The organism is Nocardia sp. NPDC102475 (assembly GCF_055584605.1).
Map to the genome: position 1 here is coordinate 1 of NZ_JBVJLS010000045.1, position 44,619 is coordinate 44,619.

The following is a 44,619-nucleotide window of genomic DNA, read 5'->3' on the forward strand; positions in this document are numbered from 1 at the left end:
CGTCATCTGGGCACTGATCCGCGACAACCGCACCTTCGCTATCGAGGCACCAACCCCGATCAGCGCTGCGGCTTGACACGATCATTGAAACTCCTATCCGACACGGACCTGATATAGCCAGTCCAGGTCGAAGTAATGCTCGGTGGTGTCGCGGGCGAAGACCCTGTTGCGCAGTTCTCGGACGATGGGGTCTTCGGTATGCCAGATCTCGCCCCACATACGGGCGACCGACTGGATCTGGGCGGTGCGCGGAATGCGCTCGGCCTGATACGCCGCGAAGGCTTCGTCGACGTCACCGCTGTGCTTCACCATGAACCGGGTCAGGCTCTCGGCGTCCTCGATGGCCTGGCACGCGCCCTGGGCCAGGTATTGCAGCATCGGATGCGCGGCGTCGCCGAGCAAGGTGACCCGCCCGACGGTCCAGTTGGCCAGCGGCGCACGGTCGTACATCGGCCAGCGCTTCTCGCGTTTGAACTGGGAAATCGACCCGCGTACCTGCCCACAGGCGGTACCGAAGTGCTCGTCGAGCTCGTCGGGGGTGCCCCACTTCTCGGTCCCGGCGATGGCGGGATCGAAATGGTCGCTGCGGAATACCGCGACCTGGTTGTACAGGTCGCCTCCCCGGATCGGGTATTGCACGAGGTGCTTGTTCGGTCCGATCCAGACGATTTCGTCGTCGTTCTCGATGGGCGCGCTGACCTCACTCATCGGGAGCGCACCGCGGTAGGCGACGTACGCCGAGCAGACGGGGGCGTCGTCGGACAGTAGAGTGCGGGTTTTGGACCACAGGCCATCCGCGCCGACAACCGCGTCGCACACGTACTCGGTGCTGTCCGCGAAATCGACCACCACCGTGTTGTTCTCGCGGTTGGCGACCCCGGTGACCGTTTTGTTGGTCTCGAGGGTGATGTTCGCCTGCGCACGGCAGGCGTCGAGCAGCGCGTCGAGTAGGTCGCCGCGGTGCAGCACCGAGTAGGACTGTCCGTACCGGGCGACGAACCGGTCCGCGAGATCGACAGTGGCCAAGTGCTCACCGGAGTCGATGTCGAGGAAGACCAGGTTCTTCGGCCGGACCGCGATCCGCTCGATCGCACCGGCCAGCCCGAGCTGATCGAGGATCCGAATCGCGTTGGGCGCCAATTGGATACCGGCGCCGATTTCACCGAACTCCGGGGCCTGTTCGACGATGTGCACAGCGAAGCCCGCCTGCGACAGGGCCAGCGCGGTGGTCATACCACCGATGCCGCCGCCGATGATCAGAAAGGGAACACGCATGACTTACTCCTTGATCCATGAGGCCGCGAGCGAGGTGTCCACACCGACCGCGCCGAGTCCGACCGCGCCGCCGGGGTCGCCGAGGGCCTCTTCGCGACCGGGTAGCGGCAATGCGAAGAACGCGGCATTGTCCCGCTGCCAGGTCGGGTCGGTGATGTCCTTGGGGCTCTGGATCGCCGACACCGGGCATTCGGACAGGCAGTTGCCACAATCGATGCATTCGTTCGGGTTGATGTATCGCTTGGTGAGACCCTCGTAGATGCAGTCCACCGGACACATGTCGACGCAAGAACCGTCGAGTTCGTTGATGCAGGCGTCGTTGATGACATACGCCATGTCGGGCCTCCTTTCAGGCCAGCTCGGTTCCGGTATCCGCCCGCCGGGGTGGCGTTTTCAGGCCACCGGCTGGGGTGACATCTCGGTGGAGTGGCCGGGAAACAGGGCTTCTCCGGGCCGCAGAGTCACCGCGATGTTGTTGACGGCCGTGGCCGCCTCGCCGAATCCGACCGCGATGAGTTGCACCTTGCCGGGGTAGGTGGTGATGTCGCCGGCGGCGAATACGCGAGATCGGCTGGTGGCCATGGTGGTATCGACTTCGATCTGTTTGTCGGTCATCCGCAGCCCCCACTGGGTCAGTGGGCCGGGGGCGGCGATATGACCGAGCGCGGGAATGAGGACGGTGGCGTCGAGTTGCTCGGTGGTGTCGTTGACGCAATCGCGGACCGTCACCGCGCGCAGTGAGCCGTTGCCGTGTACCTGGGCGATCTCACTGTTGATGATCATCCGCGCCGAGGTGGCCGACAACTGAGCCAGCGAGCTTTCGTGCGCCCGGAAACGGTTGCGCCGATGCACGACGGTGACCGAGCGAGCATGCGAGACAAGAGAATTGGCCCAATCCACCGCACTGTCTCCACCGCCGACGACGATCACGTGATCGTTCGCGTATCGCTCGGGCGAACCGACGACGTATTCGACGCCGCGCCCGGTGAATCCGTCCAACGCCGGCAGCGGCCGCGGGGTGAAGCGGCCGATACCCGCGGTGACCAGGACCGCCCGGGCATGGATGCGGGTGCCGGTCGCAGTGGTCATGATCAGCGAATCGTCAGGCTGGTCCTCCAGGGTGGTGGCCTCTTGATTCAGCAGAATGGTCGTGTCGGCGGTCGACGCCTGCTCGACCAGTCGATCGATGAGTTCTCGGCCGCGGATCGCCGGGAAACCGGCGACGTCGTAGATGTATTTCTCCGGATACAGCGCGGCAGTCTGCCCGCCCAGATGCGGGAGACTGTCGACGAGGGTGACGTGTAGTCCTCGCAGGCCCGCGTAGTAGCAGGCGAACAGCCCGGCAGGGCCGGCCCCGGTGATCAGCAGATCTGTTTCGATCATGGTCAGCTCCAGATCAACCCGTCGGTGGCGGGCTTCTCCTGGGCCAGGTCGGCGTATGCTCGCTGAGCGGCCGGATGTAGCGGGACCGGGGTCTTCGCCATCGTGGCCGGATCCAGGGGGTAGCCGACCGGCGTGTGGTCGGGGGCCATATGCATGTACTGGGTCTCGAGGGCCTTGCGCTGCTGGACCATGCACCAGGTCGCCAGATAGGCGATGTCATCAGACAGGTCGTCGCGGCACAGCACCACCAGGTCGGCGAAATCCAGTGTGCGCAGATCACTTTCAAGACCTGGGAGGTATCCGGCGTCGACAGTCGCCGCGCCCCAGCCGAGTTCGGCGAAGCCGTCGATGACTTCGTCTCCCCAGTCCAGGTAGCGCACCGGCCGCCGGTTGGCGATCTGCTGCCATACCGGCATCATGATCGCTTCGTTGATCAGCACATTGGCCTGGCCGGTGGTGAAGGCGTGGAGTGCGGGGAACGGCCGCTCCCAGTACGCGAAACGGGCACCATCGGCCACCAGCGTTTCCGGGTCCGCCCCGGCCAGCCGCAATCCGTGATGGGCGGCCATACCGATGGTGTTGATCCCGTCCTCCGCGCAGGTGGCGATAACCAGCTGGTCGGCCACCTTCGCGAGGTCGGCCACCGTATGCGCCGGCAGGCTCGCATCGACCGCGATGACCAGGCGATCGCGGTGAGCGATCGAGCCCAGCGCGCGCAAGTTCGGCTGCGGGTCGACACCGATCGGTCCCGATCCGTCGAAGACGAGCCGGACGGCCGCAGCCGGGGTCATGACGGTGATGTCGACCTCGCCCGCGAGCAGAGCATCGGCCTGATCGCGGCCGCCGCGTCCCGCCCAGGTGGCGAAACGTGAACCGACACCGGACCTGTCGCCGATCTCCTGGGCCAGCCACCCACAGATGCGCGTCATATTCGCCTGGCCCCAGTCGGCCCGGAACTGCAGCGTGATGTCCCGCTCGATCCGGGGTTCAGCCGTCGGCCGCACTCCCGCTGTCATTCCGCGACCAGCGCGCTCAGACCCGCCTCATCGAGTGTCAGGTCGACCTCGGTAATGGAGTCGAACGGGAATCCGACCCGCTCGAACTCCTTCTCGACCGACGCCGCATCGCCCGCCTCGTACAGGGTCACGATGAACCCGGTATCGGTATTGGCTTCCAGCCGCTTGAACGTCGCGTGCACGCCCTTGGCTACCTCGGGCCCGAAGCCCGCGACTTCCTCGGCAGACAGTCCGGGAGCCTGATGAAGACTCAGAAAGAGGGGCATATCGTCTCCTACGTTGGTTTCACGATACGGAACACTGTGCCTTATCATGACATGTTACGGGTCACATCGCAAGAAGTATGGTTCCACCATGAGGGCCTATGTTCCCCATTATGGAATGTTTTGGATCACAAAGTCCGGGTAACAGATGGCGCGACCAGCGGGAATCGCACCGTCGTGGGATACCGTGAACTCATGAATGTCAATCGTCTCGATCAGCCGGGCAGCACCACCAAGCCTGCGCGAGTGGACAATTCGGATGAGGAATCCGACGAGCGACCCGCCGGCCTGATCGGAGCGGTCGACAACGTACTGCGCCTGCTGCGACTGTTCGAGAACAGCAAACAGCTTCGGGTCAACGAGGTCAGCCGCGAAATGGGTTTGTCCCGTTCGACCGTGCACCGGATGCTCTCCACATTGAGCTACCACCAGTTCGTCGAACAGGACGAGTTCTCCCGGGCCTATCAGCCAGGACCAGCCCTGGTCGACATCGGACTGGCCGTCGTGCAGAACATGGACATCCGGGTGATCGCCCGCAGCGCGCTGACCAAGCTGTGGACCGAGACCAACGAGACGGTCCATCTGGCAATACTGCGCGGACCCGAGGTGCTGTTCCTCGACAGCATCGAAAGCCAGCAGATCGTGCGCACCGGCAGCCGCATCGGCTGGACACTGCCCGCCCACGCGACCGCCAGCGGCAAAGCACTGCTGGCCGAACTCGACGAGGACGATCTACTGGCGTTGTATCCGAACGAGAAACTCGAGGCACCGACGGACACCGCACTCAACAGCAGAGCCGCCCTGATCACCCAACTGGCCGAAACACGCGACCGGGGCTACGCGATCAACAACGCCGAGAGCGAAACCGATGTCAGCGCGGTCGGCGCCGTCGTGCGCGACCGCGCTGGGCGGGCACGCGCGTCGATCTCCGTGACAGCACCCCGTTCGCGTGTCGACCAGGAGTGGGTGGCGGTGACCGCCGCCGCCACCGTCCGTATCGCGAACGAACTCAGCGGCCGGATCGGGTAGCCGACAATACTGCACGACCGACCACTTTCGGTGACCTTCGCGAACCATCGGGTTCCTGCGGAGGTCACCGAACTCGTTTCACGGTCACGCGGATTTCGATTGTTCTCAATTCGCCCCTCTCGGGCTCACCTCTTGCTAACTCGCGGTCCGCGATGTGGACAACGGTTCCGCATCGCACTACATAACTCTCGTGACTCAGAGATGACGGATCACTGCGGCAAGTGTTGACGGCCGCTTGCCGACGATAGTGACAGTTGCTACGGTTGTCTCGTGACACGGGTCACTGTTCCGTATGATGCAACATATCGCTATTGCAGGCGGCAGCCACTCGGTCAGGACGCCATATCGAGGCCCTGCCTCGTACCTGGCCTCACCACCTCGCGTCCGTACCGCCGGCCCCATTCCCTGGATCGGCGGGCACACATGAGGCACAGTTCGAAGGAGAATGATGTGAGCCAAGCCATCGAAGCCGCGGCAGCTATCCCGGAGATGACCGCCGGAAAGCGAATCCCGCCGCCCACGGGCAAGCGAGAACCGTTGAAGGTCAGCGTGTACGAGCGGATGGCGAAGGCCGGCGCCGAGCTGGTCCCGATCTTCCCGTACGACGATGCGGGCGCGATGGTGCCGTGCGGCGCGCTCATGTACGGGGAACCGGGCAAGGATCACGGCCACTTCTTCCACGCCAACTCGGTGTCGGAGGTGACGGTGATCTTCGGCGCGAACGACGCGATGCTGCAGACCGGCCAGATCATGGCACTACAGAAGTTCCACGGGGTGAATTCCTTTCTGCGTGACCAGGAGAACCCCGAAGCGTTCGTGCTGGTGACGGTCACCCAACTGCAGTCCCAGGAGGCCGGGCAGCAGGAAGCCATGGTCGCCAAATGCCAGAGCTGCAAGAAGGAGATGCTTCGGCACGAATACGATGCCGGCCCCGAAGGCGCACCGGATTTCGATCCGACCCGATTCGGCAGGGCCGACGACGTCTATCGGCAGTTCTCCACCATGGTCGGATCCCACGAATTCGCGGCGATCCGCAACTCCGATGCCGGTCGCACCTGCGGCAATTGCGGGCACGTGAACACCGAATTCCCGGCCGACCCGTGGGGCTGGGGCCGAGTGGTCGAACAAACCCGGGTCGCCAATGCCGCCTACCACGCACTGCGCAAGACCGCGAAGGAAGAGGGATAATCACATGTCGCGCCGACGTATGCTGTCAGCCTTCAAAACCGGTGCCACAGTCGGCAATTACGCCGATCTCGCGGTCCTGCCGATCGACGTCGACCCCCAACTGGTGCTCTCGAGGAACTGGGTCGACCAGCCGTTCTATCAGATCTTCGCCAAGGACACCATCATCGTCCAGATGTCGGGCTCGTCCCGAATCAGTATGCGCAACAGCAATGTCAACTATTTCATTACTCAGGTAGGCGACAACGTCTACGTCCCAGCAGGGACCCCGCACCGTATCGAGCCCATCGAAGAGGGCGTCATGCTGCGCTATGTCGCACTCGAAGCGGGACTCGTCGCCGCGGCCTGGTTCTGCCACGGATGCGGCGAGGAACTACACCGCCTGGAATGGGCACACGACAATGACGCCGAAGCCGCACCCATCTACGCGACCGCCTGCGCCCGCTTCAGCGCCGACCTCGACGCCCGCACCTGCGGAACCTGCGGCACCGTAGCCGAACCGATCGACCTCGAAGTTCTCGGCTGGTCCGGACTCGTCGCCGAAGCGGTGCCCGCCGCGGGATAGACACCCGATCCAATTCCGGCTCCGCACTCATCGAGTGCGGAGCGGTTCGAGCACGCGACAAATTCGCCTGCCACAGAAAGCGATTCGACATTTGTTCAACATTCTGACCGTTTACGGAAAAGGCACGAGGACCCGGCAGGAATGCCAGGACGACACCGAGACGTTGATCGTCCCCCGCACGCCACCGAATCCATCGAGGAGTGGATCGCGGGCATGACCGACCCGGAATACCTGGCCAAGGCGAAACCGGACGATCCGTTCGTCGACGCCGACCGCAGCACGATCCTGTCGATCGAATGCGTCGCCATGGACAGCGACCACACCCGAGACGAGGACTGATCATGTCGAATCTCGGGCACGCGGGAGCGATGTTGATGCTGCTGTTCGGTGGGCTCGCCACCGGCGGAATCTGGGTCATCGCCGTCGACCGGCTCGCGGTGTGGAACCGGATGTCGGTGGTCGAGTACGCGACCGACTTCCGGCGCACGGTGAAACACGTCGATCCGATGATGCCCATCTTCGTGTCGCTCTCCGGGCTCGGCGCAGTGCTCTTCTCCACCCAGTCCTCGGGTAGCTCGCGACTGTTCGGCTGGCTCGGCCTGTGCTGCCTGGCGGTGATCATGATCGGTTCGATCCTGTTCGGCGAACCGATCAACTCGAAGTTCCGCCGGCTCGCCGAGGGCACACCACCCGAGGGCGTCGAGGGGCTCCGCGCGTTCTGGCGGCGTTTCCATTTCGCCCGTACCGGCGTCGCGGTCGTGGCGCTCATCTTCCTCATCGCTGCGGTAATCGCCGCGCTGTGATCTCAAAGTGTTTCGGATAAGGGAGTTTTCGTGCAGGAGCCGATATACGACGTAGCAGTGGTCGGTGCCGGCCCGGTTGGGCTGGCGGTCACGCGCATGCTGGGTCTGGCAGGTCATTCGGTGATCGTGCTGGAGCGCTGGCCCGCGCTGTACCCGCTGCCACGTGCGGTGCATTTCGACCATGAAATTGGGCGGGTGTTCCAGGCCATGGGCCTGCGCGACGAGATCGAGGCCATTTCTGCCCCAGTTCCCGACCACTACGAATGGCGCAACCGCAACGGCGATTCGCTGGTTCGGATCGATTGGTCCGGGCTGGGCCCATCCGGGTGGCCGGTAGCGAACTTCTTCTCCCAGCCCGAACTCGAGCAGGTGCTCGGCGACGCGGTCGCCGCCATGCCGCAGGTAACGGTACGGCGCGGCCGCGAAGTGATCCGGCTCGTCGCCGAACCCGACCAGGACGTGGTGCTCACCCACACCGGTAAGGACGGTGCCACCGCACAGACCCATGCTCGGTATGCGATCGGCGCGGACGGAGCCAACAGTTTTGTCCGCGAACAGATGTCGACATCGATGCAGGATCTGGGGTTCTACTTCGACTGGCTGATCGTAGACACCATTCCGCAGGACGATCTGGTGTGGTCGCCGCAGAACTGGCAGCTCTGCGATCCCGTCCGGCCGACCACGATTGTCTCCGGCGGTCCAGGGCGGCGCCGATGGGAGTTCATGCGGCTACCGGGCGAATCGCTCGACGACCTCAACCGCAGCGACACCGCGTGGCGATTGATGGAACCGTGGGGCCGCACCCGCGAGAACACTGTCCTGGAACGGCATGCGGTCTACACCTTTCAGGCGCGATGGGCCGACCACTGGAACGAAGGCCGGCTCTTCCTCGTCGGCGATGCGGCGCACAATATGCCGCCGTTCGCCGGTCAGGGTATGTGCTCGGGTATCCGTGACGCGGCCAACCTGAGCTGGAAACTTGATCGAGTTCTGCGCGGGCAATCGGATCCAGCGCTGCTGGACACCTACACTAGCGAGCGACTCACCCACATCCAGCACGCGATCGCCATGTCGGTCGAGCTGGGCAAGGTCATCTGCGTGCTGGACGAAGAAGCGGCCGCGCAACGCGATGCTCGGATGATCTCGGGCAATGCCGACCCTGCTGCGGTGCTCCCGATTTCAGCTCAGCCGGTACTCGGGCCCGGCGTCGTGGCGACGGGCATCGACCTCCCCGAACTGCGTGGCACCTTGTCGCCCCAGTTCCGTGCCGAACTCGACGGTAGGACAGCCCTTCTCGACGACCTGGTCGGCGCGACCGCCGCCATGTTGCTCACCACTGACACACAACTTCCCGAAATCCTCGGCGAGCAAGCCTGCGCCGAACTCACCGCGCTCGGGGTTCGGCTGATCGTCCTCGCGCCGTTCACACTCGCATCGACCGCGGTTCCGCCGATCGCCACGGCCGCCACACTGATCGATGCCGACGGCGAATGGCATTCCTGGTTCGCGCAATTCGGTGCGACCACGGTATTGGTACGCGCCGATCACTACATCTTCGGCGCCGTGCACGACACGCCAGCCGTCGACGGCCTCATCTCCCAATACTCCCGGCACCTCCGGGCACACGTTCAGCCATCGGCCGATCTGGCCACACAGACAAGGAGCAATTGACGTGCGTATCGCAAACCTCGGCGGCCGGGCCGTTCTCGTTCACGGACAGCGGGCCATCGATATCGCAACCGCGAGCGAAGGCCGATTCGGACCCGGACTGTCCCCGATCTACGAGAACTGGGATGCGTTCCGGGTCTGGGCCGATGCAGCGGAACATTCGGACACCGACGGTGTCGAGATCGATCGGCGCGCGCTCGGTGCTCCGTCCCCCACACCCCGCCAAACCTTCGCGATCGGTCTGAACTACTGCGCACACGCCGCGGAGTCCGGTTTCGAATCCCCGACCCAGATCCCGCCAGTCTTCACCAAGTTCGTCAGTAGCTTCAGCGGTCCTGACACCGAGGTCATCATCCCGAACGGCGGAACCGTCGACTGGGAAGTGGAGTTGGTGGTGGTCATCGGCCGCACCGCGGCCAAGGTCAGCGAGGCCGACGCCTGGGAATACGTCGCCGGGCTCACCGCCGGGCAGGACATCTCTGAACGTTCCTCCCAGTTGGCCGGTCCCGCACCCCAATTCAGCCTCGGCAAGTCGTTCCCAGGTTTCGCGCCGATGGGCCCGTGGCTGGTCACCACCGATGAGCTCGACAATCGTGACGACCTGGAACTGGGCTGCACCCTCGACGGCGAGCAGATGCAGAAGGGCCGCACCCGCGAACTGATCTTCTCTGTGCCCAAGCTCATCTCCACGCTGTCGCACACCACCACCCTCTACCCGGGCGACATCATCTTCACCGGCACCCCCGCCGGTGTCGGCGTCGGCCGCGATCCCAAGCGGTTCATTCAGCCCGGCGAACGCTTGGACAGCTGGATCGAGGGCATCGGCGAACTGCACCAGACCTTCGTGGCCGAGTCGGAGGAGTAGGCCATGGCACTGCACGGACTTTCCCATGTCACCATCGGTGTCCCCAATCCGACCGAAACCATGGCCTACTACACCGAATTCGGGTTGACACCCCGCGGTGACGGGTGGTTCGCGACCCAAGACGGCGGCGATCAACTCGAGATCGTCCAGTCGGCCCATCGCCGCCTAGTCGAGCTCGGCATCGCCGCGGACGATGCCGACGACCTCGACGCCACCGCCGCCCGCCTGGGGCGGCTCGGCATACCGGTTCACTTGCGCACCAACGTACTTCGCGCGACCGAGCCGATCACCGGCTCGCAGATCAATATGAGTGTCACTCCGCGCATCATCCAGCCCCCCACACCGCCCACGCCCTACAACGGTCCCGGCCGGGTCGAGAGAACCGGAAAACGAGCTGCTTTCATCGATCGCACCGACCAGGTCCGGCCCCGCAAACTAGGGCATGCCGTCCTGGGCACCACCGACCTGGAAACCACCATGCGATTCTTCGTCGAGGGACTCGGTTTCAAGGCGAGCGACTACATCAAGGACCACGGCGCGTTCCTCCGTTGCTCCACCGACCATCACAATGTCCTGGTCCTGGCCGCCCCGGTGTGCTTTCTGCACCACACCTCCTGGCAGGTGGAGGACATCGACGAGGTCGGACGCGGAGCATTCGCGATGCTCGAGGACAACCCGGAACGCCACGTGTGGGGCTTGGGCCGTCACCACGCAGGCTCCAATTTCTTTTGGTACCTCAAAGATCCCGCAGGCAATTTCAGCGAGTACTACTCCGATATGGACTGCATCGTCGACGACCAACTGTGGAGTCCCGAAACCCTGGAAGGCGCAAAGGGTTTGTTCAATTGGGGTCCGCCGCCCCCGCCGTCCTTCCTGCACCCAGAAGATCTGGCCGCACTCATGACCGGAGCCCACAAAGCCCCCTGAGTGCGCCATCCGGGATCGAATTCTGGCGGAGAGACGGTGGCACAGATCATTTCCGATATCCGGCAGCGCGGCGGTGAAGTGTCGAAGATGCTGTCGTTCAGCATTGATCGTTCACCGCCGCAGCAATGAGATCCGCGAGTTGCTATCGCTGACGCATTGCGTGCTCCTATTTCTCGTCGATGTCGCGGACTGCTCGTAGTGCCTGCTCATAGGCCCGAACCAGAGGACGCTGGTCGTTTACGCGGCGGGCGAGCGCAAAAAGTAGCGGGGGTAGATCGCGGACCGGGCGGAAAGTCACCCCGCCGCGATCCAGCAACGGAATGTCGCCCGCGGCGGTCACGATCACGCCGAGGCCCGCAGCCAGAGCTTCGTTGACCTCATCGATACCGGCCACCTCAGCGCCGACGCGGACCGGCCGCCCGGCCCGCTTCTCCATTGCCAGCCAGTAGTCCCGCAGGGGTCCTGCCGCGTGCGGCAGTGCCAGGAACGGCTCATTCAGCAGGTCCGCGAAGTCCAATGCCGTGGTGCCCGCGAGATGATGTCCGGGAGGCAGCGCGATCAGCCGGGGCTCCTCCGATACCACAGTAGTGGCGTAACGTTCCGGATCTGGCAACGGGAGCCGAATGTATGCCAGATCGCTGCTGCCGTCCGACAATCCAGCGGTCGGGTCCTGCCAGCCCACCTGACGTAACTTCAAGGTGACTTCGGGGTAGGCCGCCAGGAACCGCGACCGCACCGCCGGAAGCAGTCCGCCGCGCCCCGGGCTGGCGCCCATCCCGATCACGAGGGTGCTTCGCTGGGCCGTTCGCGCTTGCTCCACCGCCGCGGTCGCGGCATCGAGTGCAGCCAGCACTGTCCGTGCGTGCGGGAGCAGTGCCTCACCGACAGGTGTGAGTATCACCCGCTGCGGATCTCTTGTGAAAAGTGGTGCGCCCAACTGTCTTTCGAGTGCCCGAATTTGCTTGCTCAGTGCCGGTTGCGACACATAGAGTCGTTCAGCCGCGCGTGTGAAGTTCAGCTCTTCAGCGACAGCCAGGAAGTAGCGTAGATCCCGTCCGTGCAGGTCCATAACCAATGGTTATCATGACAGGTCTTGGACGCGCCCCTGCACTGGCTGCACGCTGAAGAAGTGAACGCGATCTGGATTGTCACAGGCGCCAATTCCGGCTTCGGTCGGGCCATCACCGAGGCGGCAGTCGCCGCGGGGAACATTGTCGTCGCTGCCGCGCGGCGCCCTGAAGCCCTGGCTGACCTCGTCGCCGCCCACCCGGATCGGATCGAGGCGCTCGCTCTGGACGTCACCGATCAGACCGCGATCGCGACCGCTGTCGCGGACATCGCAGCCCGCTACGGCCATATCGACGTCCTGGTCAACAATGCCGGCCGCAGCCATATCGGAGCGTTCGAGGAGACCTCCGACGCGGAACTTCGGGATCTGTTCGAACTGCACGTTTTTGGGCCGGCCGCGATGGTACGCGCCGTCCTGCCGCATATGCGCGCTCAACGATCGGGAGCGATCGTCCAGGTCAGCAGCCTGCTCGGCCAGACCTCCCAAGCGGGCTTCGCCGCGTACAGCGGCAGCAAGTTCGCCGTCGAGGGCATGTCCGAGGCGCTGGCGAGGGAGGTCCGGCCGCTCGGCATCAAGGTGATGATCGTAGAGCCGGGGTCGTTCCGCACCAGTCTGCCCGGAAACACCACGCTCAGCTCCGAATTGTCCGACTACGCAGCCACGGTCGGTGGCATGCGCGCTGTCGTCGCTGCATCTGACGGACAACAGCCCGGCGACCCGGCCCGCGGCGCAGCCCTCATACTCACCGCCCTCGATGTCGATAGGACACTACTGCGACTCGCGCTCGGCGCCGATGCCGTCGACGGCATCCTCGCCCACCTCGACCAGGTCCGCGACGACATCGAAGCCTGGGAGGACGCCTCCCGCGAGTCCGCGTTCCAACGCTGCCGAGTTCTGCAATTCGGATGACATGCTTCGATCGTGAGCAAATCCGCGCCGGGGATCGATCGAGTTTTGGGTGAGATCCGATGCGTGGGCAGCGCGCAATGTACGGCGGACGAAAAGCGCACGCAAGCACACACACTCACTTACTCATTAGGCGAGGTGATCAGCCACATCGCACAGACCTATGCCGAGGCGTGGTGGACCGTGCTGCATTCGGCAAACGTCGAACTGCGACTCCAGGCGTGGTTTCACCTCGGCGAGGCGCGAGAGGGCTACGCAGAAGTGGTGAACGAACCCGGGTCTCAGTACCCCCTCGGCATCAGCGAGGTCGCCTCCAACAGCGGGATCGCACGACCCAGATCCTCCACCGACTCGTAGGCGCTGGCCAGGTTGTTCCGTAAAGCCAGCGTGGGCGTATCCCCGGCATCGGGTTATCGGGCGCTGAGGACGCGCGCCCACGGCTCATCGATGTCGGCCAGTCCCAGCACGGTGACCACGTTGTCGAGCATTCCGGCGCCGAACCAGTGCCGCACGGCGTCGTCGTCACCGAGCAGCTGCTGAACCGTGTCGACCTGCTTGGCATAGCACCGCCGCACGGCCTGCCCTACCAGCGGCTCACCGGCGGCACAGTTTGCATGCATGAGGAAACGCAAGATGGTCCGGTCCGCGACGAGCGCAGCGTAGGCGCCGCGCGCCGCATCCAACGCCGCGCCGGCACCACCCGACGCGGGCGAGTGCGCGACCAAGGTTTCCGTCATCACGACGGACACGTGGTCGACCGCCGCCGCGAACAACGCTTCCTTGTTCGGGTACAGCCGATAGAGATACGGCTGAGAGATCCCGACCCACTCGGCTATCTCATGCGTTGTCGTACCGTAGAACCCCTTCTGCGCGAAGCATTCGATCGCGGCGGCCACGATGGCCCGACGTCGTTCGTCGCTCTTGGTTGTTGTGCCAGCGGCGGGCATGGGCGTCAGTTAAACACGGCTCCCCCTCAGCCGCCAAAGGTCACGCTGCGGTCGGCATCGGACGGCACGTCGTTGGGTGTGAGTGCCTCGATCGCTACCAGCGGATTCCAGTAGTCCAGGTAGTGGGTGATGAGCGCGTCGTCATCGGTCCGGACAACGGAGATGCACGTCTGCTCGTACGGCTTGCCGGTCGGCAGTGCCGTGCCCTTCGAGCGGAATTCGGCGATCACGAGACTCGGATCGACCGTGTCATGGAACACCAGGTCGACGAACTCTACGTCGAAGTTCTCGGGAAAGTGACTCATGTGCGTGAACAGTGCGTCTCGCCCCGTTACCTGTCGGGGCACGCCAGCCGGCGCGTAGGGGAACTCGAGCACCGCGTCCGGCGCGAACAGTTTCACCCATTCGTCGGTGCGTCCCGCGGCGGTGAGGCGCAGGTGCTCGGACAGGGTGTGTTGGGCAGCGGCGCGGCGGGTGGCGTCGTCTTTCTGGGCGGTCATATTTACTCCTACATTAGTGGTCGCTCTATAACTTACCAGTCCGCAGCAGCGGTGTCCATCGTCGGCCACTCCTTGAAGAAAGCGAATGCAGGTGACTGGACCGCCGAAATCGCGCCGAGCTCATTTCGCAACGCCGACCGGCGGGGCGGGCGGCGACAGTATCGACGTCGGCTCGGGTGCGGATGCCCAGCTTCAGCTCTTGCGGAATTGGTCGACGAGGTCGCTTCGATAGGCCGGGTTTCCGCCGTGCGCGCCGCGGCAAAGGGCAGGTCGATGGCAGCTCGGGCGACCGTCGTAGCGGACAGCCCGGTCGCCGTGCGAAGGCCACGTACGAACCCCCGCACGGCGGCATCCCAGCGGTCGACTTCGGTAGCGCGATGTGCGTCGGCATCGCCACGCTCAGACCGGGTACATGTCCGCGATGACCCCGCCGTTTTCCCAGTTGCCCATATTCTGTGTGTCCCGCCGAGGGCACGAACCTACGGTAAACGGACCAGAATCGTTACGCCACCGCTATTTGCCGATGACCAGTAGTTTTCGGTGTTGCAGGAGGTTGGCGTACTGGTCGATACCCCCTCCGGACACGATCCATAACCCCAACCGTGCGGCTCGAGAGATGTCTCGACCCGCACGGTTCGTTTTGCGGGGTGGTAGGTCATCTGCAGGTTGAGGTTCCGGTAGACGTCGGCTTTGTCCACCGGATCTGCCCCGGATAACAGGTGCCGGATATCTCCGAGTTCCTTGATGAGACAGCGGATCTCCTCGCTGGTCATTCGTCGTTGCCTTGCGTTCGGACGTAGACCGGGTCACGCACAACCTCACCAACGAGAACTGCCCCGCCCCGCCGACCTGATCTCGATGTCCGGCACCATCGAGTGGGAACGGCGAAGCGGGGCGTTCGCGCCTGTGGGCTACTTCAGCAGGCGGATCGAATGCTCCTCTACGTACTCGCGCATCCCGGCCTCGCCGAACTCGCGACCGATGCCACTCTGCTTCACGCCGCCGAACGGCATTCGCAGGTCGAGTGATTCGAAGGCGTGGGTGTTGATGAACGTACTGCCCGCCTCGATCCGTCGGGCCATAGTCAGCCCGCGCTCGGCGTCGGTGGTCCACACCGACGAGCCGAGCCCGTACTCCGAATCGTTGGCCCACTCGACGACCTGGTTCTCGTCGTCGTAGGCGATCAGCGGAATGATCGGCCCGAACTGCTCACAGCTGCTGATCGGCGCCTCGTGCTCGACATCGCGCACCACATGCGGGAGCACGTAGTAGCCCTCGCCCGCCGACTCGAGCCTGCTGCCCAACTGCACGACCTTCGCCGAGGAGTTCTTCGTCCCTTCGATCAGTGCCGTGACACTGTCGTACTGCGCCTTGTTGTTGAGGGGGCCGAAACTGGCCTTCTCGTCGAGGCCGTGCCCTACGGCGTACTTGCTCACCCGCTCACAGAGCGCGTCGGCGAAGGTGGTGTACAGACCGCGAGGCACGTAAATGCGCTTGACCGCGAAGCAGATCTGGCCGGACCGGGTGAACACACCCTTGAGCATCCGTTCGAGCGCAGCATCGATGTCGACGTCGTCGAGCACGATGGCCGGGTCGTTCCCACCGAGTTCGAGGGTCAGGTTCTTGATCGTGCCCGCCGCCGAGGCCATCACCTGGCGCGCGGTAGCGGTGCCGCCGGTGAAGCCGATCTTGCGGGCGGCCGGGTACTCCCTCGGCTCGGCGCTGCTGCAAACGGCGGCGATGTGGTCGGGAGTCTTCGTCGGCGTGATCATCGGAGGACGCGTCGCGGACACTCTCGGCCCGAAACGTGTTGTGGTATCGGCCTTTCTCGTTGGAACGGTCAGCTTGCTGCTGATGAGCCTCGGGCCGGCGACTCCGCTGCTGTTCGTACTGATGTTCATCAGTGGATTCGGCTTCATCGGCTCACAGATCCTCGGCAACGCCTTCATCGTCACGACCTATCCCGACGACCTCCGAGGCAACGGCCTGGCCTGGGCGCTGTCGGTGGGACGGTTCGGGGCGATCGTAGGCCCGACGCTCGGTGCCTTCGTATTGGAGCGGGCCAGCGCGGTGGAATGGAACTTCTACACCTTCGCCATCGTCGGCGTAATCGGAGCCGCCGCCGCAGCAGCGGTCCCCCGTATCGTGAACCAGCAGACGGCGGGAAGCAGCCTGATCGAAGTACGCGACGCCGGACCGGCGAATTTGGCCGGCTGAATCGGTTCACAGCCTCACACTGTTCATCCGGCCGACACATGATGCAGTCCGCAGCCGTCGATCAACGGAAAGTTTGGTTACATGAGCATCTCTTTCGAGCACATCACCCTCGGACAGCGGGTGCTGTTCGGATCGGGACGCGCCGCCGACAACCTCGCAGCGGAAATCGACCGTCTCGGCGCGGGACGAGTCATGGTCATCGCATCGCCGTCCGAAGTCACAGTCGCGCAGCAGGTCACGCGCAATATCAACGTGGCCGTCCGGCACGACGACGTGGCGCCACACGTCCCGATCGCCACCGCGGACAAGGCTCGCGCCGTGGCCTCGGACGGCGGTGCGGATCTGATCGTCTGCATCGGCGGGGGGTCGACGACCGGTCTCGCCAAAGCAGTCGCGATGACCACGGGGCTGCCGATCATCGCGGTCCCCACAACCTATGCCGGATCCGAGGCCACCAACGTCTGGGGCCTGACCGAGTCCGCCCGCAAGACCACCGGGGTCGACGACACGGTCCTGCCGGTGACGGTGATCTACGACGCGACGCTGACCTTGTCGTTGCCGGTAGAGTTGTCGGTCGCATCCGGGCTCAACGGCATGGCGCACTGCATCGACTCGATGTGGGCGCCGCGCACGGACCCGATCAACCGGGCCCTCGCCACAGAAGGTATCCGCGCGCTCGCCGACGGTCTCCCGGTGGTGAAGAACGACCCGCAGGACTTGGCGGGGCGTGAACAGGCACTCTACGGGGCATACCTGGCCGCGGTAGCGTTCGCATCCGCTGGATCCGGACTGCACCACAAGATCTGCCATGTTCTCGGCGGAGCGTACAACCTGCCACACGCCCAAACCCACGCCATCGTCCTGCCGTACGTCCTTGCCTTCAACGCTACGGCAGCACCGGAAGCCGAGTCCCGCATCGCCGCGGCATTCGGCGCCACGACTGCTGGAGCCGGTTTGAATGCCCTGCGCGACACACTGGACGCACCCCGCGCACTGAGGGACTACGGCCTGCGGGAGGCGAACATTTCCGAGGCCGTGGAGTTGATCCTGCCCGTCGTTCCAGACTCCAATCCCCGGCCCGTCACCGCCGCCGACCTCGAACAAATTCTCCGTGCCGCCCAAGCCGGCGACACCTCTGTGCTGTGAGAGGAATACCGACCATGACCGCCACCAACAGCCTCATCTCCCCTGCGCAGACCGCCGCCGAAGACCAACTCGTCGAGACCGTGGTCGCTTCGTTCGACGACACACCCGACGCGCGGCTCAAGCAGGTGATGCAGTCACTGACCCGGCACCTGCACGCGTTCATCCGGGACGTGCGATTGACCGAGGCCGAGTGGAACTCCGCGATCGAGTTCCTCACGGCCGCCGGGCACATCACTGACGACAAACGGCAGGAGTTCGTGCTCTTATCCGATGTACTCGGTGCCTCCATGCAGACCATCGCGGTGAACAATCAGACGTACAAAGGCGCGACCGAGGCTACGGTCTTCGGCCCGTTCTTCGTCGCCGACGCCCCCGAGATTCCACTCGGCGGGGACATCAGCGGTGGGGCCGCAGGCCAACCGTGCTGGATCGAAGGCGTCGTCACCGACACCGACGGTAACCCCGTACCTGGTGCGCGAATCGAGGTGTGGGAGTGCGACGAAGAGGGGTTCTACGACGTCCAGTACCCCGACGGGCGGACCGCCGGGCGCGCACACCTGTACTCGGGCGCCGATGGGGAGTACAGGTTCTGGGGCGTGACACCTGTCCCCTATCCCATTCCGGACGACGGTCCGGTCGGCTCGATGCTCCAAGCGGTCGGACGCTCACCGATGCGCGCCCCCCATCTGCACTTCATGGTCGACGCGGAGGGCTACGCACCCTGGTCACACACATCTTCGTCGACGGCGACCCGCAGATCGAGATCGGCGACAGCGTCTTCGGCGTCAAGGAGTCACTGATCACGGAGTTCGTGCGGCAGGCTCCCGGCACACCCACCCCGGATGGCCGCGACCTCGGCAGCAATTCTTGGGCGCGGGCCCGCTTCGACATCGTTCTCGCACCCGCCAGGGTGTAACACGCCTTTCGGCGTCGCACCTCGGTGTACGGATCGACTCAGCGCCTACCCTGCGTGCTCCTCGGGCAGGACGGCCACGTCTGTGCGCGCGTCGACACAGGCTTCGGCAGGCCCCCGCAGCAACCGTGCGCCTCGGGACTCACCGGTCATCGTTCTCGCCATATCCCCAGCGCTTGGACAGCTCGCGAAGGGAAGCCGGCGAGTCGTAGGCCGCGGTGTCAGTGTTCGGCAACTGGATGCGCCCGCTGTGAATCTTGTCCCGCCAGTCCCCCAGATTACGCACGTAAGCCCCATGATCGTAATTTCCGTAGTCCAGCATTGTCGGCTCGTAATCGACGCCGATAAAGCTACATAAATCACTGAATACGATATCAGGCGTTTCGAGAAGGTTCTCGTATCGGACTTCGATCGAATCGGGATGCGTCGCCGCTGCTTCCAATCTTTCCGACCATTGCAATATTGAATCGCATGCTTCTTCGACTTCGGCAGAGATTCCAGAATTTAGGTACGAGTGGCAGATATCAATCGGATTTCTATAGAGAATGATGAATCTGGCATCGGGCCAGCACGAAAGTATCTGTTCGTATATCAGTATGTTGCCAGGAGTTTTTTCGACTATGAATCTCTTCCCGTTCGCCATCATTTGTCGATACAAGAGTTGATCCCAGAGCATGAATTTCAGGTCATGTTGACTCAAGCGGAGCCGGCCGATCGACAGCCTTGCGCCGTCTATCGCTTCCACTTGGATAGAGCGGAGGTGCAACTCGTGCGGAGAATATATTTCGGAATGTGAATCGAGGATGCATCTCAGCAGGGTCGATCCGGATCTCATCAGGGATAGGATGAACGTAGGACTTTGCACGAATCGGCTTTCCGTATCGGCAAGGCCGAAAGCGCGCTGCCGAGGCCCGACAGGATTGCCGGCATCGCCTCGGAAGGGTCCTTTCATGAGACGGTCCGGTCATCGAGCAGGTTTTGCCACGGCCGACCGGTGGCGATACTTCGCGAGACGGCATCGAACTTCTCGTCGGCTGCCACAGGTTCCAAGACCGGGTATGTAACCCGGATAGATTCATCCGATACTTCGACGACTTTCATTCTATGAGCCTGCAATTCGGCTCGGAGCAGCACTCCGGACGTGTCCGAGGACAGCAGTAGGAGATTGTCGGTGTTATCGGCACTCCGTGTCAGAATGAGCAACCCGAGATCAGGATCGTGAGCTGCGGCGGTCAGCGATCCAGCATCAGCGATGCACGCCTTTGCCATTGCCGCGGCGGCGACGTTGAGCGTGACCGGTGCAGCGCGCGCCAAATACCGTCTTCCCATGCGACCCAGCAGGGCGAACTTGGTGATTCTCCGGTACCGCGCCGTGTCTTTGCGTGCGGTGCCGTCGAAGGACTCGATCTCGGCCTGGAACCGGTCGAGCACCTCGACATCGGCCACATTCCAGTCCAGACCGTTGCTGTAACTGGGGAATCCGGTCCGGTATACGTAGGTGTGCTCCGCGGGTTTGGCTACCTGTGCCCCTGCGTTCACCATCCGCAGCCACAGATCCCAGTCCTCCGCATAGGTGATGTCTCGATCGCGATATCCGCCGACGTCCTCGTACAGCCGGCGACTATAGAGTGCACCGATAAGGACGTAGTTGCGCATCAGGATCTGGTCGAGGTGACCGACTCCCGGTCGTGGGAGGGCGTCGTGCATCCGGTCGACACACAACTTCAATCCGCCATACCAATGCAGCGGCCGTGGGCTGATCAACCCGGGGCGTTCCAGGTATGTCCGCCGCAGCGCGGCCAGGTGACCAGGTGTCACGAAATCATCCGCATCCAACTGCGCCACCAGTTCGGTATCCAGCAGGGCTATCCCCGTCGCGCGAGCGGCCCCGATCCCACACCTGTGTTCGTGACGGACAACCTTGATCGGGAGCACACCCCGCCAGCGGTTGGCAACCGCAAAGGTGGCATCCTGCGAACCGTCGTCGACGACGACCACCTCACGAGGGGGCTGTGTTTGCATCGCGAGCGAATACAGTGCACGGTCGAGGCAGTCAGCCATGTTGTGCGCCGGAATGATCACACCGACCGTTGCCTCTTCAAGCACACGGTAATGGTGACACGATCTCGGACCGGGTGCCACAGTGCAGGTGACGATCGAAATCAAGTGCGCTGGCCCTGGTCCTGCACGGTCGATTGGGCAGGTACACGACCGGGACACCCTCGCCCTGCCTGAATGGGCCGAGGTCCTCACCGACGCAGACCGTCGCGGTCTCACCCCGATCTTCCACACCAACATGACCCCCTACGGCGAGATCCAACTGCGACCCGACCGCCGCCTGGACCTGACTGACAGGCCTCTCGACAGGAAATGGTGCGAGCTGACAGCCGGCCGCCACCGTGCGTGCCGGGGACTATGTGGCGGATTTCTCGGCGAAGGCGAGGATCACCTCGGCCAGGGCTTCGGGAGCGGTGAGATACGCCTCGTGCGCGTGGCCGGGGATTTCCACCAGGCGACTGTTCGGCAGCACTGTACGAAGCTGCCGGGAAGTGTCGAGCAGTACCGGTGGGCTGAGCTCCCCGGTGACCAGCAGCGTCGGGGTGGTGAGTCCGGTGAAGCGGTGGAGGTCGGTGCCGAAGGCGTCGATGGCGCGGATTTCCCGCGCCCAGGTCGGCGTCATCGATGCCCGGACCGGCCAGACGGGGCTGCGGCGGAATTCCTCGATCGCGGCTTCCGACATTCTGAGGAAGTTCCGCGTGCCCAGGGTCAGGGCGTGTTCCAGATCCCCTTGCGCCACGGCCTGTTCGAAGGGGGCGATGGCATCGCCTCCGACGGGTCCGTGCAGCGGCAGCGGCGGCTCGTAGAGCACGAAGGCCGCGGGGGGCCGCTCGAGGGCCAGGCCCAGGGTGACGATTCCGCCGTAGGAGTGGCCCAACAGGATGGCGTCGGGGCCCGCGAGGTCGAGGACGGCGGCGATGTCCTGCTGCTCGCGCTCGATGCTGTGGTCGGGACTGTCGCCACTGGCACCGTGACCGCGGCGGTCGACCGCGTAGGTCATCAGGTGCGGGGCGAGGACATCGGCCAGAAGCTGCCAGTCCTGGGCTGCGTTCAGGGCGCCTGGCGAGACGACCAGCGGGCGTCCCCGGCCGGTGATGGTGACAGCGATCGTGGTGCCGTCGGCCGAGGTGACCTGCGCCTGTCGGGGGTTGATGACACTCATGTTTTTGGCCCTTCGGGTGGTTCGTTGCGGTGGGCGGCACACCGCGGGACGGGCGGCGGTCAGTGCGGGGAGGTGCAGCGGGTGCGTGGAGGGTCGGCCTCGTTGAGGTACCGCCTCCCGAACACCGTAACATCGAATCGATGCATACATCGATTCGATGTGGATGTGGGAGGATGGAGCCGTGCTCGAACTTGCGATACTCGGTTTCCTGGCCGAAGGCCCCCTGCGCGGCCATGAGCTGCGCCGCCGCGTCGCACAGCTGACCGGGTACGCTCGGCCGGTGAGCGACGGCACGCTCTACCCCGCGATCAACCGCCTGGCCAAGGCGGGCCTGCTGCAGCGGCGCATCGATCCGGGTGCCGGTGCCGCACGCTACGTACTGAGCCTGACCGCGAACGGGCGGGCTCAGATGCTGGAGCGTTTGCGCGAGCCCGCCGAACACGAGATCACCGACTTCAGCCGGTTCTGCACGATCCTGGCGTTCCTGTCGCTGCTGCCCGACACCGCCGACCAGCACGCGGTGCTGCGCAGGCGACTGGACTTCCTTCAGGTGCCGGCGAGCTTCTTCTACGACGGTGAGCAGCCGTTGCGCGCCGAGCAGGTCACCGACCCCTACCGGCGCGGCATGCTGCTGACCGCCCGCGCGACCAGCCGCGCCGAGCGTGCCTGGCTCCGCGACGTCCTCGGCGAGGGCGACCCGGAGTCCGGTGTCGCGCGCACCCGCAACGATCCCCCTACGCTCGAAGCACCCGCGAGCTGAAAAGGCACAGGTCCCCGCATGATTGCCGCCTGGTACGACGCCCAGGGCCCCGCCACCGACGTTCTGCACGTCGGCGAGCTGCCCGACCCTCAGCCCGGCCCCGGCGAGGTGCGTGTCCGGGTGACTGTCTCGGGTGTCAACCCCGGCGACACCAAGAAGCGGCGCGGCTGGCTCGGTTCGACGATGCCCTTCCCCCGCGTGATCCCGCACAGCGACGCCGCCGGGGTCATCGACGCCGTCGGTCAAGGCGTGGACGCGCGCCGTATCGGGCAGCGGGTGTGGGTCTACGGCGCGCAGTCCTACCGAGCTTTCGGCACCGCCGCCCAGTACACCGTCGTCCCCGACGATATGGCCGTTCCCCTGCCCGCCCACCTGAGCGACGAGCTCGGGGCTAGCCTGGGCATCCCCGGGATCACCGCCCACCGCACCGTGTTCGCCGACGGCCCGGTCGACGGCAAGCTCGTCCTGGTGCACGGCGTGCTCGGCGGGGTCGGCTCCCTGGCCGCCCAACTCGCCCACTGGGCCGGCGCCACCGTCCTGGCCACCGTCCGGCGCGGAGAAGACCTGGACCGCATCGACCCCGCCGTGGTGTCGCATGCGGTCGCCCTCGACTCCGACGACCCGGCGGCGGCGATCCGCGCGCAGGCGCCTCGAGGTGTGCAGCGCATCATCGAGGTGGCTCTGTCCGATAACGCAGATCTGGACTGCGCCGTCACCGCGAACGACGCGGTCATCGCCGCCTACGCCACCCGCGCCGACCGGACCGAAATCCCTTTCTGGCCACTGCTGTTCAACAACATCACCCTGCGCCTGCTCGGCAGCGACGACTTCCCCGCCGAAGCCAGACGACAGGCCGCCCGCGACCTCACCGCCGCAGCCGCCGTCGGCGACCTCACCGTCGACACCGGCGACCGCTTCCCGCTGGAGGAAATCGCCAAGGCGCACGACCGCGTCGACACCGGCGGCCGCGGCCGCACCCTGCTCACCATCCCCCAGTAACCCAGCTGAGACGGACGACGACCTTCATGTCGCGCTCCGGTGGGCAGGGGAACGGTGTGCGGTGTGCAGGACACTAGGTTGGCGGGCCTTATTTGGGGAGTCCATTCTCCGCCGGCGCCGCCTGAATGAGGCAGAACTGATATCGACCAAGGGATCTCGGCGAGGTAATGCCATGCTCTTGGCGGCAAACGAGAAAGCTTGAACCTCCCACGCGGTCGAACTGGATCGATATGCTAACTGACGGAACGACTTTCGGCATACGCCGCGACCTCATGCGGATCCGTCCGGGCTATATTGCTGGAGCGGGTAGTACGGCCGCGAATGTCGTTACGCGGGAAGGACATCGACTGATGACAGTGCGGCGAGCAGCGGCAGGGGTCGTGGTGACGGCCGGGATCGGTGCGTTGATGTGTGGAATACAGGCGACGCCGGCACAGGCGGATCCGCTACCGCAATGGGCGCCGTTCGGCACCACGCTCTACACCTTCGGGGATTCGAATTTCTGTACTGGGACGATCGGCGTGGCGGTGGAGGCCGCACCGCATCTGCCCGGCCACGTGCTGGCCCACGTGACACCACTGGGTTATCAGCGCGGGCCGTGCGGCAATCACGTGATGCTGGGATGGGTGGGCTCAGCGGGTGCGCGGGCGCAAGATGTGTATGTGCACACCGATGCGGCGCCGGGCGACACCGTGACCGTGGACCTGTGGGTGGGGATGGGTCCGGCCAAGATCATGGCTGACACGTGGCCGATCCAGGGCCCGTTCGCGGAGTGGTATCTGCTGGTGCCCTAGCCGCGCACCGGGGTGAACTCGCATGGCGAGGCAGTCAGGAAGACACCGCTGCCATCCAAGGACATCCTTGCAAGCCTGTGCTGGAACTATGGCCATCCAGCATCCGATCCTGCAAGGCGCCTACGAGCTGGCCAGGGCGATCGAGCAGGGGAAACACATGGAGCACAGCGACGAGTGGGACATTCTGGTCGAGCGCATTTCCGAGAACAGTTACGGCGTGCGCGTTGAGCCCGACAACATCAGCATCAAGGTCGAGGACGCCGAAGAGGACTGGGCCGCACCGGATGTCGTGATCGGACGGGCAGGCGACGAATGGATCCAGATCGACAGGCCGTTCGCCAGGGCCGACAAGGTCGATCTCCTGGCCATACTCACCAAGGTCGGCAGCACGGGCACTATCGGCGGGCTCGTTGTGATGGGTGAGCAGATCACGATTCGACACGCGCTCCTGCTCACCGAGGCCCTCGAGCCCGACGACCGCTACGACGGCAACTTGAATTATGAAGCGCCATTGAGCGACATCGTCGACGCGGCCAGGCTGCTGGGGAGGCAGCTCGCCGGGCACGACGACGACTTCTGATCGGCACTGCTGCACGCAGGAGTGCGACGGGAATCGAAAATCGCTGTCCTGTCGCCCAACCTCGCCGCTGGCCTGGATCTGCGTGCTCGGGGCATGGCGCGCCGGAGCGGCGTGGGTACCGCTGAACTCCGCCAACCCGGTGAGCGAGAACATCCGGCTGATGGAGCGCTTCGACGTGGAGGTGCTCTTCTACCACCCGGATCTTGCACAGCAGGTCACCGAGATGAAGACCGCCTCGCCGCCGGGCGTCGATGTCCACATCACGCTGGCTGAGGGGACCGGCGACATCGCGCTGCGGGATTGGACTGCCCACCACCCCAATACGCCACCGCCCGTTCGCTATTCGATGGACGACGTGGTCGCCGTGGCGCCGACCGGCGAGCCGAAGGGGGTGATGAACACCCACCGCAGCCTGTCGGTCATGGTCACCCATCAGATGATGGCGCCGGCCAGTTCATCGTCGCCTTCTTCATCGCCATCATCGGCTTCTCCCTCGCGCTCGGCTTCATGCTCCAGCTGGATCTGGGCTACAGCCCGATGGGCGCGAGTCTGGGTATGGCCACCTGGGCAGTTGGCGCGTTCATCGGGTCGGCGTCAGGGGCCATGGCACCGCAGCTCGGACGGAACGCGTTGCACATCGGATTGGCCATCCTCGGTGTAGGGATAGCCTGGGCTATGCGGCACTTCATGTCGCCGGAACCGGGATCGGCGCTTGGGATCTGCCGTTGCCGTTGCTGGTGGCCGGTGCGGGAATGGGCATGATCTTCGTCCCACTGTTCGGCATCATCTCCGGCACCAGTATCGCCGGTCCGGTGCTGGCGTATTGGCTTACCCGGCACGGCTTCTCGGTCACCGTCGTCGAGCGCGCGCCGACGCTGCGCAAGACCGGCGGCCACGCCGTCGACTTGTTCGCGCCCGCGATGAACATCTCGGAGCAGATGGGTGTGCTCTTCCGCTACATCTACAAGCATGGCCGCAACCACTGCGCCTCCCATGCCATCGACGATCACAGAATATCTGCCGAATCCCGGCAGGTTTGGCGCATGCGCCCGATGCCGTCGATCTCGAGATCGATCACATCGCCGGGGAGCAGGTAGGGGAAACGGCCGGAGAGGGCTACCCCTTCAGGGGTTCCGGTATTGATGAGGTCGCCGGGTTCTAGGACCGCGTACTGGGACAGGTGCCAGACCAGGTACGCGACGTCGAAGATGAGGTCGGCCGTCGAAGAGTCTTGGCGCGGTTCACCATTGACCCACGAGCGCAGGCGCAGGTCCTTCGGGTCGAGGCGATCGGCGGGGATCAGGGCGGGGCCGAGGGGGTTGAAGGTCGCGCAGCACTTGCCCTTCGACCATTGGCCGCCGGATTCCTCGAGCTGGAAGCGGCGTTCGGAGACGTCGTTCGAAATGGTGTAGCCCGCAATGTGTTTCATGGCGGTGTCGGGGGACCCCAGATAGCTCGCCCGGCGGCTGATCACCACCGCCAGCTCGGCCTCCCAGTCGGTCCGGTCGGACCCGCGCGGGATCATCACGTCGTCGTACGGCCCGACCACGGTATTGGGTGTCTTGAAGAAGACCACCGGTGTACGTGGCGGTTCCGCTCCCGATTCGGCGGCGTGCGCGGCATAGTTCATGCCGATGCACCAGACGGCCTGCGGACGCGCGATCGGTGCGCCGATGCGTTGTCCGGTGAGGTCGATGGGTGACAGCAGGCCCTGTGACAGCGCCGCCGCGGTCTTCGATATGCCGTCCGCGGCGAGGAACGCGCCGTCGATATCCGGTGTCAGTGTGGACAGATCATAGGTTTGAACGCCGTCGACCACGACCGGTCGCTCCGCGCCGACCGCGCCGATCCGCTGCAATTTCACGCACTAGCTCCTTCATTGGTGGGTTCCGCCTCATCGGCGGACAGCCGGTATACGCGCCGTGCCGTCGTGGACAACACCTTGACGCGATCGTCCGGGGCAAGTCCGCCGAGGACCTGGACAGTGGCCCGCCAGACCTCCGCATAGGATGCGGCGGTCAGGGTGAACGGCCAATCCCCGCCCACCATCAGCCGATCCGGCCCGAACACCGCCAGCGCGTGATCGACGTACGGCTGCCAATCGGCGGCTGTGAATCCGGGCTTGGACACCGTGGCCAGGCCGGAGATCTTCGCCACCACATTGGGTTGCTCGGCCGCGGCGGCCAGCAGATCCGCCCACGGCTGCCAGTCGCCGGACGCGATCGGCGGTTTGCCCAGATGGTCGAGAACCACTGTGAGTGTGGGATGTTCGGCCGCCACCGCCGGCACCTGCGCCAGCAGATCGGAACGCTCGGCCACCGCGTCGAAACTCAGACCGGCCTCGGCGAGCATGGCCAGGCTGTCCGAAACCTCAGCTCGCAGTAGCCAGGTCGGATCCGGGTCACGGTGGATCAGGTGCCGCACTCCGACGTACTCGGGCCGCCGCAGCCGGGCCAGCTCGAAGGCGGCCCGCCTAGGTTCGTGCAGCGGCAGCCAGCCGACCACGACCGCCGGGCGGGGGGCGTGTGCCGCCGCGTCCAATAGCGCGCGATTCTCGGCCAGTGAATCGGACGCCTGCACCAGCACCAACCCCGCGATATCGTGCTCGGGCAGCTGCGGTTCGAGGTCGTCCAGCGTATAGGTGCGAAACAAGACATCGGATGTATTTGTCAGCCATTCGTATTCCACATGGAATTTTCCACCTCGAACGTCCCAGACATGCACATGTGCGTCTACAGTCATCGGAGGCATGTGTTCACATTCTCGAAAGTGAAGGAACCGGTTTGTCGGTCACCGACGATGCGATTGCGAAGATCAAGGCGATGATCGTCTCGGGCGATCTGACGCCCGGATCGAGGTTGCCGCGTGAGGCCGATCTGGCCGCCGAGCTCGGGGTGTCGCGCAGTTCGCTGCGAGAGGCGGTGCGCGCCCTCTCGCTGGTGCGAATCCTGGACGTGCGCCAGGGCGACGGCACCTTCGTGGCGAGCCTGGAGCCGAATTCGCTGCTGGACGCCATGAGCTTCCTGCTGGAGTTTCATCAGGACGACTCCGTGCTCGACATCCTGGGCGTGCGGCGGATTCTGGAGCCCGCCGCGACCGCGCTGGCGGCGCAGCACATGACCGACGAGGAGATCACCCACCTGCGCACCCTGGTCGAGCCCGGCAGTGCGTCGGTGACCGATCTGGTCGCGCTCGACCTGAGCTTCCACGCCGCCATCGCCACTGCTTCCGGCAATAAAGTCCTTGCCTCGCTGCTGGATTCGCTGTCCATGCCGACCACGCGCGCACGGATCTGGCGTGGCGTCACCGAGGAGGGCGCGTTCGAGCGCACGGTCGCGGAGCATCGCGGCATCTGCGACGCGATCGCCGCGCATGACCCGCAACTGGCGCAGGCGCGGGCGCTGGCGCATGTGGCCGGGGTGATGGAATGGCTGGGCCGGGCGGTGGAGTGAGCGGCTCATCGCGGTGCTCGATTCACCACAGCGCCTGATCCTCTAGCTCGGACCAGAGTTCTTCCGGCACAGGCAGATCGAGCATGGCAATGCTGTCATCGATCTCCGCGCGAGTACCGGACCCGAGCACGATCGCCGTCACGGCGGGATGCCGCCGCGGGAACTGCATGGCCGCCGCCCGCAGTGGCACACTGTATTTCGTGCACCGCCGCTCCAGGTCCCGCGCGCGGGTGACGACGGCGGAGTCCGCAGTGCGGTAGTCGAAGGTGGCCTGCCGGAAGGGATCCGCCAGCACTCCGCTATTGAGCACCCCGGCGACGAGCACCTGGATCCCACGTTCCGCACATTCGGGCAGCAGTTGCTGCTCGGCTCGGCGGTCCAGCAATGAGTACCGCCCGGCAATCATGACGGTGTCGATGGCCGACTCCCGCACGAACCGCAATGCGGTCACGACGTGGTTGACGCCGATACCGATTCCAGCGGTCAGCCCTTCGTCCCGCATCCGTTCCAGCTCCGGCAGTGCCTCGCCCAGGGCTTGGTCCATATGCGCCTCGGGGTCGTGTACGAGCATCCGATCGACCCGATCCAGCCCGAGCCGAATCAGCGATTGCTCCAGTGAGAGCCGTACGCCTTTCGCCGAATAGTCCAGCCGCCGTGACCGTTTGGGCGCACCGTAGAACTCATCGGCCCCGTCGGGCGCGTCCGGGTCGTCGTACAGCAACCGCCCCACCTTGGTGGAAACCGTAAACTCCGAACGGTTTCGCTCACGCAGGAACCGGCCGAGGCGCTCCTCGCCGAGCCCGCCGCCGTAGTGCGGTGCCGTATCGAAACTCCGAATCCCGGCCGCCCACGCCGCTTCCAGCGCCTCCTGCGCCGCGTCCTCGTCGACCGAACGGTACAGCCCGGCATACCCCGCACCACCGAGCACCACCTCGGCGCGCGGTCGCGGGTTCAGCTCCCAGATCACCGGCAAACCGGCCTCCGGCGCCGAATAGTCGTGGGGGACATCGGTGAACCCGCTCATGCGAGCCTGCCAGGCGATATTCACCGGCAAACCAGCCAGTTCGGCCAGTAGCTTGTCGTAGCTGTCGCAGTCGATGACATGGAACAGATCCAACCCGCTGCGCCAGATGGTCCAGCCGGTCGCACCGGCGGCGCGAATGGCCGCGACGAGGTCGGCCGGTACCGCGCGATGGGCGGCCTCGTACTCGGCCTCCGCACCTGGTTTCAGTCTGGTGTGCAAGGCGATTCGCATGCTCACTCCTGCCGCCGTCCGCTGGCGATGCGAGTGATGACCAGGGCGACGAGGATGAGCGCCCCATTGATGAACTTCAGCGAATCCGCGCTTACCCCGCCGTAAGACAGCAGCTTCTGGATCAGCGTGAGAATCAGGATTCCGAAGAACGCGCCCACCACCGACCCGCGCCCGCCATTGAGTGACACACCGCCGATAACGCAGGCGGCGAACACATTGAAGATCATCCCGTCGCCCTGGCTGACCTGGACGCTGGCGAACTGCCCGGAGTAGATGAGCCCGCCGATCGCGGCCAGCACCCCGGCGATCACCAGCACGGCGATGACCACCCGATCGGTGCGAATACCGGCGGCTCGCGCCGCGGCCTCATTGCCGCCGACCGCGTACAGTGCCCGCCCGGCCGTAGTGTAGTTCAGCACCAGATATCCGATCACGAACAATGCCAGGGCGATGAGCACGTTCGCCGGCAGGCCCAGAACTCGTGCATTGCCGAGCCATTCGACCGAGTCCGGAATCTTGGTCAGGGTGAACCCGGACGTGAGGAAGGTCAGCAGCCCGCGCAGGGCGATGAGCATCGCCAGCGTCACGATGAACCCGTTGAGGCCGAAGCGCACGATCAGCAGGCCGTTGACCACACCGACCGCCGCGCCCACCAGTAGTGCGATCGGAATGCTCATCCACGGCGACGCCCAGGTGAACGCGCCGACCTCGGTGGTGCCCATGGTCACCCAGATCGCCACCCCCGGCGCGAGGCCGAAGGTGGATTCCAGCGAGAGGTCCATCCGGCCGACCACCAGCACCAGCACCTCGGCCAGCACCAGCAGCGAAATACCGCTCATGGTGCTCAGCACATTGGTGAGATTGGCTGTCGAGACGAAGTTGGTATTGATGAAGTATCCGACCACCAGCGCCAGCAGAATCGGCGGCACCAGTAGCAGATCGCGGAATGTGCTCCAGCGCACGTGGATTCGCGCCCGGTGCGGCGGGGCCGCGGTGGGCGCACCGGGTTCGGTCGCGGTCCGGGTCATAGCAGTCCTTCCATGGCGGTGACGAGCTCGCGGTCGTTCCAGCCCTTGTCGAAGCGGGCGGTGAGCCGTCCCTGCACGAGGACCAGCACTCGGTCGGCATCGCGCAGATCGTCGAGTTCGTCGGAGACGACGAGGACGGCGGTGCCGCGATCGGCGGCGGCGCGCACCACCGCGCGCAGAGTTTCCTTGGAGCGCACGTCGACTCCCGCGGTGGGGGTGATCAGCACCAGCACTCGCGGTTCGGTGGCCAGGGCACGGGCGAACACCACCTTCTGCTGATTGCCGCCGGATAGTTCGGCGACGCTCTGCTGCGGGCTCTCGGTCTTGATATCGAGTTCCGCAATGGCGGTGCCCGCCAGCACATCTCGGCTGCGCCGTGACAGCAGGCCGAACGGGCCGAGCTTGTGCGGCACGGTGAGGGTGGCGTTGTCGGCCACGCTCATGGACAGGATCAGCCCTTCCTCGTGACGATCGCGCGGCACGAATCCGATCCCGGCCTCGCGCGCCGCCCGCACCCTGCCGCCGCGCAGCGGCCTGCCCGCCACCAGTACCGATCCGCCTGCCGCCCTGCGTAATCCGACAATGGTCTCGGCCATCTCGATGCGTCCGCTGCTGCCGCCGCCGGCCAGTCCGACGATCTCACCTGGGCGCACGTCGATGTCGATCTCGTCGAATTCGCCGACGCGCGTGAGCTTCTCCACCTTCAATGCCGGTGCGCGGGCGGCGTCGGGGACCTGTCGTGGCACCGCGGTTTCCAAATCCGTCGAATCGCCGGTCATGGCGGCGATGAGCGCAGGCTTGGCCAGTTCGGCGACCGGAGCCGTGACGATATGCCGGGCATCGCGGAAAACCGTGACGTCGGAGCAGATTTCGTAGGTCTCGTCGAGATGATGGGAGATGAACAGAAAGGTCACGCCCTGTTGCTGGAGGTCCCGAATCCTGGCGAACAGGCGCTTGATGGCGGGACCGTCCAGCTGTGCGGTCGGCTCGTCGAGAATGATGAACCGCGCGCCGTGCGAGAGCGAGCGCGCGATTTCCACCAGTTGCCGATGCTCCACCGACAGCTCGCGGGCGAGCGTATCCACCGAAACCGGCACCGACCAGGTATCCAGCAGCTCCCGCGCCCGCGTCCGCAGCGTGCGCCAATTGACCAGGCGCCCACCGAAACCCTGCCGATTGACGAACAGATTCTCCGCCACCGACAGGTCGGGAATGATCGTGGAGTGCTGGTAGACGCATGCCACGCGGGAGCGCCAGGCATCCCGGTCGGCGGGCGCAGGCGCCGGGTGACCCTGGAAGCGCACCTCCCCCTCATCAAGAGCTGCGAGTCCGGTCAGAATCGACACCAGGGTCGACTTCCCGGCGCCGTTTCGCCCCACGAGCGCATGCGTGCGGCCGGCGGTGACGCGCAATCCGACGCGATCGAGCGCGATATTGCGGCCGAACCGCTTGGTCACCCCGATCGCCTCGGCCACCGGTGGACCATCCGGTTGTTGCTGTGAAACTATCTCGGGCACTGCGGTTTCCATCGCTAGAGTGTCGATCCGTTCAGCGCCCGCGGCCCCACAGCGCGGGATCGGCGCTCGCCACCGTGTCCATATCGCCGACCTTGCCGCCGGTGCGGGTCACGACCGGCGCCGGGAGCTGATCCTCGAGCTGGCCGCCGCCGGTGTCGACAATGGTCGAGCCGTGATCGGTCGGACCGGGAGTGAACTTCTTACCGTCCACGGCCGCTTTCGCGTACATCGCGGCGTACTGCGCGTACAGATCGGCGGGTTGCGAGACGGTGGCGTCGATATCGCCCGCGTCGATGGCGTCGAGCTCGGCCTTGATGCCATCATTGGACACGATCGAAATATGACCCGGCTGACCGGCTTTCACGAGTTTGCCGGTACGCTTGAGCAATGCCAGCGTCGACTGCAGGAATGCGCCGCCGGCCTGCATGTAGATGCCGTTGATATCCGGATCGGTGAGCAGCTTGTCCTGCAGGCCCGAGGTGGCCTTGTCGGCCTTCCACTCGGTGGGGATTTCGATCACCTTGATATTCGGGTATTTCGTCCGCATGCAGTCGGCGAACGCCTGGGAGCGGTCGCGGCCGTTGATCGAGGCCAGATCACCCTGGAATTCCACGACTTTCCCGGTACCGTGCAGGGTTTCGCCGAGGTAGGTGCAGGCGTTCGCACCGTAAGCCCGGTTGTCGGCCCGCACCACCATGTACGCACCGCCGCTGTCGGGGCGAGTGTCGACACTGATCACCGGCACGTTCCTACTGGCGGCGGCGGTGAGCGCCGGTTTCGCGGCGGCGGTGTCCTGCGGCGCCATGATGATCGCCTTGACGTCCTTCGAAAGCAGCGTGTCCACATTGGATTTCAACCGGTTGGAGTCATTGTCGGAGGAGGTGTTCTCGAGCCTCACCCCGGCCGCGGCGGCCTTCGGGCCGAGATACCCGGCGTACGCGCTCCAGAAGTCGGTGTCCGAGCGCGGCTGGTCCGCGCCGACCAGTACACCGTTGTCGGCGCCCTTCCCGACGGCCACGGCGGGACCGCCGCCGGAAGTCTGTTCGCGGGAACAGGCCGCCACGGCGACGACCAGTACGGCGGCTACTGCCGCGCCGATGATCCTGGTGTTCATGAGAGTTCGTGCTCCTTCGCCGAAACCTGGTGTACTGCTGAGAAGGTGGTCGTCTCCAGCCATGCCGCGCCGGTGGGAAAGGTGTAGTCGCGGAGCGAGTCCGGGAGCATCTCGGCGCTGAAACCTGGTGTGCGCGGGGTGAGATAGCGTCCGTCGGCCACCCGGACGGGATCGCGGAAATGCTCGTGCAAATGGTCGACGTATTCGATGGCGCGGCCCTGCATGGTGCCGGAGATGGCGATGTAGTCGATCATCGCCAGGTGCTGTACCAGCTCGCACAGCCCGACCCCGCCGGCGTGCGGGATGACTGGAACCCCGAACTTGGCCGCCAGCAACAGGATTGCGATATTTTCGTTGACACCGGCGACACGGGCGGCATCGATTTGCAGGATGTCGACCGCGCCCGCCTGCAGTAGCTGTTTGAACAGGATGCGGTTCTGGCCGTGTTCGCCGGTGGAGATCGGCACCCCCGCGACACGGCGGCGAATCTCGGCGTGGCCCAGGATGTCATCGGGACTGGTGGGTTCCTCGACCCAAGACAGCCCGGCGGGAGCCAGCCGCGAAATCCATTCTGCCGCTTCATCGACGCCCCAGCGTTGGTTGGCGTCGACGGCCAGGCCGATATCAGGTCCGATGGCGTGTCGCGCGAGCATGACCCGGCGCACGTCCTCGTCTGGATCGCGGCCGACCTTGATCTTGATGGTGCCGAATCCGTCGGCGACCGCTCGCTGGGCGAGGCGGGTCAGCTTGGCATCCGAGTAGCCGAGCCAGCCGGCGGAGGTAGTGTAGGCGGGATATCCGGTGGCCAGCAGGCGTTCGGTGCGTTCGGCCCGGCCCGGTTCGGCCTCGCGCAGGATGGTCAGGGCCTCGTCGGGGGTGAGGGCGTCGGTCAGGTAGCGGAAGTCCACCTGCGCCACCAGGTCTTCCGGACTCATCTCCGACACCAACTGCCACACAGGTTTTCCCGCGCGTTTGGCGGCGAGGTCCCAGGCGGCATTGACGACCGCGCCGATCGCCATGTGCATGGCGCCCTTCTCCGGGCCCAGCCAGCGCAGCTGCGAATCATCGGTCAGGCTACGCGCGAAACCGCCCAGATCGCCGGTGATCTCGTCGACCGAGCGGCCCACCACCAGATGATCGAGGGCCTGGATAGCGGCCTGCTGCACCTCATTGCCGCGCCCGATGGTGAACGCGAAGCCGTGGCCGTCCGGGACCGCCGCATCGTCGGTGCGCAGGATCACGTACGCCGCTGAATAGTCGGGGTCGGGGTTCATGGCATCCGAGCCGTCCAGTTGGGTCGACGTCGGGAACCGAATATCCAGCGTGTCCAGCGCCGTAATGAAGGCCATGCGTGATCCTTGCTGTCAGAAGTGATCTGGGTCACGACTATACATCCGATGTCTAGGAACGCAATGGTTGTTGATCCCGGCTAATTCCCAGGAAATAGGCCGAATGCAGGGTTCCGTTCGCCGAGTGGTGTTATCTTCCGAAGCTGTAAACATCGGATCAGTGCACGGATGAGGTCGGTATGACTTACAGGGAGTTGGACGGGCTGACCGCCGTGGTGACGGGCGGCGGATCCGGCATCGGCCGGGCGATCGCGACCGCATTCGGCCTCGCTGGTGCGCGGGTGGCCGTGCTGGATCTGCGGCCGGGCCCACCGGTCGGACGCGATGGCCTGGCGTTGGCATGCAATGTGTGCGAGGACGATTCGGTGCGCGCGGCCATCGAGACCGCCGCCGACGCATTCGGCCGCCTGGACATCGTGGTCAACAATGCGGGCATCGGTGCCCAGGGAACCGTCGAGGACAATACCGACGACGAGTGGCAACGCGTCTTGGACGTGAACGTGCTCGGTGCCGTGCGGGTTTCCCGCGCCGCTTTACCTCACCTGCGCCGCTCGCCCGCCGCCGCGATCGTGAACACCTGCTCGATCGCCGCCACCACCGGCCTGCCGAACCGCGCGGCCTACAGTGCCAGCAAGGGCGCGATCCTCGCACTGACGCGCGCCATGGCGGCCGATCACCTCTCCGAAGGAATTCGAGTCAACTGCGTGAATCCGGGCACGGTCGACACCCCTTGGGTGCAACGCCTGCTCGCCGCTGCCCCTGATCCTGCCGCGGAACTCGTCGCGCTCCAAGCGCGTCAGCCGCACGGCAGGCTGGTCAGCCCCGAAGAAGTCGCGGCCGCCGTGTTGTATCTCGCCGGACCACACGCGGCTTCGACCGCCGGCGTCATGCTGGAAGTAGACGGCGGCATGCACTCACTCCGGCTGCGAGCGCCCTATGGCCGCCCGAATATCGCCGAGCAACAGGAGAATCCGATCCGGTGACCGAACGCCGCATGCCGAAATACCGCGACCTCGCGCCGTTGGTGAAGTTCGAGCGCCCCTTCGGTGGCCTCGACCACAAACTCGCTCGCGCCCAAACCATCTGGGACCTGCGCGAGTTGGCTCGCAAACGCACACCCAAGGTCGCCTTCGACTACACCGACGGCGCCGCCGACGCCGAAATCAGCCTCCAGCGGGCCCGACAAGCGTTCCAAGACATCGAATTCCGCCCAGCCATCCTCCGCGACGTCGCCGACATCGACACCAGCACGACCATCCTCGGCAAACCCTCCCAGCTGCCCTTCGGCATCGCCCCCACCGGCTTCACCCGCATGATGCACACCGCAGGCGAAGTCGCCGGCGCCCGAGCCGCCGCCCGAGCCGGAATCCCCTTCACCCTCTCCACCATGGGCACCACAGCCATCGAAGACCTGGCCGCCGCCACCAACAATCCCCAGGCCCGCAACTGGTTTCAGCTCTACATGTGGAAAGACCGGGACCGCTCCCTGGCCTTGGTCGACCGCGCCGCCACGGCAGGCTTCGACACCCTGGTAGTCACAGTCGACGTCCCAGTAGCCGGCGCCCGCCTCCGCGACGCGCGCAACGGCATGACCGTCCCACCCTCGATAACCCTCACGGGCGCCCTCGACGCGATCCGAAAACCCCGCTGGTGGTTCGATTTCCTCACCACCGAACCCCTGGCCTTCGCCTCCCTGGACCGCTGGTCCGGCACCGTCGCCGACCTCCTCGACGCCATGTTCGACCCCACCGTCGACTTCGACGACCTGACCTGGATCCGCGACCGCTGGCCGGGGCGAATCCTCGTCAAGGGCGTCCAAACGGTCGACGATGCCAAACGCCTCGCCGCCCTGGGTGTAGACGGCATAGTCCTGTCCAACCACGGTGGCCGCCAACTGGATCGAGCCCCGGTCCCCCTACACCTCCTCCCCTCGGTGGTCCACGAGGTAGGCGACGACCTCGAAATCCACCTGGACACAGGCATAATGCACGGCGCCGATATAGTCACCGCGCTAGCCCTGGGCGCCCATTTCACCCTGATCGGCCGCGCCTATCTCTATGGCCTGATGGCCGGAGGCGAATCAGGCGTAGATCGCGCCATCGACATCCTCCACACTCAGCTCACACGCACAATGAAACTCCTGGGCGTCGGCTCCATACAAGAACTCGAACCCGCCCACGTCCGCCTGCTTTACCAGCGCCCGAGGTAATCGGCACCGCTACCCGTCTACTGACTATCGGCTCGATGTAGCCAGGTCATAACCCCACCATGCCCGCGCTACCCCGATGCATTCTCGCGATCTCCATCAGCCGCCACGGGTTGTGTTTGACCATCAGTAGGCTGCGATAGGCCACGATCGAGCACTGCGCCATGAGCTGCCGTACCGGACTTCTGCTGTGCGCCTGGGCAATCGGCCGATCGATGGATAGATCGGTGGATTCCTGGGTCGGATCCAGTGTCTCGGTCATGAGTCGCCACGGTATCGCACATTTCCTATGATCTGTTGGTGCTCAGGTACTTTCGCCGCCGCGTGGCCAGGACACACGGCGACCGCGCCTATTACTGGACCCTTGCCGCGACCGAATTCGCCATTCGAGTCATGGGGATCCGCCTCGACATTCGCGGCGGGGCACACATTCCAGCAGCGGGAGGCGCGATCATCGCCGCCAACCACATCTCCTACTTGGATCCTTTCTGCGTCGCCTTGCCGGGCGCGCGAGCGGGACGGTGGGTGCGTTTCGCGGGCTTGCCGGAGCAGTTCGAACACCGGCTGTACGGGCCGCTGATGCGAATCCTGCATTGCATCCGAATTCGGCCCGGAGGCGGCACTTCCGCGGAGATCGCGGATCGGCTGCGTGGCGGCGAGGTTGTCGGCCTGTTCCCGGAGGCGACGATCGCCCGCTCGTTCACCGTACAGCGGCTGCGCCTCGGCGCGGCGCAGCTCGCGCTCACCACCGGCGTGCCACTTGTCCCTATGGCATTGTGGGGTCCGCAGCGTCTGTACACCAAGGGGTTTCGACACCTCGGCCGCCGCAGAGTAGCGGTGACCGTACTGATCGGCGAGCCGCTCTCGGCCTCCGACGCGGCCGACCCGCACGAGCTCACGGCCATGCTGCGAGATCGCATGCAGCAACTGCTGGACGAGGCACAGCGCACCTACCCCGATGACGGCAGCGGCCAGTGGTGGCAGCCGTGCCATTTGGGCGGCACCGCACCGGATCCGGAGCGCGCGGCCGCCCTCGACGCCGCCGAGAATGCCGCCAAGGAGCGTGAGTGAGTTCGAGCTGCGTGTTCCTGCATGCCCATCCGGATGACGAGGCCCTGCTGACGGCGGGCACCATGGCGCGCTTGAGCGCGGAAGGCCACCGGGTGGTGCTGGTCTTCGCCACCGACGGGGGCGCGGGGCTAGCCGATCCGGGCGCGTCCGTCGCCCGGGATCTCGGCACGGTGCGGCGCGCCGAGGCGCTGGCCTCGGCGCGGGTACTGGGCTGTGCACGGGTCGAGTTCCTGGGGTACGCCGACTCCGGTCTGAGCGGCGTGGCTCCCGGTGGATTCTGCGGCGTGCCGGTCGAATCGGTGGCAGGCCGGATCGCGGAACTGCTGAACGCCGAGCGGGCACGGCTGGTGACGATCTACGACCCGGCGGGCGGCTACGGCCATCCCGACCATGTGCATCTGCACCGAGTGGGCGCGCTTGCGGCCCGGCTCGCGGGCACCCCGATCGTGTTGGAGGCGACCGTCGATCGCACCCTGCTGTACCGCGCCGCGCGCACCGCACGGGCATGCGGCCTGCGGTCCATCGACGCTGATGTGCTGACCAGGTCGTATGTGCCTCCGGCCGAGATCACACATCGGGTGTCGGTTGCCCGATATGCGGCGGCCAAACGCGCGAGCATGGCCGCGCATGCCAGCCAGACCGGCGGCGGCGATTCGGCGCGCACCCTCGCGATGCTGCTGCGCGTCCCGCCGCCGCTGTTCGGCTGGGCATTCGGCACCGAATGGTTCGTGCGGCGTGACATGTCATCCGGCGACGGTGTGCGCACTCATCCACTGTCCTGACCGGGTGCAGCTATGAGGAGGAAAGTGGCTCTGCCGCAGCGTATTCGGATCGAACGCGACATTCCGGTGGAAATGTCCGACGGTGTACGGCTGTTCGCCGATCGCTATTACCCGGTCCGTAATCCCAGGGCCCCCACCATCCTGGTGCGCTCCCCCATGGGCCGCCGCCCGCTCGGTGACCTCTACGGACAGTTCTTCGGCCGGCAGGGGTTACAGGTGGTGGTGCAGGAGTCGCGCGGCGCGAGCGATGCGCTGCAACTGGCCGCCGAACGGCGCGACGGTTTCGACACCATCGACTGGCTGCGCGCGCAACCCTGGTTCGACGGCAAGCTGGCGCTTCACGGTATGAGCGCCATGGGCTTCTGCCACTGGGCGCTGGCCGCGGAGGTGCCCGAACTACGGGCGATGTCGGTGCATGTCGGTTCCTCCTCGATCGCGGGCGCATTGTTCACCGGCGGCTCGGTCGCACTGGAATCGCTGCTGATCTGGTGCTGCAACCACAGCTTCGCCTCCGCGTTGGCCGCGCCGACGCGCGCCCGCCGCGCCATCCGATCCGGCATTCCCGCAACCGATCTCGACATAGCGACCGGGGGCCGGACAGTCCCGTTCTATCAGGCGGTCGTCGCCGACAGCACAGCCGCCAACCCTTTGCGCACCGCGCTGGATCACAGCGACGTGCACACCCGGCGAGGCATCCCGCCGGTGCACCTCGTCGCAGGCTGGTACGACATCTTCCTGACCGGCCAACTCGCCGATTACGCCGCCCTGCGCGCGGCGGGCGGACGGCCACAGCTGACCATCGGCCCGTGGTCGCACTACGACCCGCGCGTAATGATCACCGCCAATCGTGAAGCACGCCAATGGTTTCGGGAACACCTTCGCGGCATGGACGCGGCACTGCGAGATCTGCCTGTGCGCGTATTCGTCACCGGGGCAAGGCAATGGCGCGACTACGCGGACTGGCCGCCGCCGGGCACCCTGACCCAATGCTGGTACCTCGCACCCGCAGGCGCTCTCCACCCGGAGCCGGGCGCGGCAGCCGGGACCGATGTCTTCCATTACGATCCCGCCGACCCGACGCCCGCGCCGCGCGGCCCGGTCATCGTCGGTGATTCCCGGCCGCAAGACAGCCGGAGGATCGAGCAGCGGCCGGACGTGCTCATCTACACCGGCCCCGCCCTAGCCGATGCGGTGGAGGTGACCGGGTCGGTGACGGTCGAGCTGTATGCCGACTCCACACACCACCCCTCCGATTTGGTGGCTCGACTCTGCGACGTCCACCCGGATGGCCGGTCGGTCACCGTCTGCGAGGGCATCCGACGCAGCGAAGCCCCCGGCGCGAACCGGACCATCATCGAATTATGGCCAGTGGCACACAGATTCGAGTCCGGACACCGACTGCGCCTACAGGTGTGCGGGGCCGCCGCGCCACGCTACGCCGCCCATCCGAACCCGGCCGCACACCGGATTCACTACGGGTTCCAGACACCGTCGACGGTAACCCTGCCTGTTCTCACCACCAGTCCCGGAACGTCCGCAGCGCCACCGTTTCGTTGTGACCGGAGCGATTGACGGTGTGATGCAACGCCCCCATGAACGCGGCACGAGACTCGATTGGCACACCACGCACCGGCACCACATGCCGGGCCACCTGCCGACGCGCGAGATGCGCGGAGATCCACACGTCGTCCTGCCAGCGCACTTCATCCGGCCAACCGTCGAAGTCGTGCACGGCCGAGTCCAAACAGCCGGGCGGGATCAGATAACCCCACATGCCCATCAGCACATCGACCCGGCGATGATCGGACACGGCCGTGCCGTAGACGTGGTCGAGATAGCGTGGATCGCGACCCGGTCTCACCTCCGACCCACGCAATCCCACCGCGGCGCCGGGTTCCCGCCGGTGCGCCGCGAGCAGATCCTCGAGAAAGGTATCGGGATAGACCGCGTCGTCGTCGGCCACCACCAACAGGGCCTCCGGCTCCCCGAGTAGCGCGGGCAGCAGTTTGGTGACCGGTCCCTGGTCGGCGCACCGCAGGATCTCCACCCCGGCCGGCACCTCGGGCGGTTGCGGATACGGTGCGCCGGTGCGCAGCGATTCGTACGGCCAGGCCAGCACCAGCCGATCCGGCGGACAGGTCTGATCCAGCAGGCTGCGCAGCGCCGGACGCAGATGCGCACCGCGCTGCGGCACGCTGGTGAGGGTGACCACGATGCGCTCCGGTCGCGGTGAGCGCGGCCGCGGTGCCGGATCGCGGCGGAACAAGCGTGCGGCACGGGCGATGTCGTGGCCGAATCCGGCGAGGGTGGTGTTGACGAAGCGGCAGCGCAGATGGTCGGTGTTGGCTCGGGCGATGCGTGCTGCGTGCAGGGGTGAAATCATGCGGCTCCTGTTGGATTTCGTTCGTCCGGCATCGAGGTCTTGTCAGGCGATCTCGCCGTCCGGGATTGCGTCGAATGGTCCATCGAGTCGATATACCTGGGATTCCGCTGCAGCGCAGCGGTGTTCGGCAAGGTCGTAACAGCGTTGCAGCCGCTCGAGCAGTACCGGCCACGAGTAGTCGGCAAGCCCGGCCGAGCGGTTGTGCGCCGCGAACCGATCCCGCAGGGGCGCATCGGTACAGAGCTCGGCCAGGGCGTCGACCAATTCCGTTCTGGACGCGGCCAGCAGTCCCGAGTGCCCGTGGTCGATGAAGTCGGCGACGCCGGTTCCGGTCCGGGCGACGATCGGCACCCCGGCAGCGCGGGCCTCCAGTGTGGCCAGCCCGAACGCTTCGCGGGCGGCCACATTCAGATAGACGTCGGCGGTGGCCAGCACCTCGCGGACACCGGCCTCGCTGCGAGTGCCAGCCAGTTCCACCCACTCGTCCATGGCGTGCGCGCGGACATAACTGCGCACCATGGGCAACAACGGGCCATCACCCACGACGGTGGCGCGAACGGGGACTTGCCCGGACAGGCGAGAATGCATGCGACGCAATACGTTCAACAGCAGCAGAGGCTGTCGGCGTGAGACTATCCGACCGACCGACACGATGTGCACGGCCGCGTCTGCGCGTGCGACCCGGCACGCGGCGCTCGCCGTGATCCCGTTGGCCAGCACGGTATTACCGATTCCCGGCAGCGCGCGAGAGAGCTGCCCGGCGACGACGGCGCTCACTGCTGTCACAACCACCCGGTCCCGCCAGCCTCCGATACCTGCGACGCCACGATAGACTGCGCGCACCGGTGCATCCCACATGCTGTGCACCGTTATCACCGTCGGAATACCCAGGTATAGCGCCGTTTTCACCGAAGCGATGGCGAACGGCGAGTAGACGCTCAGATGGACGTGCACCACGTGCGGGCGCAGCCTGATCAATGTCTCGCGGACCACGGATCGCAATTTCGCGACCCGGTGCACTCGATACGGTGCGGCATCGGCGGCGGCACTCGGTGTCGACGTGATCACATGCACGTCGCCGCCCGCGGAAACCTGGGCGCGCGCCAATGAGTCGAGCTGTCGTTCGATCCCACCTATTCGCGGCGCGAAGACATCCGAAACATGGACGATGATCTGAACCATCTCACCTCGCGAAAGAGATTGTCCCCCAGTTAAACTCCGAATAACCCTAGAACAGAGCGAGGATTTGCGCAGACGATGCGGATAGCTGCCGACGACGGAACCATCCTGCACACGGAGCAGAGCAGCGATCCCGCCGCGAACATCACGGTCGTCTTCGTGACCGGGCTGAACACCACCGTTATCTACTGGTCGCGCCAGCGCGAGACCCTCGCCGATCTGGGCCGCCTGGTGGTGTTCGACCACCGCGGGCACGGCCAGTCGGCCGAATCCCCGCTGGCCGGAGCGACTCTCGGCCAGTTGGGCCGGGATGTCGCGGCGGTCATCGACGCGGTGGCACCCACGGGCGCGGTCGTGGTGGTGGCGCATTCGGTCGGCGCGACCGCGGTGCTCGCCCTGGCTCAGCAGCGGCCGGAACTGTTCGGCACCCGCATAGTCGGGGTGGCCCTGCTGGATGCGGTGGCCAGTGACTGGGGCCGAATAGGTTTGCGGCTCCCGCGATTTCTCACGCATGTCGTCGTGCGGCTGCTCTGGTTCACGGTGCCTCCGTTGCGCCAGGCATTCACCGACACCACCGAACGACGGCACCGGCTCCGCCACGCCGGTGGACGCACCGGACCGTCCGGCCGCCACCCTTGGTCCGGCCCGCTGCGACGCGTGCGCACCCTCATCACCTCACTGCGCACGATGACGCTGCTGTCACTGCTCGCCGATGCCGCCCTGTGCGACTACTCCGGTGGCCTCGAATCCCTGGGCACAACAGCCGTACTCGTCATTGCCGGAGACGGTGACCGATTCATCCCGTTACGCCACAAGACCGCCATGGCGGCTCGCATCCCGGGTGCCCGTGTGCTCGTGGTCTCCGACGCCGGCCATCTCAGCTCCATAACCCGGCCCGACATCATCGACCCGGCGCTGCGCGATTTCATCCTGCGAATCACCGAAGGCGAACATCCGCAACGAATCGATCGCGACCAACCGATCAATCGCATTGTCGGCGTCGCCGACAACGACTGAAGGTCACGTAGCGTCGAGCGGCCGAGGCGGGACTACGGCCTCGAAACGGTGTGCCGAGTGGTGTGGGACTGTCTGATTCGTGTCACACCCTCCTGACCGTCCAACACCGGCGCGACACCGGAAGCTCCAGCCCACCACGGCCTTTCCGGCGGCGCGCGCTGTCCAGCGTCGTTCGGATCCCGGCCGCTAGGGCCCTTCTCCCTGTCCATGTCCTATCAGCGTGAAAGGTGATCATCGATGGCTGTGAGAACATCGGTGTCCGTGCCCGAGTTCGCTCGCGAGATCCTGGCCGAGTCACGAATCGAAGGCAACGGCGATGGTCTCGGCGGGGTCGTGGGGGAAGACGTGGGCTTATGCTCGGCGGTTCCATTTTCCGCCCATCGACTCGATGACCCTGTTGACCTTGCGGTAGTCAGCTTGGCTCAGCTGCTCGGGCAGGAACAGACTGGCCCGCCACCAGCATGACAACACCGCCGAAGACCCGACGGAATACGGGCCCGCCCCGGTCATCGATCCCCGCTCGGCTACGACGATCTCGGCCTCTAACAAAGCACCGACGACATCGAATGCGACAACCCCACAGCACATCACCCACTGACCCCGCACCCGGACCCTCGCTGCTCTCTGTGAGCGCTCGCCGCCGGAGGGGTGGTCGTCGTCTACATCGCAGCGGATATGCGCGCGCCAACGACGTCAGCATGACGCGAGCCCACTCTTTTGTCATTCCGCGGGGGCTGCCCTACAGCCCCCGACAACGAACGAGGACGCCTGACTCTATCGCCGCTACGACACCGACCTCGCGCTGATCACACCTATCGAAACCACGCGGGCGAACCGGTCGGCACCAACACACGCGGCGAGTGCCCGAAAGCGTCATGACAGCGGACACGAACGCCAGCACGCGCCGACGATCAATCACCCACTGCGCCAAGGCAGTTCGCAGGCACCGGTAGTCGGCCGGGGGTCAGCGGCACGCTCCCGCCGCAGCAGGTAGCTGCTCCGGTATTTCACGCTGACCCGTGCGGCGCTGCGGTGTCGGATCGAAGCCAACAGGACAGTTCTGCTAGCCCGAGAGCAAGCTCGGCGTCGTCCCAGGCATGGGCGGCTCACAGCAACTCACCTGTGTAGTCAGCAAGGCCAAGGCGATGGACCTGGTCCTGACCGGCCGCACCATCGACGCCGAGGAGGCCGAGCGCCCCGGCCGCGCCGCCGACCTGGTGTCTGACACCATCGAGA

The 44,619-nt window shown here is 65.5% G+C and carries 47 protein-coding genes and 3 pseudogenes; 27 read left to right on the top strand and 23 right to left on the bottom strand.

Features of this window, described 5'->3' with window-relative positions:
• Window positions 1–93: 93 nt before the first annotated feature.
• From ACZ60G_RS42795 to ACZ60G_RS42815, 5 genes are read right to left on the bottom strand one after another with little or no spacing between them, the layout of a single operon-like run.
• Window positions 94–1,275 (bottom strand): FAD-dependent monooxygenase, encoded by a 1,182-nt coding sequence (locus ACZ60G_RS42795; protein ID WP_465817969.1) that lies wholly within the window; start codon window positions 1,273–1,275, stop codon window positions 94–96.
• Window positions 1,276–1,278: 3 nt separating this feature from the next.
• Window positions 1,279–1,611 (bottom strand): indolepyruvate ferredoxin oxidoreductase subunit alpha, encoded by a 333-nt coding sequence (locus tag ACZ60G_RS42800; protein ID WP_465817971.1) that lies wholly within the window; start codon window positions 1,609–1,611, stop codon window positions 1,279–1,281.
• 57 nt (window positions 1,612–1,668) lie between these two features.
• The gene (locus tag ACZ60G_RS42805; protein WP_465817973.1) at window positions 1,669–2,658 is read right to left on the bottom strand and encodes an NAD(P)/FAD-dependent oxidoreductase; all 990 of its coding nucleotides are present in this window, start codon (window positions 2,656–2,658) and stop codon (window positions 1,669–1,671) included.
• Window positions 2,659–2,660: 2 nt separating this feature from the next.
• Window positions 2,661–3,674 (bottom strand): TAXI family TRAP transporter solute-binding subunit, encoded by a 1,014-nt coding sequence (locus ACZ60G_RS42810; protein ID WP_465817975.1) that lies wholly within the window; start codon window positions 3,672–3,674, stop codon window positions 2,661–2,663.
• A complete protein-coding gene (locus ACZ60G_RS42815; protein WP_364483018.1) occupies window positions 3,671–3,940 on the bottom strand; it encodes a nickel-binding protein in 270 nt (89 codons plus the stop codon). Before ACZ60G_RS42815 ends, ACZ60G_RS42810 begins: the two co-directional genes overlap by 4 nt.
• A 192-nt stretch (window positions 3,941–4,132) precedes the next feature.
• Between ACZ60G_RS42815 and ACZ60G_RS42820 the strand changes: the two genes are divergently transcribed.
• From ACZ60G_RS42820 to ACZ60G_RS42855, 8 genes are all read left to right on the top strand, one after another.
• On the top strand, window positions 4,133–4,966 hold the full coding sequence (locus ACZ60G_RS42820) for an IclR family transcriptional regulator (RefSeq protein ID WP_465817976.1): 834 nt from the start codon (window positions 4,133–4,135) through the stop codon (window positions 4,964–4,966).
• Window positions 4,967–5,416: 450 nt separating this feature from the next.
• Window positions 5,417–6,154, top strand: coding sequence for a hypothetical protein (locus ACZ60G_RS42825; RefSeq protein ID WP_465817978.1), 738 nt, complete (start codon window positions 5,417–5,419; stop codon window positions 6,152–6,154).
• Between the two features lie 4 nt (window positions 6,155–6,158).
• Window positions 6,159–6,716 carry a cupin domain-containing protein gene (locus ACZ60G_RS42830; protein ID WP_465817980.1) on the top strand — a complete coding sequence of 186 codons (558 nt, stop codon included), beginning with the start codon at window positions 6,159–6,161 and terminating at the stop codon, window positions 6,714–6,716.
• A gap of 141 nt (window positions 6,717–6,857) precedes the next feature.
• Complete coding sequence (locus ACZ60G_RS42835; RefSeq protein WP_465817982.1) at window positions 6,858–7,055, top strand: hypothetical protein; 198 nt, start codon at window positions 6,858–6,860, stop codon at window positions 7,053–7,055.
• A 2-nt stretch (window positions 7,056–7,057) separates the two neighbouring features.
• The gene (locus ACZ60G_RS42840) at window positions 7,058–7,519 is read left to right on the top strand and encodes an anthrone oxygenase family protein (protein WP_465817984.1); all 462 of its coding nucleotides are present in this window, start codon (window positions 7,058–7,060) and stop codon (window positions 7,517–7,519) included.
• A 30-nt stretch (window positions 7,520–7,549) separates the two neighbouring features.
• A complete protein-coding gene (gene mhpA / locus ACZ60G_RS42845) occupies window positions 7,550–9,190 on the top strand; it encodes a bifunctional 3-(3-hydroxy-phenyl)propionate/3-hydroxycinnamic acid hydroxylase MhpA (RefSeq protein WP_465817986.1) in 1,641 nt (546 codons plus the stop codon).
• Window position 9,191: 1 nt separating this feature from the next.
• Window positions 9,192–10,052, top strand: a complete 861-nt coding sequence (locus tag ACZ60G_RS42850; RefSeq protein WP_465817988.1) for a fumarylacetoacetate hydrolase family protein — start codon at window positions 9,192–9,194, stop codon at window positions 10,050–10,052.
• Between the two features lie 3 nt (window positions 10,053–10,055).
• On the top strand, window positions 10,056–10,979 hold the full coding sequence (locus ACZ60G_RS42855) for a VOC family protein (protein WP_465817990.1): 924 nt from the start codon (window positions 10,056–10,058) through the stop codon (window positions 10,977–10,979).
• A 166-nt stretch (window positions 10,980–11,145) separates the two neighbouring features.
• Here the strand turns inward: ACZ60G_RS42855 and ACZ60G_RS42860 are convergent, their stop codons facing one another.
• Entirely contained in the window at window positions 11,146–12,048 is a 903-nt protein-coding gene (locus ACZ60G_RS42860) for a LysR family transcriptional regulator (RefSeq protein WP_465817992.1), read from the bottom strand.
• Window positions 12,049–12,072: 24 nt separating this feature from the next.
• Here ACZ60G_RS42860 and ACZ60G_RS42865 point away from each other — a divergent pair, with 24 nt between their 5' ends.
• Entirely contained in the window at window positions 12,073–12,957 is an 885-nt protein-coding gene (locus tag ACZ60G_RS42865; RefSeq protein WP_465817993.1) for an oxidoreductase, read from the top strand.
• Between the two features lie 12 nt (window positions 12,958–12,969).
• Window positions 12,970–13,311, top strand: coding sequence for a hypothetical protein (locus tag ACZ60G_RS42870; protein WP_465817995.1), 342 nt, complete (start codon window positions 12,970–12,972; stop codon window positions 13,309–13,311).
• A 53-nt stretch (window positions 13,312–13,364) separates the two neighbouring features.
• Here ACZ60G_RS42870 and ACZ60G_RS42875 read toward each other — a convergent pair whose 3' ends face one another.
• From ACZ60G_RS42875 to ACZ60G_RS42890, 4 genes are all read right to left on the bottom strand, one after another.
• The gene (locus tag ACZ60G_RS42875) at window positions 13,365–13,850 is read right to left on the bottom strand and encodes a TetR/AcrR family transcriptional regulator (protein ID WP_465817997.1); all 486 of its coding nucleotides are present in this window, start codon (window positions 13,848–13,850) and stop codon (window positions 13,365–13,367) included.
• A 77-nt stretch (window positions 13,851–13,927) separates the two neighbouring features.
• Window positions 13,928–14,401, bottom strand: coding sequence for a nuclear transport factor 2 family protein (locus ACZ60G_RS42880; protein WP_465817998.1), 474 nt, complete (start codon window positions 14,399–14,401; stop codon window positions 13,928–13,930).
• Between the two features lie 479 nt (window positions 14,402–14,880).
• Window positions 14,881–15,174 carry a hypothetical protein gene (locus ACZ60G_RS42885; protein WP_465818000.1) on the bottom strand — a complete coding sequence of 98 codons (294 nt, stop codon included), beginning with the start codon at window positions 15,172–15,174 and terminating at the stop codon, window positions 14,881–14,883.
• Window positions 15,175–15,312: 138 nt separating this feature from the next.
• A complete protein-coding gene (locus ACZ60G_RS42890) occupies window positions 15,313–16,173 on the bottom strand; it encodes an aldehyde dehydrogenase family protein (RefSeq protein WP_465818002.1) in 861 nt (286 codons plus the stop codon).
• On the opposite strand from ACZ60G_RS42890, the gene ACZ60G_RS42895 reads away from it, so the two are divergent.
• From ACZ60G_RS42895 to ACZ60G_RS42905, 3 genes and pseudogenes are all read left to right on the top strand, one after another.
• Complete coding sequence (locus tag ACZ60G_RS42895; RefSeq protein ID WP_465818003.1) at window positions 16,142–16,618, top strand: MFS transporter; 477 nt, start codon at window positions 16,142–16,144, stop codon at window positions 16,616–16,618. The two genes, ACZ60G_RS42890 and ACZ60G_RS42895, sit on opposite strands and share 32 nt — an antisense overlap.
• 81 nt (window positions 16,619–16,699) lie before the next feature.
• Window positions 16,700–17,764, top strand: a complete 1,065-nt coding sequence (locus ACZ60G_RS42900) for a maleylacetate reductase (RefSeq protein ID WP_465818005.1) — start codon at window positions 16,700–16,702, stop codon at window positions 17,762–17,764.
• Between the two features lie 14 nt (window positions 17,765–17,778).
• A pseudogene (locus ACZ60G_RS42905) lies at window positions 17,779–18,680 on the top strand (dioxygenase).
• 139 nt (window positions 18,681–18,819) lie between these two features.
• Here the strand turns inward: ACZ60G_RS42905 and ACZ60G_RS42910 are convergent.
• From ACZ60G_RS42910 to ACZ60G_RS42920, 3 genes are all read right to left on the bottom strand, one after another.
• Window positions 18,820–19,629 (bottom strand): sulfotransferase family protein, encoded by an 810-nt coding sequence (locus ACZ60G_RS42910; RefSeq protein WP_465818007.1) that lies wholly within the window; start codon window positions 19,627–19,629, stop codon window positions 18,820–18,822.
• Window positions 19,626–20,783, bottom strand: a complete 1,158-nt coding sequence (locus ACZ60G_RS42915; protein WP_465818009.1) for a glycosyltransferase family 2 protein — start codon at window positions 20,781–20,783, stop codon at window positions 19,626–19,628. The genes ACZ60G_RS42910 and ACZ60G_RS42915 overlap by 4 nt, the downstream gene beginning before the upstream one ends.
• Before the next feature lie 307 nt (window positions 20,784–21,090).
• The gene (locus ACZ60G_RS42920) at window positions 21,091–21,897 is read right to left on the bottom strand and encodes an alpha/beta fold hydrolase (protein ID WP_465818011.1); all 807 of its coding nucleotides are present in this window, start codon (window positions 21,895–21,897) and stop codon (window positions 21,091–21,093) included.
• Window positions 21,898–22,078: 181 nt separating this feature from the next.
• Between ACZ60G_RS42920 and ACZ60G_RS42925 the strand changes: the two genes are divergently transcribed.
• The 6 genes and pseudogenes from ACZ60G_RS42925 to ACZ60G_RS42950 form a co-directional block, all read left to right on the top strand.
• A complete protein-coding gene (locus ACZ60G_RS42925; protein WP_465818013.1) occupies window positions 22,079–22,657 on the top strand; it encodes a PadR family transcriptional regulator in 579 nt (192 codons plus the stop codon).
• An 18-nt stretch (window positions 22,658–22,675) separates the two neighbouring features.
• Window positions 22,676–23,656, top strand: a complete 981-nt coding sequence (locus tag ACZ60G_RS42930; protein ID WP_465818015.1) for an NADPH:quinone reductase — start codon at window positions 22,676–22,678, stop codon at window positions 23,654–23,656.
• 350 nt (window positions 23,657–24,006) lie between these two features.
• The gene (locus ACZ60G_RS42935; protein ID WP_465818017.1) at window positions 24,007–24,450 is read left to right on the top strand and encodes a hypothetical protein; all 444 of its coding nucleotides are present in this window, start codon (window positions 24,007–24,009) and stop codon (window positions 24,448–24,450) included.
• An 88-nt stretch (window positions 24,451–24,538) separates the two neighbouring features.
• Entirely contained in the window at window positions 24,539–25,030 is a 492-nt protein-coding gene (locus tag ACZ60G_RS42940; protein ID WP_465818019.1) for a hypothetical protein, read from the top strand.
• A 67-nt stretch (window positions 25,031–25,097) separates the two neighbouring features.
• Window positions 25,098–25,691 (top strand): AMP-binding protein, encoded by a 594-nt coding sequence (locus ACZ60G_RS42945; RefSeq protein ID WP_465818046.1) that lies wholly within the window; start codon window positions 25,098–25,100, stop codon window positions 25,689–25,691.
• Between the two features lie 97 nt (window positions 25,692–25,788).
• Window positions 25,789–25,986 (top strand): annotated as a pseudogene (locus ACZ60G_RS42950) (NAD(P)-binding protein); the annotation flags it as partial.
• 50 nt (window positions 25,987–26,036) lie between these two features.
• Here ACZ60G_RS42950 and ACZ60G_RS42955 read toward each other — a convergent pair.
• Complete coding sequence (locus ACZ60G_RS42955) at window positions 26,037–26,894, bottom strand: fumarylacetoacetate hydrolase family protein (protein ID WP_465818020.1); 858 nt, start codon at window positions 26,892–26,894, stop codon at window positions 26,037–26,039.
• A complete protein-coding gene (locus ACZ60G_RS42960) occupies window positions 26,891–27,772 on the bottom strand; it encodes an amidohydrolase family protein (RefSeq protein WP_465818022.1) in 882 nt (293 codons plus the stop codon). Before ACZ60G_RS42960 ends, ACZ60G_RS42955 begins: the two co-directional genes overlap by 4 nt.
• A gap of 41 nt (window positions 27,773–27,813) precedes the next feature.
• Between ACZ60G_RS42960 and ACZ60G_RS42965 the strand changes: the two genes are divergently transcribed.
• Window positions 27,814–28,482 (top strand): FadR/GntR family transcriptional regulator, encoded by a 669-nt coding sequence (locus ACZ60G_RS42965; protein ID WP_355187316.1) that lies wholly within the window; start codon window positions 27,814–27,816, stop codon window positions 28,480–28,482.
• A 22-nt stretch (window positions 28,483–28,504) separates the two neighbouring features.
• Here the strand turns inward: ACZ60G_RS42965 and ACZ60G_RS42970 are convergent, their stop codons facing one another.
• From ACZ60G_RS42970 to ACZ60G_RS42990, 5 genes are read right to left on the bottom strand one after another with little or no spacing between them, the layout of a single operon-like run.
• Window positions 28,505–29,737 (bottom strand): aldo/keto reductase, encoded by a 1,233-nt coding sequence (locus tag ACZ60G_RS42970; protein WP_465818024.1) that lies wholly within the window; start codon window positions 29,735–29,737, stop codon window positions 28,505–28,507.
• Between the two features lie 2 nt (window positions 29,738–29,739).
• On the bottom strand, window positions 29,740–30,765 hold the full coding sequence (locus tag ACZ60G_RS42975; protein WP_465818026.1) for an ABC transporter permease: 1,026 nt from the start codon (window positions 30,763–30,765) through the stop codon (window positions 29,740–29,742).
• Window positions 30,762–32,294 (bottom strand): sugar ABC transporter ATP-binding protein, encoded by a 1,533-nt coding sequence (locus ACZ60G_RS42980; RefSeq protein ID WP_465818028.1) that lies wholly within the window; start codon window positions 32,292–32,294, stop codon window positions 30,762–30,764. Before ACZ60G_RS42980 ends, ACZ60G_RS42975 begins: the two co-directional genes overlap by 4 nt.
• 19 nt (window positions 32,295–32,313) lie before the next feature.
• Window positions 32,314–33,396: a sugar ABC transporter substrate-binding protein gene (locus ACZ60G_RS42985; RefSeq protein ID WP_465818030.1), complete on the bottom strand. Its 1,083-nt coding sequence runs from the start codon at window positions 33,394–33,396 to the stop codon at window positions 32,314–32,316.
• Complete coding sequence (locus tag ACZ60G_RS42990) at window positions 33,393–34,745, bottom strand: enolase C-terminal domain-like protein (RefSeq protein ID WP_387282936.1); 1,353 nt, start codon at window positions 34,743–34,745, stop codon at window positions 33,393–33,395. The genes ACZ60G_RS42985 and ACZ60G_RS42990 overlap by 4 nt, the downstream gene beginning before the upstream one ends.
• A gap of 179 nt (window positions 34,746–34,924) precedes the next feature.
• On the opposite strand from ACZ60G_RS42990, the gene ACZ60G_RS42995 reads away from it, so the two are divergent.
• Together ACZ60G_RS42995 and ACZ60G_RS43000 are read left to right on the top strand one after the other, a co-directional pair.
• Window positions 34,925–35,728, top strand: a complete 804-nt coding sequence (locus tag ACZ60G_RS42995) for an SDR family NAD(P)-dependent oxidoreductase (protein WP_465818032.1) — start codon at window positions 34,925–34,927, stop codon at window positions 35,726–35,728.
• An 11-nt stretch (window positions 35,729–35,739) separates the two neighbouring features.
• Window positions 35,740–36,954 carry an alpha-hydroxy acid oxidase gene (locus ACZ60G_RS43000; protein ID WP_465818048.1) on the top strand — a complete coding sequence of 405 codons (1,215 nt, stop codon included), beginning with the start codon at window positions 35,740–35,742 and terminating at the stop codon, window positions 36,952–36,954.
• Window positions 36,955–37,000: 46 nt separating this feature from the next.
• On the opposite strand, the gene ACZ60G_RS43005 is transcribed toward ACZ60G_RS43000, so the two are convergent.
• Entirely contained in the window at window positions 37,001–37,213 is a 213-nt protein-coding gene (locus tag ACZ60G_RS43005; RefSeq protein WP_465818034.1) for a hypothetical protein, read from the bottom strand.
• A gap of 38 nt (window positions 37,214–37,251) precedes the next feature.
• On the opposite strand from ACZ60G_RS43005, the gene ACZ60G_RS43010 reads away from it, so the two are divergent.
• From ACZ60G_RS43010 to ACZ60G_RS43020, 3 genes are read left to right on the top strand one after another with little or no spacing between them, the layout of a single operon-like run.
• Window positions 37,252–38,022, top strand: coding sequence for a lysophospholipid acyltransferase family protein (locus ACZ60G_RS43010; protein ID WP_465818036.1), 771 nt, complete (start codon window positions 37,252–37,254; stop codon window positions 38,020–38,022).
• A complete protein-coding gene (locus ACZ60G_RS43015) occupies window positions 38,019–38,804 on the top strand; it encodes a PIG-L deacetylase family protein (RefSeq protein WP_397055973.1) in 786 nt (261 codons plus the stop codon). The genes ACZ60G_RS43010 and ACZ60G_RS43015 overlap by 4 nt, the downstream gene beginning before the upstream one ends.
• A gap of 24 nt (window positions 38,805–38,828) precedes the next feature.
• The gene (locus ACZ60G_RS43020; protein WP_465818038.1) at window positions 38,829–40,376 is read left to right on the top strand and encodes a CocE/NonD family hydrolase; all 1,548 of its coding nucleotides are present in this window, start codon (window positions 38,829–38,831) and stop codon (window positions 40,374–40,376) included.
• Here the strand turns inward: ACZ60G_RS43020 and ACZ60G_RS43025 are convergent.
• Together ACZ60G_RS43025 and ACZ60G_RS43030 are read right to left on the bottom strand one after the other, a co-directional pair.
• Complete coding sequence (locus ACZ60G_RS43025; protein ID WP_465818040.1) at window positions 40,318–41,187, bottom strand: hypothetical protein; 870 nt, start codon at window positions 41,185–41,187, stop codon at window positions 40,318–40,320. The genes ACZ60G_RS43020 and ACZ60G_RS43025 overlap by 59 nt on opposite strands.
• A gap of 42 nt (window positions 41,188–41,229) precedes the next feature.
• Window positions 41,230–42,369: a glycosyltransferase family 4 protein gene (locus ACZ60G_RS43030; RefSeq protein WP_465818042.1), complete on the bottom strand. Its 1,140-nt coding sequence runs from the start codon at window positions 42,367–42,369 to the stop codon at window positions 41,230–41,232.
• Window positions 42,370–42,444: 75 nt separating this feature from the next.
• Between ACZ60G_RS43030 and ACZ60G_RS43035 the strand changes: the two genes are divergently transcribed.
• Window positions 42,445–43,383: an alpha/beta fold hydrolase gene (locus tag ACZ60G_RS43035; RefSeq protein WP_465818044.1), complete on the top strand. Its 939-nt coding sequence runs from the start codon at window positions 42,445–42,447 to the stop codon at window positions 43,381–43,383.
• Between the two features lie 1,067 nt (window positions 43,384–44,450).
• Window positions 44,451–44,619, top strand: a pseudogene (locus ACZ60G_RS43040) (enoyl-CoA hydratase-related protein); the annotation flags it as partial.

Bases quoted from the DNA above. Each gene is read 5' to 3' on its own strand.
- ACZ60G_RS42795 (WP_465817969.1), bottom strand. From the start codon at position 1,275: ATGCGTGTTCCCTTTCTGATCATCGGCGGCGGCATCGGTGGTATGACC.
- ACZ60G_RS42800 (WP_465817971.1), bottom strand. From the start codon at position 1,611: ATGGCGTATGTCATCAACGACGCCTGCATCAACGAACTCGACGGTTCT.
- ACZ60G_RS42805 (WP_465817973.1), bottom strand. From the start codon at position 2,658: ATGATCGAAACAGATCTGCTGATCACCGGGGCCGGCCCTGCCGGGCTG.
- ACZ60G_RS42810 (WP_465817975.1), bottom strand. From the start codon at position 3,674: ATGACAGCGGGAGTGCGGCCGACGGCTGAACCCCGGATCGAGCGGGAC.
- ACZ60G_RS42815 (WP_364483018.1), bottom strand. From the start codon at position 3,940: ATGCCCCTCTTTCTGAGTCTTCATCAGGCTCCCGGACTGTCTGCCGAG.
- ACZ60G_RS42820 (WP_465817976.1), top strand. From the start codon at position 4,133: ATGAATGTCAATCGTCTCGATCAGCCGGGCAGCACCACCAAGCCTGCG.
- ACZ60G_RS42830 (WP_465817980.1), top strand. From the start codon at position 6,159: ATGTCGCGCCGACGTATGCTGTCAGCCTTCAAAACCGGTGCCACAGTC.
- ACZ60G_RS42835 (WP_465817982.1), top strand. From the start codon at position 6,858: ATGCCAGGACGACACCGAGACGTTGATCGTCCCCCGCACGCCACCGAA.
- ACZ60G_RS42840 (WP_465817984.1), top strand. From the start codon at position 7,058: ATGTCGAATCTCGGGCACGCGGGAGCGATGTTGATGCTGCTGTTCGGT.
- ACZ60G_RS42855 (WP_465817990.1), top strand. From the start codon at position 10,056: ATGGCACTGCACGGACTTTCCCATGTCACCATCGGTGTCCCCAATCCG.
- ACZ60G_RS42860 (WP_465817992.1), bottom strand. From the start codon at position 12,048: ATGGACCTGCACGGACGGGATCTACGCTACTTCCTGGCTGTCGCTGAA.
- ACZ60G_RS42880 (WP_465817998.1), bottom strand. From the start codon at position 14,401: ATGACCGCCCAGAAAGACGACGCCACCCGCCGCGCCGCTGCCCAACAC.
- ACZ60G_RS42885 (WP_465818000.1), bottom strand. From the start codon at position 15,174: ATGACCAGCGAGGAGATCCGCTGTCTCATCAAGGAACTCGGAGATATC.
- ACZ60G_RS42895 (WP_465818003.1), top strand. From the start codon at position 16,142: ATGTGGTCGGGAGTCTTCGTCGGCGTGATCATCGGAGGACGCGTCGCG.
- ACZ60G_RS42890 (WP_465818002.1), bottom strand. From the start codon at position 16,173: ATGATCACGCCGACGAAGACTCCCGACCACATCGCCGCCGTTTGCAGC.
- ACZ60G_RS42900 (WP_465818005.1), top strand. From the start codon at position 16,700: ATGAGCATCTCTTTCGAGCACATCACCCTCGGACAGCGGGTGCTGTTC.
- ACZ60G_RS42910 (WP_465818007.1), bottom strand. From the start codon at position 19,629: ATGAAAGGACCCTTCCGAGGCGATGCCGGCAATCCTGTCGGGCCTCGG.
- ACZ60G_RS42920 (WP_465818011.1), bottom strand. From the start codon at position 21,897: ATGAGTGTCATCAACCCCCGACAGGCGCAGGTCACCTCGGCCGACGGC.
- ACZ60G_RS42930 (WP_465818015.1), top strand. From the start codon at position 22,676: ATGATTGCCGCCTGGTACGACGCCCAGGGCCCCGCCACCGACGTTCTG.
- ACZ60G_RS42935 (WP_465818017.1), top strand. From the start codon at position 24,007: ATGACAGTGCGGCGAGCAGCGGCAGGGGTCGTGGTGACGGCCGGGATC.
- ACZ60G_RS42940 (WP_465818019.1), top strand. From the start codon at position 24,539: ATGGCCATCCAGCATCCGATCCTGCAAGGCGCCTACGAGCTGGCCAGG.
- ACZ60G_RS42960 (WP_465818022.1), bottom strand. From the start codon at position 27,772: ATGACTGTAGACGCACATGTGCATGTCTGGGACGTTCGAGGTGGAAAA.
- ACZ60G_RS42970 (WP_465818024.1), bottom strand. From the start codon at position 29,737: ATGCGAATCGCCTTGCACACCAGACTGAAACCAGGTGCGGAGGCCGAG.
- ACZ60G_RS42975 (WP_465818026.1), bottom strand. From the start codon at position 30,765: ATGACCCGGACCGCGACCGAACCCGGTGCGCCCACCGCGGCCCCGCCG.
- ACZ60G_RS42980 (WP_465818028.1), bottom strand. From the start codon at position 32,294: ATGGAAACCGCAGTGCCCGAGATAGTTTCACAGCAACAACCGGATGGT.
- ACZ60G_RS42985 (WP_465818030.1), bottom strand. From the start codon at position 33,396: ATGAACACCAGGATCATCGGCGCGGCAGTAGCCGCCGTACTGGTCGTC.
- ACZ60G_RS42990 (WP_387282936.1), bottom strand. From the start codon at position 34,745: ATGGCCTTCATTACGGCGCTGGACACGCTGGATATTCGGTTCCCGACG.
- ACZ60G_RS42995 (WP_465818032.1), top strand. From the start codon at position 34,925: ATGACTTACAGGGAGTTGGACGGGCTGACCGCCGTGGTGACGGGCGGC.
- ACZ60G_RS43000 (WP_465818048.1), top strand. From the start codon at position 35,740: ATGCCGAAATACCGCGACCTCGCGCCGTTGGTGAAGTTCGAGCGCCCC.
- ACZ60G_RS43005 (WP_465818034.1), bottom strand. From the start codon at position 37,213: ATGACCGAGACACTGGATCCGACCCAGGAATCCACCGATCTATCCATC.
- ACZ60G_RS43025 (WP_465818040.1), bottom strand. From the start codon at position 41,187: ATGATTTCACCCCTGCACGCAGCACGCATCGCCCGAGCCAACACCGAC.
- ACZ60G_RS43030 (WP_465818042.1), bottom strand. From the start codon at position 42,369: ATGGTTCAGATCATCGTCCATGTTTCGGATGTCTTCGCGCCGCGAATA.
- ACZ60G_RS43035 (WP_465818044.1), top strand. From the start codon at position 42,445: ATGCGGATAGCTGCCGACGACGGAACCATCCTGCACACGGAGCAGAGC.